The following is a 47,317-nucleotide window of genomic DNA, read 5'->3' on the forward strand; positions in this document are numbered from 1 at the left end:
CGGCACTTATGGAGACTCTCATGCTCGCCATTTCTGATCTCCATGTCGCCTACGGCCATGCCGAAGTGCTGCACGGCCTCAATGTGCAGGTCCAGCCCAACGAGATCGTGGCCATCATGGGCCGCAACGGCATGGGCAAGACCACGCTGATGAAATCGCTGATGGGCATCGTGCCGACCAAGTCGGGCTCGGTGACCATGGAAGGCAAGGAACTCGGCACGCTCAAGAGCTATGAGCGCGTCGCGCGTGGCCTCGCTTACGTGCCGCAGGGGCGCATGATCTTCTCGCACATGACCGTGCAGGAGAATATCGAAACCGGCCTCGTCGCATCCGGCGAGAAGAACGTGCCGGGTGATCTCTACGAACTCTTTCCAGTCCTGCTGGAAATGAAGGGGCGGCGGGGCGGCAATCTGTCCGGCGGCCAGCAGCAGCAGCTCGCCATCGCGCGCGCGCTCGCGACCAAGCCGAAGGTGCTTCTGCTGGACGAGCCGACCGAAGGCATCCAGCCGTCCATCATCAAGGACATGGCGCGCACCCTCAAGCACATCCGCGACACCAAGGGCCTGTCGATCATCGTGTCCGAACAGGTGTTGAGCTTTGCGCTGGATGTCGCCGACCGCGTGCTGGTCATCGAGAACGGCGAGATAGTTCGCGACGAGGCGCGCGAGGGCATCGATGCCGCGCAGATCGCCAAATATCTGTCCGTCTAGTCTTTTTCAGAAACTGCCAAGACTTGTAACCGAAGGGGAGCTTTGAATGCCTGATACACTGATCAAGGTCGATCTCACGCAGTCGGCCTACGACAACGACATGATTCACAATCGCTGGCATTCGGACATTCCCATGGTGGCGTGGGTCAATCCCGGCGATGATTTCATCGTCGAGACCTATGACTGGACCGGTGGCTTCATCAAGAACAATGACTCGGCTGATGACGTGCGCGACATCGATCTGTCGATCGTGCACTTCCTGTCCGGCCCGATCGGCGTCAAGGGCGCCGAGCCCGGCGATCTCCTCGTTGTCGATCTGCTTGATGTCGGCCCGATGAAAGATTCGCAGTGGGGCTTCAACGGCTTCTTCTCCAAGCAGAATGGCGGCGGATTCCTTACGGATCACTTCCCGCTGGCGCAGAAGTCGATCTGGGACTTCAAGGGCATGTACACGTCGTCGCGCCATATTCCCGGCGTGAACTTTGCCGGCCTGATCCATCCCGGCCTGATCGGCTGTCTGCCTGATCCCAAGCTGCTTGCCACGTGGAACGAGCGCGAGCAGGCGCTGATCGATACCAATCCAACCCGCGTCCCCGGTCTCGCCAATCCGCCGTTTGGCCCTACCGCACATATGGGCAGGCTTACGGGTGAGGCGAAGGCGAAGGCTGCGGCGGAAGGCGCACGCACGGTGCCACCGCGCGAGCATGGCGGCAATTGCGACATCAAGGACCTGTCGCGCGGCTCGAAAGTGTATTTCCCGGTCTATGTGCCCGGCGGTGGCCTGTCGATGGGCGACCTACATTTCAGCCAGGGCGACGGCGAGATCACCTTCTGCGGCGCCATCGAGATGGCGGGCTGGCTGCATATCAAGGTCGATATCATCAAGGATGGCGTTGCCAAATACGGCATCAAGAATCCGGTGTTCAAGCCGTCGCCGATGACGCCGAACTACAAGGACTTCCTGATCTTCGAAGGCATCTCGGTGGATGAGGCGGGCAAGCAGCATTATCTCGACGTGCATATCGCCTATCGTCAGGCCTGTCTGAATGCGATCGAATATCTGAAGAAGTTCGGCTATTCCGGCGCCCAGGCCTATTCGATCCTCGGCACGGCGCCTTGCCAGGGCCATATCTCCGGCGTGGTCGACGTGCCGAACGCTTGCGCCACATTGTGGCTGCCGACGGAGATCTTCGACTTCGACATCATGCCGTCAGGGGCCGGGCCGATCAAACATATCGACGGCTCGATCCAGATGCCGCTGTCGCCGGACAAGTAACTCGGTCAACTCGGCCGCGGCGCCATGTCATCGGCGCCGCGGCTGCCTTTTATCTCCGTCCTTTCAACCGTCATTGCGAGCGAAGCGAAGCAATCCTGCTTCTTTTGCGCCGCTTTCCGGATTGCTTCGTCGCTCCGCTCCTCGCAATGACGGGGAGAGGTCAGCGGCCAACGATGGATCACCATCATGCCGGTCTACGAATATCTCTGCGACGATTGCGGTCACTTCACCGACATGCGCCCGATGGCCGAATGCGATGATCCGCAGGATTGTCCACACTGCGCCACCTCGGCCCCGCGTGTCATGCTGACGGCGCCCGCATTCTTCTGCATGTCCTCGGACAAGCGCAAAGCGCATGCCACGAACGAGGAAAGCCGCAATGCGCCGAAGACGGTGGCGCAATACAAAGCCGGCCAGGACCGCGCCAAACACGGCGCCGGTTGCGGCTGTTGCTCCAGCAAGAAGCCCTCGCGGCTGATGAAGAAGACCGCGACAGGCTCGAAGAGCTTCCCGACCGCGCGGCCGTGGATGATCAGCCACTGACTCCTGCGCTGTGATGCGCTATCGTCCACTCCCGCGCCTATCGCGGGGGGCAGGCGGAGGCGCAATCATGCGACAGAATCCATTCGGAGCCACCGGGCACCATGTGTCCGTGATCGGGCAGGGCACCTGGTATATTGACCATGGCGACCGCGCTGCCGCGGTGAAGGCCCTGCAGGCCGGCCTCGATGCCGGCATGAGCCATATCGACACCGCGGAAATGTATGGCGACGCCGAGCCTGTCGTCGCTGAAGCCATCGCGGGGCGCCGCGACGAGGTGTTTCTCGTCTCCAAAGTCCTGCCGAGCAACGCCTCCCGCAAGGGCACTGTTGCCGCCTGCGAACGCTCGCTGAGGCGGCTGAATACGGATCGGCTCGATTGCTATCTGCTGCATTGGCGCGGACAGGTTCCGTTGGCCGAAACGGTTGCCGCCTTCGAGGAACTGAAATCCGCCGGCAAGATCGCGTCCTGGGGTGTGAGCAATTTCGACGCCGACGATCTCAACGAGTTGTTGCGCGTTGCGGGGAAGGGTGCCATCGCCTGCAATCAGGTGCTCTACCATCTGCAGGAACGCGCCATCGAACATCGCGTGATCCCCTGGTGCGAGCAGCATGGCGTCGCCGTGGTTGCCTATTCGCCGTTCGGTCATAATGACTTTCCGTCGCCGCGCTCGCCGGGCGGCCAATTGATGGCGCAGATCGCCGCCGCTCACGGTGCCAGTGCGCGTCAGGTGGCACTCGCCTTCCTGATCCGCCAAGCTGCGGTATTCACGATCCCGAAAGCGTCATCCGCTGCCCACGCAGCCGATAACGCCGCAGCTGGCGATCTCGTGCTGAGCGAGGCCGACATCGGCAAACTGGATAAGGCATTTCCCCGCGGGCGCGAGCCGTCGAGCCTGCCGATGCTCTGAGCGACCCGCCGGTCGTCATGCTGCAGTGCATGATCATGCGAGGCTGATCGCGCAGCGTCGTCTGTTGCATAACGCCGTCCTGTTATCGGAGGTTGTCCCAACGGCGCGAACGGCGTTTTGTGAGGCTCCAGATTCGGCCCGCATATTTTGCCGGGCCCAGCAGCCGGTTTCCTCCCGTGACCACTCATGTTCCGCCGCCGAAGGTCAGCGTACCCGTGCAGGCAGCCCGTCATCTCGACAAGCCGCTCTTCGGCCTTCTCCTGATCGTCTGCTCCACGGCCTTCCTGGCATCGTCGGACACCATGGCGAAATACCTGTCGCGCGGCGGCATGCCGCCGGTGGAGATCGCCTGGATCCGTTTTACGGTCTTCGCCCTGATCATGCTGCCGATGGTGCTGGTCCCGTCGGGCGGGAAGGCGCTGCGTTCGAGCCGACCGCTGCTGCAGGTCTTTCGTGGGCTGGGTCTGCTCGGCTCGTCGATCTTCTTCATTATCGGCCTCAGCTATCTGCCGATCGCAGAGGCGACTGCCACCGGCTTCATCTCGCCGATATTCGTCACCAGCCTGTCGGTGATCTTTCTTGGCGAGAAGGTCGGCCTGCGCCGATGGACGGCCACCATCGTCGGACTGATCGGCGTGCTCATCATCGTGCGGCCGGGCACCGCGGCATTTCAACCGGCGGCAATCTTTCCGATCGTCTCTGCACTCGGCTGGGCAGCGGCACTGGTGCTGACGCGCAAGATGAGCGGGGCGGATCAGCCCATCACCACCATGGCCTATGCCGCGATCGTCGGTTTCCTTGTGCTCAGTGTATTCGTGCCGTTCTACTGGACGTCGCCGACGCCGATCCAACTGGCGATCGGTGTGGCGATCGGTGTGTCATCGACGGTCGGTCACTGGATCGTGGTGGTTGCGTTCCGCTATGCCGATGCGTCGGTGCTGGCGCCATTCTCCTATGTCCAATTGATGTGGGTGACGTTGCTCGGCTTCGTCGTCTTCTCCGAAATTCCGGATATCTGGACCTTCGTCGGTGCCGCGGTCATCATCGCGTCCGGCGTTTACACGGCGCATCGCGAGCGCGTGCGGCGGGCAAAAATTGTAGTCCCCGCCGAGCCGTATCCGACTTCGTGATGAACTCATAAATCACGCGATCATGCCCGCACGGTAGGCCGATCCGCATCTGCGGCATCATCATGCACATGCTGCGCAGGATGATACTCAGATTCATTTCGCTTCATTGCAGCTTAAGAATAAAGCTTGTTCCACGCACGTTTTCCGCGTGTTTTAAGCAATGAGAACGCGAGACGCGTTATGATCCAATAGCCTACTCAAGCGTTGGTATCGTTATGCTGAGAGTTTGGAATTGCATCGAGACGCAGCATGACTGGCGGTTGATCCTGCTGGCAGCTGCAGTGTGTTTTCTCACCAGCCTTGCGGCGGTGAACCTGTTCACGCGTGCGCGCACCGCATCCCCTGACACGCGCCTGGCCTGGCTGGTCACCTCCGGCGTCGTCACCGGCTTCGGTACGTGGGCCACGCATTTCATCGCGATGCTCGCTTACACGCCGGGCTTCGACCTGCATTACGACCTCATCATCACCGCCTGCTCGCTGGTCGCATCCGCCGTGATGACCACTGCCGGTTTTGCGATCGCGATCTTTCGTCGCTCGAAGCAGAATGCAATGCTTGGCGGCGCGGTCATCGGACTCGGCATCGCTTGCATGCACTATATGGGAATGGCGTCGCTGCGCATTCCTGCGACCATCCAATGGCTGCCCGACCTCGTCACGACATCGATCATCGGCGGCATGGTGCTCGGTGCATTCGCCATGCTTGTCGCGCAGACTGCGGATAAGCCAGCGAAGCTGCTCGGTGCGGCGCTGCTGCTGACGCTTGCAATCTGCGTGCATCACTTCGTCGCCATGGGCGCGATCAGCCTCACCTACAAGGCCGGCATCGACGGCAGTGAAAGCCTGCTGTCGCCGATCGAATTGTCGCTGGCGATTGCAGCATTCACCGTCACCGTCGTCATCGCCGGTCTGGTCGTGGCCGTCTCGGATCAGCGCAGCCGGCGCAGCATGCGCCAGCGTAACATGCAGCTCGATGCGGCTTTGAATAATATGGGGCAGGGCCTGTGCATGTATGATGCGCAGGGCGGGCTCGAATTGTGGAACGACAGTTACGTCCGTATGTATCGCATTGCCCCGGAGAAGATGGTGCTGGGCGCCACCATGGCGGAAGTTGTGGCGCTGCGCAGCGCTTCCGGCATGCTGTTCACCGAGCAGGATCGCTATGATGCGCAGCTGGAGGCGGCGATCGCCGAGCGCAAGCCGGCGAGCCAGACGGCTGAACTGCCCGACGGGCGCACCATCCAGGTGCGCTATCGTCCGATGGATAGCGGCGGCTGGGTGGTGATCCATGCCGACATCACAGATCGCAAGCAGACCGAGGCGCGTATCGTGCATCTCGCGCGTCACGACCCGATCACCGATCTGCCAAACCGCGTCGCGTTCAACGAATATCTGGCGCGGGTGTTCAGCGAGGCATCGGCAGGGCATGGCTCGTTCGCGGTGGTGCGCATCGATATCGATCGCTTCCGGGAGATCAACGAGGTGTTCGGCCAGTCGATGGGCGATGCGGTGTTGGCCGAGATCGCCAAGCGGCTCGCGGCGGCAAGCAATGGAGCCTTCCTGGCGCGGCCCAGTGGCGATATCTTTTCAATCGTCAGCCATCTCGGTGCGGAGCCGCAGACGGTGGATGATCTCTGTGCGCGACTGTCGGCAGTGCTCGACAACACGCTGCAGATCGATCGCCAGACGGTTCGCGTTCGCTGCAGTATCGGCATCTCCGTCTATCCGCAGGATGGCAACGATACCGAAAGCCTGATCGCCCATGCCGATCTCGCGCTCGACCGCGCCAAGGCTGAGGAGCGCGGAACGATCCGTTTCTTTGAGGCGGAGATGGATCAGCAGATCCGCGAAAAGCGCCTGCTGCAGCGCGACCTCGTGGTGGCTATCGAGAACGAGCAGTTCGAACTCTATTTCCAGCCGCAGGCGTCCGCTGATGGCACCATCGTGGCCTTCGAGGTGCTTCTGCGCTGGCGTCACCCGGAGCGCGGCATCGTTTCGCCCGCGGTGTTCATCCCGCTGGCGGAAGAGACGGGCCTGATCAGCGCCATCGATGCGTGGGTGTTACGTCAAGCATGCCGGGAGGCCGCGACCTGGCACAATCCGCTCTCCATTGCGATCAATCTCTCGCCGGTGGATTTCCGCACCGGCGATGTACCGGCCATGCTGGCGTCGGTGTTGAAAGAGACCGGTCTTGCACCCGAGCGGGTCGAGATCGAGATTACCGAAGGCGTGTTGATCGACGACTTTGCCGGCGCCATTGCTATTTTGCGCGATATCAAGGCGCTCGGCGTCCGCGTGGCCATGGATGATTTCGGCACCGGCTATTCCAGCCTCAGCTATCTGCAGGCTTTCCCGTTCGACAAGATCAAGATCGACCAGACTTTTGTCATGAAGCTGGAGACAAACCCGCAATCGGCAGCGATCGTGCATGCGATTATCGGCCTCGGCCGTTCGCTGAAGCTCCCGGTCATCGCCGAAGGCGTCGAAACTGCAGCGCAACTTTCTTTCCTCGCCTCGGAAGGCTGCGCGGAAATCCAGGGCTTCCTGATCGGTCGTCCCTATCCGATCGCGCACTACCGAAAGGTCGTCACCTCGGGAAAAGGCCGTGCGATTGAAGTGAAGCGCGCGAGCTGAACTATGACGGGACGTTACGTCGCGTGATTGTTCGCTTTCTCTCACACATCGATAATTCAGCGGTATTTGCGCGCGGATTCGTGATCGCTCGTGAACTCGCTCCTCAGTTGCCGAGTCCGATTTCAACAATACCTAGCTGAGGATTTCCCTCAGGCTCCGACAGTCTTGGATCATCCCGTCATCAGAACAGGCCCATGTCTTGGTCCCGACGGGCGACCACCACCGCAGCCTTGCGGTGGCGGGGGCTGATAACCGGAGTTGTCGTTATGACTGATACGTTGAAAACCGGAGCCATCGATATTGTAGCCGGTGAGGCCGATGCGTTCGGTGACGTGGTGGCGGACGCCATGATCGCCGCCGGGCTCAAGGTCTCTCATCCGCATCCGCTTCTGGCCGATTTCGTCGAGGACATCTGGGATCTCGACATTCCCGATGGTGACATCGCGCGGCGGCTGATCATCAGGGTGCCGCCCAGCGCCTATGCATTCCTGTTTTTGCAGTATCGCACCTCGATCGTGTCCGAATGGACATTCGGCAGCGCGAATGTTCCACGATTCTCCAAGCGCCGTTCCGCCATCAAGGTACAGAGTGGCATCATCACCGCACGACCCATGGGGCCGCTCGGCGCCATCATCGTGCGCATCAAGCCTGAAGCCTGGGAGCGGGTCGTTCGCGCACCGCTATCCAATTTTCTCGATCACAAGATCGATCTCCACGAGGTCCTGGACAAACAGGCTCTCGCAGAGATCGAAGATGAACTGGCGGCAGCCCCGCATGCGGATGCACGGTTTGCGCTGATCGAGGAACTGCTATTTCGCGAAATGCGGCCTTCGCATCTACGGACGCCATTGATGCAGGCGGCGGCGCGCCTGCGCTTCGACCCGGCGCTGCAGATCCGGCAACTGGCGTCCGAGCTAGACATCAGCGTGCGCCATCTGTCGCGCGGCTTCAAGGCCACCTTCGGCACGGGCCCCAAGCAGTTCGCGCGTCTCGCCCGTGTCGAGAAGGCCTTCGCCGCGCGCCGTGACGGCCATTGCTGGACTGATATCGCCCATGCCTGCGGCTTTGCCGATCAGGCCCATCTGATCCACGACTTCCGCGCGATCATCGGGGCGGCACCGGAGGAAATCTTCAAGCCGCCGGTGTTTCGCACATGGGTTGCCGAAGGACGACTGAGGGCACGGCCGTTCTTCAATCTGTTCGTTGCCGGTTGATCCGATGCTGGTGTGGTTCTTGGTCGTCGGCCTGATGCACTGGGTTGGTCCGGTGAGTTGGTTCGGCAGGAACAGCTGGCTCATGGCCTATCTGCGGAAGACACGTCAGTGGAGGAGTGGATTGATGAAACCAAGACTCGTGTCGTTACCGGGCGCGATCGTGACCGGTGCCCGGGATCTTCACTGGATCGAGGCTACGCCGGGCGATCTGATGGCGCTGCGGATTCATAGTCGCGATGTCGCCGGTGCTTTCACTGTCGTGGAAGCGCGTGTGATGCCATTCAGTGGTCCGCCGCTGCATGTTCACAATGAGCGCGACGAGATCTTCGAAGTGCTCGAAGGCCGGTTTCGCTTTCTCTGTGCCGGCGATACCTTCGATATCACGGCGGGAACGACGGTCGTCGTCCCGCGGGGCGTCGCGCATGCGTGGGTCAATCTGGGCTCGCGGCCGGCGCGTCTGTTGTTCTCTTTCGTGCCGGGCGGAATCGATGGTCTGTTCGAGGAGATTGGTCGTACCCCGCCGGATCAATGGGCGGCACTGGCTGCGCTGCACGTCGTCGAGGGCGCGGCGGAGCCATGCCGGGCCTATCGTGGCGAGAATATCGCCTTTCTCATGCCATTGCCGTGATCATACGGGTAATGCGATCGAATACTTCACCTGGCTCAGCGCAAAGCTCGATTCAATCGACGCGATGCCGTCGAGCCGGGTGAGCTTGTTCTTGAGGAAAGCCTCGTAGGAGGCGAGATCGGCAGCGACCACGCGCAGCAGATAGTCGCGATTGCCGGTCATCAGGTAACATTCCAGCACCTCGTCCCATTTCGAAATCGCCTTGGCGAAGCGATTGAGGTCTTCTTCCTTCTGCCTGACCAGCTTGATCGAAATAAAGACGCTGACGGGAAGGCCGACAGCTTTCTGATCCACCAGCGCCATGTAGCCGGAAATCACGCCGCGCTGCTCAAGCAGTTTGACACGGCGATGGCAGGGCGAAATCGACAGGCCCACTTTGTCCGCCAGTTCCTGCATGGTCAGCCGGCTGTCGATCTGCAGCGCGGCCAGGATCTTGCGGTCGATCATGTCCAGCGTTTGCATGCGGAGACCCGGAATTGGAATAAATTGGTGGAACGGGAGCGTTGGCGATCAGTTTATTCCAATATGTTGCCTCTTGTCGCCATAAATTGGGAAAATCCGGAAATCGCCGATCGCTAGAATGGTGCCAATTCACGAACCGGATCAGCCGGCCATACACGGGAGCCCACCATGCCGATCGATGACAGCCGCCTGCAGATGCTGACGGCGCTGGCCAAGAAGGCGCTCTGGCTTTCGTCCTGGACCATCCACAACGCCAACCACATTCGCCCCAACACCGATGGCCTCAAGGTCGGCGGTCATCAGGCGTCATCCGCATCGCTCGCGACCATCATGTCGGCGCTGTATTTCTCGGTACTGAAGCCGGAGGATCGCGTTGCGGTGAAGCCGCATGCGTCGCCGATCTTCCACGCGATCCAGTATCTGTTCGGCAATCAGACGCGCGAGAAGCTGGAGAACTTTCGCGGCTTCAAGGGTGCGCAGAGCTATCCGTCGCGCACCAAGGATGTCGATGATGTCGACTTCTCCACAGGATCGGTCGGCCTCGGTGTTGCGCAGACGCTGTTCTCGTCGCTGGTGCAGGATTACGTGTCTGCTCATGGGCTGATCGGGGATCGCCGCGAAGGCCGCATGATCGCGCTGGTTGGCGATGCGGAGATGGATGAAGGCAACATCTTCGAGGCGCTGGTCGAAGGCTGGAAGCATGGCCTGCGCAATTGCTGGTGGATCATCGACTACAATCGTCAGAGCCTCGATGCCGTCGTGCGTGAGGGACTGTGGGAAAAATTTGAATCCATGTTCCGCAATTTCGGCTGGGACGTGGTCATCGTGAAGTATGGCCGGCTGATGGATGCGGCTTTTGCCGAGCCGGGCGGTCTGGCGCTGAAGACCTGGATCGATAATTGTCCGAACCAGCGCTACGCGGCGCTGTGCTTTCAGGGCGGGGCGGCATTCCGCAAGCGGCTGCATGACGAGATCGGCGATCAGGGCGACGTCACCGCGCTGATCGATCGGCGCAGCGACGACGAACTATTGGCGCTGATGTCCAATCTCGGTGGCCATGACATGGCCAGCATGATCGAGGCGTTCGAGACGATCGATCACGATCGCCCGGTCTGCTTCATCGCCTATACGATCAAGGGCGTCGGGCTGCCGTTCCAGGGGCACAAGGACAATCACGCCGGCCTGATGACGCCGACGCAGATGGAGAAATGGCGCGAGAGCCAGAATATTCGGCCGGGCCAAGAATGGGACAAGTCCGAAGGGCTGGCGCAGGATGCAGCGGCGCTGGAGGCATTTCTCAAGCAGGTGCCTTTCGTGCAGCAAGGCCGTCGCCGCCTTGATGCGCCGACGATCGAGGTTCCGGATACACTGCAATTCAAGCCGGCTTCGGAGATGTCCACGCAGCAGGGCTTTGGCCTGATCCTCAACGAACTCGCACGCAGCGAGACGGAGCTGGCGTCACGGATCGTCACGGCATCGCCGGACGTCACCGTGTCCACCAATCTCGGCGCCTGGGTCAACCGCCGCGGTTTGTTCGCCAAGGCGGAGAATGCCGACCTGTTCCGGCAGGAGAAGATCCCATCGACATTCGCGTGGGATTACTCGCCGAAGGGCCAGCATATGGAGCTCGGGATCGCCGAGATGAATCTCTTCATCATGCTCTCGGCGCTCGGTCTGTCGCACAGCATCAATGGCGCGCGGCTGCTGCCGATCGCCACGCTGTATGATCCCTTCATCGAGCGCGGCCTCGATGCGCTGAATTATGCCTGCTACCAGGATGCGCGCTTCATGGTGGCGGCGACGCCATCGGGCATCACGCTGGCGCCGGAAGGTGGCGCGCATCAGTCGATCGCGACGCCTCTGATCGGCATGGCACAGGACGGGCTGGCATCTTACGAGCCGGCCTTTGTCGATGAACTCGCCGTCATCATGCGCTGGGGCTTTGCGCATATGCAGCGCGCGGCCGGCGAGGGCGGCTCGGTCTATCTGCGGCTCTCGACACGCGCCATCGAGCAGCCAAAGCGCATCATGACGCCGGATTTGCAGCAGCACATCACGGACGGCGCCTACTGGCTGCGCAAGCCCGGCGACAATTGCGATCTGGTGATTGCCTATACGGGCACGCTGGCGCCGGAAGCGATCGAGGCGACCGGGCTGCTCGGCGAAGCGCATCGCGATATCGGGCTACTGGCGATCACGTCTGCGGATCGTCTGCATACGGGCTGGACAGCAGCGCGGCGTATCCGTCGCGAGCAGCGCGTGCCGCAGCAGAGCCATATCGAAAAACTCCTGGCGCCGCTGCCGCGCGATTGCGGCATCGTCGCGGTGCTCGACGGTCATCCGGCCACACTCGGCTGGATCGGCGCGGTGCATGGCCATCGGCTGGAAGCGCTCGGCGTCGAGCATTTCGGCCAGACCGGCACCATCGGTGATCTCTATCGCCATCACGGCATCGACGCGAATGCGATCATCGATGCGGCAGAGGCGTTGAGCCCGGCGGCGCCCGTGCGGCATCGGAAGATGGCGGTGTAGTCGTTCGGACGGCCGCACACCCCATGTCATCCCCGCGAAGGCGGGGATCCATAAACGCTGTCGCCCTGACGCAGTAAGGCCGGTGACGAACGGCGTCGTCGGAGGCTATGGGTCCCCGCCTTCGCGGAGACGACGATAGATTGGTCGCGCTCAAAACGCCTTGAACGTGATGATCGTATGCGTGTCCTGGATGCCGGGCAGCACCTGCACCTTCTCGTTCACGAAGTGACCGATATCGGTGTCCTTATCGACATAGAACTTCACCAGCAGGTCGTAATGGCCGGCGGTGGAATAGATTTCCGAGGCGATCTCGGCCTCTGCCAGCGCATTGGCCACGATGTAGGACTGGCCGAGCTTGCACTTGATCTGGACAAAGAAGGGGATCATCGGGATTCTCCGAACATAGGCGTCTGGAGATCATCAAGCCCAAAACAGCCGGTGTGGCAAGGCCGCCGGGAACCGGCGGCCGCCACCTCTGGTCCGGTCAGGCCGGCTGCAGGCCGAGGGCCTGTGCGGCCTCCAGCCAGACCGGCAGTTCCTTCTGATACAGCGCGTTGGTTTCCTTGAAGCCGAGCGCCGGCTCCAGCGCCACGGTCTTGAGGACTTCCTTGATCTTCGGATCGTTATTGGCCTGCACGAACAGCGCAGCGAGCCTGTCGACGATCGGTTGCGGCGTGGCCTTGGGCACCGCCCAGCCGGAGAAGCCGCTCACCGTGAAGAATTTCGACGTCGCGCCCTGCTCGGGCAGCGTCTTCACCTCGGGGATGGCATCGACCTTTTTCGAATGGACGGCGAACACCACGCCGCGATTGCTCTGCAGCACCGATTGCGCAGCAGTGTAGCTGCCCATGGCGAAATCCAGCGAGCCGTCGGCGAGACCGGTCCACATCGGCGCTTCGCCGCGATAGTGGATCGGTTCGATCTTCAGGCCATATTGCTTGTTGAGCTCATTGACCGTGAAATGCGGCGCCGAGCCGACGCTATAGGTGCCGAAATTGACCTTGTCCTTTTTCTTCGCGAAGGCGACGAAATCGTCGAGCGACTTCACGCCCGATGTGGGACTGGCGACCAGCAGCAGCCCCGCGCCGGGGACGACGCTGACAAGGGACAGATCCTTGTCCATATCATAGCCCGGGGTCTTCAGCATCACCCGGTTCATCACATAGGTGGTGGAGATCGAACACAGGATGGTGTGGCCGTCGGGCTCGGCGCGTGCGACTTCAGCGGTGCCGATGGCGCCGGATGCGCCGGCCTTGTTTTCGACCACCACGGTCTGGCCGATCTGCTTGCCGATGAATTCGCCGAACGAGCGTGCGAGAAGATCGGTCTGTCCGCCGGCGGGATAGCTGCAGACCATGCGGATCTGTTTCGACGGCCAGGCGGCTTGCGCCGAGGCGCCGCGTGACAGGAACGGCAAGGCAAGCGCGGACGTGCCGGCAGCCAAAAAGTGGCGGCGATCGAGTGTGATGGACATGGTTTCCTCCGGTGATTTTTTCCGGACGGTAGCCCAAGGAACTGGCGCCGGCCATGCGTGATTTAGGACAGATTGGCGCATCACCGCCGGCTGTCTGGAGAGCTTCGGGTTGCTGGTCTCGCACCGCCGCGCTAGGACTAGTGATAGCCGCTTTCTGTCTGATTTGATGCGAGTTTTCCGATGCCAACACCGATTGCGCTGACCATTGCCGGCTCCGACTCCTCGGGCGGCGCCGGCATTCAGGCTGATCTCAAGACGTTCGCAGCGCTGGGCGTCTATGGCGCGTCGGCGATCTCGGCGCTGACATCGCAGAACACCCACGGCGTCACCGGCATCCATCAGGTGCCGGCGGACTTCGTCTCGGCTCAGATCGATGCCGTGTTCGTCGATCTCGCGGTGGGGGCGGTGAAGATCGGCATGGTCGCGCAGCGCGACGTCATCGAGGTCATCGCTGCCAACCTTGCCAGGTGGCAGCCGAAACATGTGGTGCTCGATCCGGTGATGGTGGCGACGTCGGGCGACCGGCTGCTGGTGCCGGAGGCGATCGACGCGCTGCGCACGGTGCTGATCCCGCGCGCCGATATAATCACGCCAAACCTGCCGGAGGCGGCGGCGTTGCTCGACGAGCCGATCGCCGAAGGGGATGCCGCCATCGAGGCGCAGGGCAAGCGCCTGCTTGGCCTCGGCTGCAAGGCGGTGCTGATCAAGGGCGGCCATGGCGACGGGCCGCAGAGCACGGATTATTTCGTCACATCCAATGGTGCCATTGCTCTGCCGGCAACGCGGGTGGCGACAAAGAACACCCATGGCACCGGCTGCACGTTGTCGTCGGCCATCGCTGCTGAGCTCGCCAAAGGGGCTGACCTGGAAAGCGCCGTGCGTTCGGCGAAGGCCTATGTGACCGCGGCCATCGCCGCCGCTGACAAGTTCACCGTCGGGCACGGCCATGGGCCGGTGCATCATTTCCACGGCTTTTATTAGCGCCCGACCGTAGGGCGGATGAGCGCAGCGTAATCCGCCGGCCGGCCTCATAGTTGAAACTCCACGGCGGATTATGCCTTCGGCTCATCCGCCCTACGACAACCCACAGAAGCTGCGACACTCTGTCGTCGATCTGTCATCCCGCCTTGATATCAGCCGAACAGCACACGGGTTGTCCGATTCCACCGGACACGCTGGACGGAACCTTCGATGACGACGCTGGATCTCGAAAAGTCCATTGTTGAAACGGCCTATGCCCGCTGGGCGCCGATCTATGATGCGGTGTGCGGCCCGGTGATGTTGAAGGGCCGTCGCGCGGCCGCCGAGGCGGCGCGCAATGTCGGCGGCAAGGTGCTTGAAGTCGGCGTCGGCACCGGCCTGTCTTTCGAGGACTATGACAGCAGCACGGAAGTGACCGGTATCGACCTCTCCGCGCCGATGCTCGCAAAAGCGCGCAACAAGATGGCGTCGGGCCGCTTTCCCTGGGTGAAGGACGTCCAGCAGATGGACGCGCACGCCATGGAGTTCGCGGACGCCACATTCGATTGCGTGGTCGCGCAGTTCGTCATCACGCTGGTCGAGAATCCCGAGCAGGTGCTGTCCGAATGCCACCGCGTGGTGAAGCCGGGCGGCCGCATCATTCTGGTCAATCATCTCTATTCGGAAACCGGCTGGGCCGCGGCGCTGGAGCGCTGGGCAGCGGAGAAAACGCGCTCGCTCGGCCTGCGCCCGGAATTCCCCTTCGCACGGCTGCAGGCATGGTCGCAGGCAAATGCCGATTCCGTTCTTGTCGAGCGTCGCAAGCTGCGGCCGTTCGGCATTTATACGCTCGTGACTTTCGAGAGAACCGCACCGGCGCTGGCGGCATAACGTCATCGTCCGGTCACGCAAATTTGCTAGCCGCTCGCTATGGAAAGAGACGCGATGAGTGAAGGCAACGAACACCGCTTTCGCACCTTGTTCATCTCCGACGTTCATCTCGGAGCACGAGGCTCGCAGGCCGAAAAGCTGCTGGATTTTCTCCGCGTCCACGACGCCGATACCATCTATCTGGTCGGCGACATCGTGGATGGCTGGGCGCTGAAGGGCGGCTGGCACTGGCCGCAGTCCCATAACGACTTCGTGCAGAAGATGCTGCGCAAGGTCCGTAAGGGTGCCAAGATCATCTACATCCCCGGCAATCACGACGAATTCCTGCGCAATTACTACGGCACGCATTTCGGCGGCATCGAGGTCGTCGAGACCGCGACGCATGAAGGCGTGGACGGCAAGAAGTATCTCGTCATCCACGGCGATATCTTCGATCTCGTGGTGCAGAACGCGCGCTGGCTCGCCCATCTCGGCGACAAGGCCTATGACTTCGCGATCCAGATGAATCGTCTGGTCAACGCCTTCCGTCGCCTGTTCGGCTTCCCTTACTGGTCGCTGTCGAAATGGGCCAAGATGAAGGTGAAGAACGCGGTGAATTTCATCGGCGCGTTCGAAGAGACGCTGGCCGGTGAAGCGCGTCGCCACGGTGCTGATGGGGTGATCTGCGGTCACATCCATTATGCGACCATCCGCGACGAGCACGGCATCCGCTACATGAATTGCGGCGACTGGGTCGAGAGCTGTACCGCGCTGGTCGAGCACGAGGACGGTCGCTTCGAAATCCTCACCTGGGCCGATGTGGCCAAGAAGGATGAACCGGTGCGGGCACTCGCCGCCGCAAAGGCCGCTTGATGCGCATCCTGGTCGCCACCGACGCCTGGCACCCGCAAGTCAACGGCGTCGTTCGCACGCTGACCATGATGGCGGAAGCTGCGAAGACCCTCGGCGTCGAGGTCTCGTTCCTCACGCCGGAGACGTTCCATACATTCGGGATGCCGAGCTATCGCGATCTCCGTGTCGCCATTCCGCGCCGTCGCAAGATCGCGCGCATGATCGAGGCGGCCAAGCCCGACAATATCCATATCGCCACCGAAGGCCCCATCGGCTTTGCCGCGCGCGCCTATTGCCGCCGCCGGGGCATTCCGTTCACGACCAGTTTTCACACGCGTTTCCCCGAATATATCTCCGCGCGCTTTCCAATTCCCGAGGCCTGGGTCTGGGCCGGGCTGCGCTGGTTTCATGGCGCAAGCTCTGCGGTGATGGCGGCGACACCCGCGCTCGCCACTGAACTGCGGGAGCGCGGCTTCAAGAATGTGGTCCTGTGGCCGCGTGGCGTCGACGGCCATCTGTTCCGTCCGCGCGATGTCGATCTCGGCTATGCGAAGCCGGTCTATTTGTCAGTCGGCCGCGTTGCCGTGGAAAAGAATCTCGACGCGTTCCTGTCGCTCGATTTGCCTGGCACCAAGGTGATTGTTGGTGACGGGCCCGCGCATGCGGAGCTGCAGGCGAAATATCCGAAGGCGGTGTTCCTCGGCTCGCTGCAGGGCGAGGAACTGGCGCGGGTCTATTCCGGCGCCGATGTGTTCGTGTTTCCGAGCAAGACCGACACCTATGGCCTCGTCCTGCTGGAGGCGCTCGCCAGCGGCGTGCCGGTGGCGGCACTGCCTGTCACTGGGCCGAAGGACGTGATTGGCACGGCATCCGTCGGCGTGCTGTCGGACGACCTTCAGGCGGCCTGCCTGCAGGCGCTCAAGATCGACCGCCAGGCCTGTCTCGATTTCGCGGCCAACCACACCTGGGAAGCCTCGGCGCGGGCGTTTGTCGGGAATATCAGCCAGGTGCGGGCGGATTTGCAGGCCCAGCCTGCCACCCGCGCGCAACAGCCCAGCATCGCCGTCTGATCTCGGCCACTTGTCCGTTGCTTGCTACGCGCGGTAGCATGCATGCATGACAAACACAGCCTTGCCGATCTCCGCCGCCGATATCGATGCCGCCGCCCGGGTCATTGCACCTTATGCCGTGCGCACCCCGCTCTTGCCGTCGCCCGCGCTGGATGCGCTGACCGGTGGGCGCATTTTCGTCAAACCGGAAGTGCTGCAGCGGACCGGCTCGTTCAAATTCCGTGGCGCCTTCAACAAGCTGGCCTCGATCCCGCAGAATGAGCGCAGTCGTGGCGTGGTCGCGTTTTCGTCCGGCAATCATGCCCAGGGTGTCGCCGCCGCCGCGCAGATCCTCGGCATGAAGGCGACCATCGTGATGCCGTCCGATGCGCCGGCCATGAAGGTCGCCCGCACGCGCGGCTATGGCGCCGAGGTCGTGCTCTATGATCGCGACAAGGAAGACCGCGAGGCGATCGCGCGAAAAATCTCCGGCGACAGCGGCGCCACCGTGGTGCCGCCCTATGACGATGTGTTCGTCATGGCTGGGCAGGGCACCGTGGGTCGCGAGATTGCCGAAGATCTGGCCGCCCTCACGGTCGTGCCGGATATCGTCTCGGCGCAGGCATCCGGTGGCGGCCTGATCGGCGGCATCGCTGTCGCCGTGAAGTCGCGCTTTGCCGATGCGTCGATTATCGTTGCGGAGCCTGCGGGCTATCACGACCACGAATTGTCACTCGCAGCCGGCAAGCCGGTTGCCCATGGCAATAGCGGCCGCACCATCTGCGATGCCCTGATGGCGCAGCAGCCCGGCGACATCACGTTCGCCGTCAACAAGCACCTGCTCGCCGGCGCGGTCAGCGCCACCGATGAGGAGGTGATGGAAGCCATGGCCTTTGCGTTTCGCGATCTAAAACTGGTTGTCGAGCCTGGCGGCGCCGTGGCACTGGCGGCACTGCTGAAGGGCAAGATCGACGCCCGCGGAAAGACTGTGGTGATCGTGCTGTCCGGCGGCAATGTGGATGCCGAGCTGTATAGCAAAGCGATCAGTGCATAAGCGTGGATCGTAGGGCGGATAAGCGCAGCGTAATCCGCCGTCCTTCGCCACATGCACTCGGCCGGCGGATGACGCCTTCGGCTCATCCGCCCTACGAAAAGAACGCGATCTTCTCGGCCTGGGTCATGCGGCGGAGCGGCGCCAGCGGATCGGAGGCGGGGGCTGCCGGATTGGCGATCACGCCATTGGCGATCAGCGCAGCGCCGAGTGAGGGGGCAGGCATCTCCGGTGCCGCAGGCATCGCCGGTGCCAGCGCAACCTCTGCAATCTCTTCCAGCGTCATCTCGGCATCCCGGGATGGCTGCGCGACAGGGGCACGATAGACCTGCTCGCTTGCCGCCATCTCTGGGGCCGGCGCGAAGAGTTCGTCGGTATCGTCGAGATCGAGAGCGCCCATTTCCATGGCGACGGCGTCGAGTACGGCGAGATCTTCGGCCTCTTCGGCTTCGAAGCTTGTCTCGACGTCCGCCGTCGCTTCGATGGGCAGCGCTACCGGAATATTGACCATAGCTTCGGCTGCTTCGGCCAGGGCCTCTGCCGCTGCGAGGGCATGCTCGACGGGAGCCGGCTTGAAAGCAGGTTTTGGCGCCCGCATCGTTTCCGCGGAAGGTTCGGAGGTTGCCTCGCTCGCAGGTGCCTTGAACAGCGGCGTCACGGACGCCTCGCGCGGCTCATGGGCCTGTTCCGCGACAGGGGCTTCGGCTTTTGCAGTCGGCGCAAGGCTGCCGTCTGCCAGTGCCTCGATACGCTCCATCAGCGCATCGTAGCTCGCCAGCACGGCGTCGCGGCCTTTCTCGCTGTTGCGCGCCTCAACGGCCGCGTGGGCCGTCTCGATCGCCTTCACCTGCGTGTCCAGGAGATCGCAGATGCGGGTATCGGCACCGCATTCGCGCATCGTCAGGGCGATCTCGCGGATGATGCGGGCGCCGTTGCGAGCTGTGGTCTGCGCCGTGTCGCCTTCACTGCGCGGCAGCACCTCGATGGCGGTGGCCTTGGCCTGGCGCAAAGCGGCGCGGATCGCGCCAAGGGCTGCCGTGAGGCTCAGCCCCTGCGGTTGCTGCTTTTGCGTGGCAAGATTGCCCTCAAGTCGGGACACGGCTTCCAGCAGCAGATTGGTATCGGCATTGCGGTTGCGCTTGGTATATTCGGCAAGGAACCAGCGGCCCCGTGCGGTCTCCATGAAGGCCTCGCGGATCGCCTCGTAGTCAGCCTCGCCCGGCAGATTCGGACGGGCGTTGATCGGCGACAGGGCAAATGCTTCTTCGGCCATCAGGTCCACTCGCGGCGCGCCGACAGGCGCGGTATCTCATCACGTCAACGATCGCACACGAATCGCAACCCGTCCAATGATACCCGAATCTCGTCCCCAGATCGCTGCGTCCCCAGCGCGCAAATTCGCGCAGCGACTGGCCATGTTCTACGGCACCGTGTTCGGCTCCAGCGGATTCTATCTGCCCTTCTTCCCCGTTTGGCTGAAGGCGATCGGGATCGACCCGGCGTGGATTGGTATCATCCTCGCTGTGCCGTCGACGACGCGCTTCACGACGCTGCCGTTCATCACTGCTTTCGCCGAGCGTCATCATGCGCTGCGCCAGACCATGATCGTCTGCGCCTTTCTCACAATGATCGGTTTTGGCGTAGTTGGTACGCTACGCGAACCGCTGGCCATCCTGCTGATGTTCGCATTGACCGCTATCGTGTGGACACCACTGACGGCGCTCACCGATGGCTATGCGCTGAAGGGCGTCGTGCGCTTCGGCTTCAATTATGGACCGCTACGATTATGGGGCTCGGCGGCCTTCGTGGTCGGCGCGCTGGTCTGCGGCCTGGTGGTGAACTGGCTCGATGGCACGCAACTCATCTGGGTGATCGTCGGTGCGATGGTGATGTCGGCCTTTGTCAGCCTCGGCCTGCAGCCGCTCGGTGGGACCACCGGCGATGGCAAGGTGTTGTCGAAAGCAAGCGCGCTGTTGCGGGATCCCGGCTTCCTGGCGATCGCTGTTGCGACGGCGCTGATCCAGGGCAGCCATGCCGGCTACTACACATTCGCATCCATCACATGGCAAACGGCCGGCTATGACGGCCTCACCATTGCCGGTCTGTGGACGCTCGGCGTGCTTGCGGAGATCGTCTTGTTCGCGCTGTCGCCGCGGATCACGTGGGCGCCGGCGACATTGGTCATTCTCGGCGGCCTCGGCGCGTTCCTGCGCTGGACGCTGACGGCGCAGACCTTGCCGCTGCCGGTATTGGTGGTCGTGCAACTGCTGCACGGCGCGACCTATGGGCTGACGCAACTCGGGACCATGGGGCTGCTGCTGCATCATGTTCCGCAGCATGTGATGGCGCGGGCGCAGGGCTATGTCACGGCCTGCACCGGCCTCGTGATGAGCAGCATGGCGGTGCTGTCAGGTGCCATTTACGCGCGCTATGGCGAGGGCGTGTACTACGTGATGGCTGCGTTGGGGCTGGCAGGTGCGGGTGTGATTTGGCTCGGTCGGAAGCCGGTGAGCGAGAAATTGCATGAGGTTTCGTAGGGCGGATGAGCCGAAGGCGTCATCCGCCGGCCGAATTCACAATTGAAGCTCTGCGGCGGATGACGCTTCGCTCATCCGCCCTACGGCTACCCCCAAAGCTCCGCATCCGGCGGGTAAACCGTACTGCCATCATATCGCAGCCCACCGTCGCGATCCCGGGCAAGCAATAGCGGCCCATCGAGATCCACGAACCGTGCGCCCTGCGCGATCAGCATCGCCGGTGCCATCGCCAGCGAGGTCGCCACCATGCAGCCGACCATGATGTCGAGGCCCATGGCGCGCGCAGCGTCGGCCATCTTCAGCGCCTCGGTGAGGCCGCCGGCCTTGTCGAGCTTGATGTTCAACGCGTCGTAGCGGCCGGCCAGCGACGGCAAGGAGGCGAGGTCGTGCACGCTCTCGTCGGCGCAGACCGGGATCGGCCGCTGCACGTGCAGCAGCGCCTCGTCATGGCCGGCGGGGAGGGGCTGCTCGATCAGCGTCACGCCGGCGCGATGGCAGGCGTCGAGATTGGCTTTGAGGTTCTCCGCCGTCCATCCCTCATTGGCATCGACGATCAGGTCTGCCTTCGGCGCAGCACCGCGCACGGCGGCGATCCGCGCCATGTCGTCGTCGCTGCCGAGCTTGATCTTGAGCAGCGGGCGATGCGCGGCATTCGCGGTGGCTGCGGCCATCGCTTCAGGTGTTCCGAGCGAGATCGTGTAAGCGGTCGTGCAAGGGGCCGGGGCGGGTCGCTGCAGCAGGTCCCAGATGCGGAGCCCGCTTTCCTTGGCCTCGAGATCGAGCATGGCACAATCCACTGCGTTGCGGGCAGCCCCATGCGGCATGGCGGCCTGCAAGGCGGCGCGGTCGAGCCCTGCGGCAAATGCGCCGGCCATGGCCTGGATCGTCGCGAGTGTCGCCTCTGGCGTTTCGCCATAGCGTGCATAGGGCACGCATTCACCCCGGCCGGTGTGGCCACCGCGACTGATCTCCGCGACCACCACCACAGCCTCAGTCTTGGCGCCACGGCTGATCGTGAAACTCCCGGCAATGGGCCAGGTTTCGATACGGGCGGTCAATGTCGCGGAAAGCGAGGCTGCAGCGGACAAGCAGGCGTCCTCCGGGTTGAGGCAGGCGGTGAACTTGATGTCGATCTCTATAAGTTTAAGTGACCGGGGTGAACTTGTTTGCGACGTAATGCAGTGCTTCACAGGCGGTTCTGGAACACCAATTTACGCGGCGTTAACCATAGCATCGTGTTGGTCCAATTGAGCTTCTCAAATCCGTATGGCAGCGTGTTAATACTTTGTTCATGTCTCGATTGAACCACCCGACGGGCTTGCTGTGAGCAGCCCCACACTCGAACAGGTTGCGAAGGGCGATGGCCTGGCGCTATGCGCTGCCGGCGCGTGGACCTCTGCGTCGGCGCCGCTGATGGAGAAGCTGGTCGCGGATGCCGAGAAGCTCAGCGGCAGCCGGCCCAATATCTCCATCGATGTCTCGCAGGTCGCCAAACTCGACACGTTCGGCGCCTGGCTGATCGAACGCCTGCGCCGCACGCTCACGGTGGGCGGGCAGGAGGCCGAGATCGCCGGCCTGTCGGAGAACTATGCGAGCCTGGTTGACGAGGTCCGCAAGGTGAAGCCACGGGCCAAACCGGGACGCGGGCCAAATGGCATCACGGTCGTGCTCGACGGTATCGGCCGCAATGTCTATGGCGTCGGTGAGACGCTGCTGTCGCTGGTGGACATGATCGGCGCGGTGATCGCCGCCTGGTTCCGGATCTGGCTGCATCCGTCGCGGTTCCGGCTCACCTCCATGGTGCATCACCTGCAGCAGGTCTGCTGGAATGCGGTGCCGATCGTGGTGCTGATCACCTTCCTGATCGGCTGTATCGTCGCCCAGCAGGGCATCTTCCACTTCCGCAAATTCGGCGCCGATGTGTTTGTCGTCGATATGCTCGGCATTCTGGTGCTGCGCGAACTCGGGGTCTTGCTGGTCGCCATCATGGTGGCCGGCCGTTCCGGCAGTGCCTATACGGCCGAGCTCGGCTCCATGAAAATGCGCGAGGAAATCGACGCGCTGCAGACCATGGGTTTCGATCCCGTCGAGGTGCTGATCCTGCCGCGCATGATGGCGCTGGTGCTGGCGATGCCGATCCTGGCCTTCCTTGGCGCCATGGCGGCGCTCTATGGCGGCGGTCTTGTCGCCTGGATGTATGGCGGCGTCGATCCCGCGACCTTCCTGTCGCGCCTGCGCGAGGTGCTGTCGATCAATCACTTCGTCGTCGGCATGGCGAAGGCGCCTGTGATGGCCATGGTGATCGGTATCGTCGCCTGCGTCGAAGGCCTTGCCGTGAAGGGCAGCGCGGAGTCGCTCGGTCAGCACACCACGGCATCCGTGGTGAAGGGCATCTTCTTTGTCATCGTGATGGATGGTGTGTTCGCCATCTTTTTCGCATCGCTCGGGATCTGATCATGAGCCCGGCAGAAGCAACCACACCGGCAACCAAGGACGCGATCATCCGCGTCCGCGATCTGACCGTCGCCTTCGGCAAACGCAAGGTGCTGGACGGCCTCAATCTCGACGTGGCGCGCGGCGAGATCCTCGGCTTCGTTGGCGCATCCGGCGCCGGCAAGTCGGTGCTGATGCGCACCATCATCGGCCTGGTGCCGAAGGTGGCCGGCAATATCGAGGTGTTCGGCACCGATCTCGACAGCAACGAGCGGGAGCGCCGCAATATCGAGCGCCGCTGGGGCATCCTGTTCCAGCATGGTGCGCTGTTCTCGTCGCTGAATGTGCGGCAGAACATCCAGTTTCCGGTGCGCGAATATCTGAAGGTGTCGCAGCGCCTGCTGGACGAGATCACCATGGCAAAGCTCGCCATGGTCGGCCTCAAGCCGGAAGTGGTCGAGCGCTTTCCGTCGGAACTGTCGGGCGGCATGATCAAGCGCGTGGCACTGGCGCGCGCACTCGCGCTCGATCCGGAGATCGTGTTTCTCGATGAGCCGACCTCGGGCCTCGATCCGATCGGCGCCGGCGATTTCGACGAGCTGGTGCGCACGCTGCAGCGGACGCTCGGGCTCACGGTGTTCATGGTCACCCACGATCTCGACAGCCTCTACACCGCCTGCGACCGCATCGCGGTGCTCGGCAGCGGCAAGATCATCGCCCACGGCACCATCGCCGACATGCAGGCGTCAACGCATCCGTGGCTACGTGAATATTTCCATGGCAAGCGCGCACGCGCTGTCGTGAACGACAAGGCCACTGGCCTGAGTGGAGTTTGAGTGATGGAAACGCGGGCGAATTACGTCCTGATCGGAAGCTTCACGCTGGCGGTGATCGCTGCGGCGATCGGCTTCGTGATGTGGTTTCAAAACCTGCATTCGGGCAAGCAGCGCACGCCGCTGCGGGTCGTGTTCGAAGGCTCGGCCTCGGGCCTGCGCAATGGCGGCAATGTCAATTTCAACGGCATCCGCGTCGGCGAGATCGTCTCGGTGAAGCTCGATAATCCCAAGCGCGTGGTGGCGCTGGCGATGATCGATACCGTGGCGCCGATCCGCAAGGACACGCTGGCGGGCCTCGAATTCCAGGGCCTGACCGGTGTGGCCGCGATCGCGCTGAAGGGCGGCGCGCCGGATGCGCCGGAAGTGCCTGTCGATACCGACGGCGTGCCGGTGCTCACTGCCGATCCCGAGGCGACCAAGGATATCGGCGAGGCCGTGCGTGCCACGTTGCAGAACGTCAACCGCCTGGTCACCGACAATCAGGAGGCGCTCAAGGGCGCGCTCAGCAATGTCGAAACCTTCACCGGCGTGCTCGCCCGCAACGCCGAGTCCATCGACGGCATCATGAAGAAGATCGACAGCATCATGGGCAAGGCCGATGGCGTCGTCGCCAAGACCGACAATATCATGCTCGGATTGGACACGCTGGCGGGTGGCAAGGATGGCGGCGCGCTGACGGCGGCGGTGAAGTCGTTCCATGAGCTGACAGACAATCTCGACAAGCGCACGGGGCAGCTGATCATTGATGGCCGCCGCGCCCTCGGCGATGCCTCGCGCACGCTGAACGATGTCAGCCGGGCGGTGAACAATCTCGATCGTAACCCGACGCGCCTGCTGTTCGGCCCGAGCACCAGCTCACAACAACAGGCGCCGCCTCCGCAGCCGCAACAAGCGCCGCCGCAGCAATTGCGGAGACGCTGACACGGGACTCTTGTAGGATGGGTTGAGCAAAGGCGCGTCAGCGCCGGAGCGATAACCCATCGGCGGAGTTTGCCAGATCGTCCAGCCGATGGGTTTTCGCTCCGCTCAACCCATCCTACGCAGGAGCGCTCATGGCCGCCGACGATCATTTCACCATCAGCAATGGCCGCGTGATGGCCACCATCAAGGCCGATGGCGCCGAGCTGAATTCGCTGAAGAATGCCGACGGGCAGGAGGTGCTGTGGCAGGCCGGCCCGGAATGGCCGCGCCATGCGCCGATCCTGTTTCCCATCGTCGGGCGGCTGAAAGGCGATGTGCTGAGGCATCGCGGCCAGACCTATCCCATGACCCAGCATGGCTTTGCCCGCGACCAGCGCTTTGCCTGGACCGCGCGGGAGAAGACGCTGTGCGTGTTGTCATTGAGCGATAGTGCAGAGAGCAGGGCAAAATACCCGTTCGCATTCCGGCTTGATGTGTCCTACGCGGTCGAGGGCGACGAGCTGGTGATCGGCTATGCCATCACCAATACGGGCGACGAGACGCTGCCGGCCTCGATCGGCGCACATCCGGCGTTTCATTGGCCGCTGGCCGGCGGTGTCGCCAAGGAAGCGCACAGCATCGTCTTCGAGAAGCCTGAGCCCGCGCCGATCCGTCGTCTCGATGGCGGGTTGTTGCTGCCTGAGCCGGAAGCCACGGCAGTGCAGGGCAATACACTCGCGCTATCGGAAGCGCTGTTCGCCAAGGACGCGATGATCTTCGATCAGATCGCCAGCCACTCCCTGCGCTATCAGGCGCCGGGCGCACCGACGATCACCTTCGCATGGGAAGGCTTCCCGCAGCTTGGCATCTGGTCGAAGCCATCGGGCGCAGCGTTTCTCTGCATCGAGCCATGGCACGGCTATGCCAGCCCGGTGGATTTCGATGGCGAGTTTAGCGACAAGCCCGGCGTGATGCAGATTGCGATGGGCGAGACGCGGAGCTTTACGCAGCGGATCGGGTTCGCGCAGTAGCGCCGCCTCGCAGTTCCGCCTGTCATCACCCGCGAAAGCGGGTGATCCAGTACATACGAGCAAAGCGCTTTGTAACAAAGGCCGGTGTTTACTGGATCGCCCGGTCAAGCCGGGCGACGACAGGGCAGTCGCAGGTGAGCAATTGAACCCAAACAAAAAGCGGAGGCGTCGCTGCCTCCGCTTTTTGCGTTCAAACGCAGATCCGTAGGATGGGTTGAGCGAAGCGAAAACCCATCATTACGTGGTTGCGGCAAGCTCCGCTGATGGGTTGTCGCTTCGGCGCTTCGCGCCTGCGCTCAACCCATCCTACAAAGCTTTACCCCAGCCGCCCCGCTGCATGCGCCAGCAGCGTGTAGACCAGACCCGTTTCCGAGGTCAGGTGCGAACGCAGCGCCGCCGGACCGCGCTCGTCGCGGGCCACCTCGTCGAGCAGGCGCTCGAATTCGGTGATGTAGCGATCCACCGTGCCCTTGAAGGCGCGGTCGGCGCGATACTTGCGGGCCACTTCATCGAAGGCCTTCTGGCCGGCCGGCGTATAGAGGCGCTTGCTGAAGGCCTTGCGCTCGCCGCGCTGGTAGCGGTCCCACATCTCGGCCGCGAGATTGCGATCCATCAGGCGGCTGATGTCGAGCGACAGCGATTCCAGTGGATTGCTGGGGGCTGCCGGCTGCGGTGCGCGAGCGCGGGGCGCTTCTTCCTCGTCCTCGGCGCGGCCGAGCAGATCGCTCAGCCAGCCGTCGCCGCGGCTCTCGGTGGCCGGGGCCACTGGCGGCGCTTCGGTGCGGCGCGACGGGCTGCCGAAGTCTGCGGTCGGCAGGCTCGACGCGGTCCCGATCGGCGAGGAGCGACGCGGCGCCTCTGCACGCGGTGCTTCGGCGCGCGGAGCTTCACGCGGCTCGCTCCGGGCTTCCGCACGGCTAGAACCGACGGTGGCCATCACGGGCTCCGGCTCGCGTTCACGCGGCTGCGGTGCGCTGCGGGTGGCGGTCGAAACCACGTCCATGCCGCGGCCGTGGCGGGCGACGATGCGGTTGAGCTCGGCGAGCGCCTCGATCTGATCGACGATCACCTTGCGCATCTGCGCCGTGCTCTCGGCGGCCTCCTGGGGCATCTCGAACACGCCGCGGCGCAGTTCCGTGCGGGTGCTTTCCAGCTCGTTCTGCATCTCGGCAGCCATGGCCTTCATGCTCACGACCATGGAGGCGAACTTGTCCGCCGAGGCCTTGAACATGGACTCCGCTTCGCGGGTGCCCTGCTGATAGATCTGGGACATCGCATCCGTGGTGGCACGGCGCTCTTCTTCCGCCGCACTGCGCACGGCTTCGAATTGCTTGCTGATCGCCGACGATCCGGCACCGGCGGTCTCGGCAACCACCCGGGCGATGTCACGTGCGCGCTCTTCTGCAGCCGCCAGCGACTCGTCGAGCAGGGTGGTGAAGCGGCTGAGGCGCGCATCGAGATCGTTGGTGCGGCTGTCGATGGTGGTGACCAGCGATTCCAGCGCCAGCTTCTTGTCGCCGACCGAGGTGAGGGTCGAGCGGTTGCTCTGTTCCACCAGGGCTGCAGCATCTACCAGCGCATGGCCATGGGCCTCGAACTGGGTCGAGAGTTCGCCGAGATCGCCCAGTGCCTTCTCCGACTTGGCGGTGAAGACGGTGAGCTGCTCTTCGAGCGTCTGCGTCGCCACGCCGTTGCGCGAGGTCACGTCGTTCATGGTGGCGACGAAGTCGGCTACGCGGGTGACTAGCGCACGCTCCAGCGAGTTGAGGTTGTCGTGGGCGCCGGTGAGCACTTCCTGCAGCAGGATGTTGCCCTCACGCAGCCGCTCGAACAGCGCCACCGTATCGGTGCGCAGGATCTTGCTGGTCTCCTGCATTTCGGTGACCGCGGTGATCGACACCTGGCGCGACTGCTCGATGGCCGAGCGCGACGAGGTTTCGAGATCCCTGAGCGACTTGTTGACCGCGCCGGCCGCGAGTTCGCCGGCCGTGGTGATGGCGCGGGCGACATCGGTGCTCGAGACGGCCAGCGTCTGGGTGAAGGTCTGGCTGCGGCTTTCGATCGCCTTCAGCGCATCCACCGTCACGCGGTCGATATCGACGGTGAGCTGGTTGGCCTTACCACCGAGGGCATCGACCAGCGAGCCGCGCTTCGCGTCCACCATCTGCGACAGACGCTCGGTCTGCTGCTGCACATAGCCGACGATCTCGTCGGTCTTCGCGCTCATGGTGGTGCCGAACGAGCCCGAGGCCGTGAACACCGAGCGCTCGATCTCTGACGAGGTGGTCTTGATGCGGGTGACGACTTCGGTCGAGGCGGCGATCAGCGTCTGCTGCGCGCTGGTGGCGGTCGACTTGATGTTATCGGTGGTGTTGGCGGTGACTGCGGAGAGCGAACGCTCCATGTCGGTCGAGATCGCCTTGATCTGCGAGGCGGCGTCAGCCGACGAGGTGGTGAGCGAGGTCTGCACTTCGCGGGCGCTCGACAGGATCGAGGCGGCTGCATCGGCGCCGACGGCGGTGAGCGTGCGCTCCACGTCGATGGCGAGATTGCGGACGGTCGAGGTGGTTTCGTTCGACGCGGCGATCAGCGCCGACTGTGCCTCGCGGGCATGGTTGACGATCGCATCGGCGGTGGCACTCGACGCAGCCGTGATGCTGCGCTCCATGTCGGCGGCGAGCGACTGCACGTGGGTCGTCGCTTCCGAAGAGGCGAGGACCAAGGTGTTCTGCGCTTCGCGGGCACCGGTGACGATCGAGCTGGCCGTGGTGGCGCCGGCGGTGGTGATGCTGCGCTCCACGTCGGCCGCGAGCGTGCGCACCTGGTTGGCGGCTTCGGTCGAGGCTTCGATGAGCGAGGACTGGACGTTGCGGGTCGATGCGAGGATCGATTCCGCGCTGGCATTGCCGGCGGCAACCAGCGTGCGCTCGACGTCGGCGGCGAGCGAGCGGACCTGCTGCGTCGCATCGGTCGAAGCGGTGACCAGCGTGGACTGCGCGGCGCGGGCGCCGGACAGCACGGCATCGGCGGTCGCGGTGCCGGCGGTGGTGAGCGTGCGCTCCATATCCGCCGACAAGGTTTGCATCTGCGTGGTGACTTCGGTCGAGGTCGAGACGAGCGTGGTCTGGGCGTCGCGTGCGCCGGCCACGATCGAGGCGGCAGTTGTCGAACCGGCGCTGGTCAGCGTGCGCTCCACATCGGCGGACAATGTCTTGACGTGCTCGGCCGCATCGCTCGATGCGGTGATAAGCGTCGTCTGCGCTTCACGCGCGCTGCTGACGATGGCACTGGCGGCATTGGTGCCGATGGCGGTCAGCGAGTTCTCGATATCTGCGGCGGTCAGGCGCAGCTGAGCGCCGACATCGGTCGAGACCGAGACGAGGGATTCCTGTGCGGCGCGAGCGCCGGCCTGGATCGTCTCGCTGGTGTTGATCATCAGATGGGTGAGCGCGTTCTCCGCATTGTCGACATTGGTCTTGATGCCGAGCGAGAGTTCTTCGGCGCGTGCCATGAGCTGGTCGCTGGCGGTGCGGCCCGAGGTTTCGATCCGGCCGGCAACGGCCTCGATGCGCGAGCCCAGCAGCTCTTCGAACTGCTCGACGCGGGTTTCGATTTCGGTCGCGATGGCACCGGCGCGGCTCTCGACGCCCTGATGGATGCCCTGGAAGCGCGCAGTGATGGTGTCGGCAAGGTTGGTGCTGCGATCGTCGATCGCCTGGGTCACGCCGGCGATGCGGTGATCGATGGCGCCGATCGCCTGCACAGTGCCCTCAGTGAGCGAGGTCGTGAGGAACGACAGGCGGTCGTCGATGGAGTGGATCGCCTGCACCGCACCGTCGGTGAGGGCGGTGGTCAGATGCGTGAGGCGGGTGTCGATCGTGGCGACGGCGCGCGTGGTGCCCTCGGTCAGCGACGTGGTGAGGTGGGTGAGGCGCGCATCGACAGTCTCGACGGCGCGGGTCGTTCCATCGGTCAGCGAGTTCGTGAGATGGGTCAGGCGTGCATCCACCGTATCGACCGCGCGCTCGGCACCATCGGTGAGGGTCGACTGCAACGACTGCAGGCGTGCTTCGACAATCGCGGTGACCGACTGGGCGCGCTGGTCGAAGGTGTCTTCCAGGCCCTTGAGGCGGTGATCGACCGTCTGGTCGAACGACTGCATGCGGCTGTCGAGCGAGCTATCGAGCGAGTTGACGCGGTTTTCGAACGTGGTTTCGAAATGCGCCAGGCGGCCGTCGAGCGTATCGGTGATGCCACCGATATTCGAGGTCACGCGGGCGTCGAAGCCGTCCACATAGGTCTTGAGGGTGTTGTTGATATCTTCGGTGCGCTGGCCGAGACGCTCGACCACTTCGCCGCCAAAGGTTTTCACCGTGCGATCGAACTCCGAGATGTGCTTGGTGATGATGGCGCCCAGGCTGCCGCTGTCGCGTGAGAAACGCTCGGCGAGCTCATAGCCCTGGTCTTTCACCAGCTGTTCGAAGGCATTCATCTGCAGGCTGAGCGTGTCATGCGCACTCTCGGTCTGGCTCGCGACCTTGGCGGCCAGCGCCGTGACGGTGGCTTCGAGCGACTCGCTCGCCTTGTCGCCGGAGGTGAGAACCTGCGTGGCGAGGCGATTGCCGGCATCGTCGATGCGGCTGGAGAGATCGTTGCTGCGCAGTTCGAGTTCGAGCAGCAGGCTGTCGCTGGAATTCTTCAGCGTGTCGTGGACCTGCTCGGTGCGGTCCGAGACGCGATCGACGATGGTGGCCGAACGGGTTTCGAAATCGCTGGTGATGCGATCGATACGCTCGTTGAGCATTTCGTGGACGCGATCGGCGAGATCGACGAATTCGTCGTGGACGTGACCGGTCTTGAAGTTGAGGCTGGTGGTGAGGCGCTCGGAGGCTTCCAGCACGGCGCGGGTGGTCTCGCCCGAGGCTTCTTCCAGGCGGTCGAGCAGGTCGCCGCCGCGCTCGCCGAGGGCCAGGATCATGTTGTCGCCGGCGCGGCCGAGCGCGCTGGTGATGTGTTCACCGCGCTCTTCGAGGGCGCCGGTGATGCTCTTGGCGACTTCATCGACGCGCGATGCGATAGCGTCGGAGATCAGCGCGATGTCGTGACGGAGATCGATCTGCACGCCGGAAATCGCCGAGCGGACCTGCTCGGCCTGGCCGACCAGATTATCGCGCTGATGCGCGATGTCTTGCAACAGGGCGCGGATGCGCACTTCGTTGTCGGAATAGGCGCGCTCGAGCGCAGAGACTTCGTTGGCAACCAGGGATTCCAACTCGCCGGCACGCGCGATGGCGCGTTCGATGCCGTCGCCCATGGCAGCGACTTCGCGGCGGATGGCCTGGCCGACGGTGACCATGGCATCGCTGGATGAGCCTTCCGGCTCGGAAAAGCGGATCGCGACCTGCGCCATCGACTGGGCGATCATGCGCATTTCCTGGCCGCGCCAGGCGAGGGCAGCAAGGAAGTAGAACAGCAGGATCGGCGCGACCAGCGCCGCGGCGAGGCCGACAAGCGCCAGCGTACCGCCGGAGCCCTGGCCGGCCATGGCCTGCAGCGATGGCAGGAATGCAAATGCCAGGAAGGCGGCGGCGATCACCCACACGCCGGCAAACAAAGTGGCGAGCGTATAGACGTTGCGGGCAGGGCGGTTCTTCTGCAGTGCCTGCAGGATCTGGCCGATGGTCTCGCGATCGTCATTGGCGGCACGGCGGCCGAAGCGGGGCTCCTCGGCGGCCTCGAAATCTGGACGATCGGCAGAAATGCGGGAATCGAAGCGGGGCTCGTCGAGGTCCATCGGGCCGGTCGCCGGAGCGTTGTCGGCGCGTAGATTGGGCTCGCGCCCATCCACGTTGAGCGCCTCCTGGATGGCGGAGAGAGCAGCTTCGGTCGGATCCTTGGCCTTCTTTGTATTGTTTGCCATGCTCGTTCCACGCGTCCCCTGTTACGCAATACTACGGAAGTTCCCGCGCGAGTCGTGTTCCCTGCGCGCACCATGACCCCACGTCACGATGCAAGCATCCCGTCCCACGATCGCGGACTGCCCGTCGCTTGGCTTGTCCGCTACTTCCCGCAAACATCCTATTGGCTTGGTCGCGCGAATGAAATGCTTCCGGTTAAGACATTCTTAATGATAGTTAACGGCTTCCCCCGGTAACTATCTGTTAAGCCACGAATATCGCGAATGGCCCGGTAATCGTGGCGAGTTTTCGTCAAAATGACGGCGGAATGCCGGATCGTGCACAGAACGTTCCGTTAACCAATTCCGTGTTTGGCTCCTGAAAATCGCCGCTGGAACCTCCGTCGGCAGGAATTCTGGGCCAATATCAATGCCGCTTCACTTCGAACGGGTTCAATGGATGCCGTCACCGCCGCTGGTTCCCGATGACGGGGCGTTCGATTTCGACCATCTCAAGCGTATGACCATGGGTGATGCCAGCCTGGAGCGCGAGGTGCTGGCCATGTTCGCGGCCCAGGCGAGCGAACTGATCGAAAAAATCGTGAAAATGCCGCCCAATGTGGACCAGCTGGCCCACAAGCTGCGGGGCTCCGCCGAGGCGGTTGGCGCCTTTCGCATCATTGATGCGGCCGAGTGGCTGGAAAACTGCCTGCGCGACAACAGCGACAATGCTGAAGCCCTGATGACCCTGACCGATGCCGTGCTCGAAGCGCGGGAGGAAATCGACGGTCTTCTCAAGCGGTCCTGAGCCAAAGAAAACGGGCTGGCCCCTTACTTCCGGATGACGGTTTTGCTGCGGAGCGCTGGCGCTGCGCGGAGCGACTCGTTATAGGACAACCGTATCCAATTCCCCGGCAGCGCGAGCATCATGGCCAAAATCAACTTTGTCGATCATTCCGGCGAAACCCGCAGCATTGATGCGGATGCCGGCTCCACCGTGATGGAAGTAGCGATCCGTAATTCGATCCCCGGCATCGAAGCCGAGTGCGGCGGCGCCTGCGCCTGCGCCACATGCCATGTCTATGTGGACGATGCCTGGATGGAGCGCGTCGGCGCACCGACCCCGATGGAAGAGGACATGCTGGATTTCGGCTACGACATCAAGCCGAACTCGCGCCTCTCGTGCCAGATCAAGGTCACCGACGCCCTCGACGGTCTCGTCGTGATCACGCCGGAGCGCCAGGCTTAAAGCCTTTACGCAGCCCTGCTGTTGCGCATCATCCAGGGCTGCATTTTTTCGATCACCTCTTGGGGGATCGCCGTCGGCTGACGGCTGTCGAGGCCGATCATCACCGTCGTTGCATCGGCTGATGCGATGCACTTGCCTTGCGAAAACACCACCTGCGCAAATGTCAGCGACGTCCGTCCGACTCTGGCGATGCCGGTGCCGAGCTCGATCACATTCGGCCAGTGCAGTTCGGCACGGAAATGAATGTCGAGCCGCGCCAGCACCCAGCTCAGACCGTCCGGCGTAATCCCGTAAGACGAGTCTTTGGTGAGCATCACCCGGCTGGTCTCGAAATAGCTGGAATAGATCGCGTTATTGACGTGGTTGTTGGGGTCGAGATCCATGAAGCGCACATTGTCCGTCAGGCGGAACGGATAGTCGTCGAGGATCGGCGCAGGCGCGCGGGTCGCGGCATTCACGTCAGATATCTCCAGCTGGCTTGCCATCGTTACAGCGTAGTTGCGCAGCGCAGGCAAGGGGACGTGCGTGTCATCGAAGTGCGGCGTTAACCAAAGCGAACTAGCTTTGTCTCACCGACGATCAGGCTGCTCGCTGCCGCTGGATTGCCGCAACCGCCGCAAGTTTGCCCCAGGTTCTGGAGCGCTTTCGGCGCCATCCGGCTACCGTTTCTTGTGGCAACATTGCGGCAGCGGCAACGAACGGAAACCGACGCGCGATCGGCAATCTTGCAAAAGCCATCAAGCGGGGTCACTCTTTCGTCGCGCAAGATTGATAGTCTGTTGCAGCTGCGAAGTTGCCGGACGACGAACTGCGAAGGGGATATTGATGGTCCAGTTTCGATCCCGCCAGCTTGCCATGATGGCAACCGCTGCCATGCTGCTCGCCTCGCCGAGTTTTGCAGCCGAACCCATGACAGCGGCCCCGGCGGGGCCTTCGGCGGCCGGTCTCTGGCAGAAGATCGAGGACGGCAAGCCTGTCGTCTGGGTTCTCATGGTCAATCACGGCGGCGTCTATGAAGGCGCCATTGCCAAGACCTTTCCCAGCGCCGACGACAAGCCGGGCGATGAGGTCTGCAGCAAATGCGTCGATGACCGGAAGGGTCAGCCGGTGCTGGGCATTTCCTTCATCCGCAACATGCAGCAGCAGGGTCTGAAATACGAGAATGGCAATATTCTCGATCCGCGCGACGGCAAGGTCTACAAAGCCAAGATGAGCGTCAGTGCAGATGGTCGCGCGTTGACGGTGCGTGGCTATTGGGGCATCGCGCTGCTCGGCAAGGACGAGACCTGGTATCGCCTGCCCGATACGGAACTGGCCGCGCTCGATCCGAGCGTGACGGCAAAGTATTTCCCGAACCAGACGGTCGCGGCGAAGCAGCCTGCGACCACGGGCACGGCAAAGCCGCAGCCGATGCGCAAGGCCAGCGCGACGCCGGCGCAGCAGCCGCCGCAGCGCTGATCTGTCCGAGTCTTGAAAAACGGGCCAGGCGCGACGGCGCTTGGCCCGTTTTTTTGGCTCGTGCGATCGAAAGTAGCTATATCGACACTCAACCTTAAACTGTATCATATGGCGCTGCATCCGCGATGCGCGCTTCCGCGGAAACATCCGCTTGACCTCGGGTGATCGGATCGAAGCGCATCCACGACGCCATGAAGGGGCGCGCTCGATGCCGGGGCCATCTGACGATACAGCACCTTTGCCGGCTTCGCCGCCATCGACCCAGCCGGGGCGCCTCACGCGTTTCGTGTCGAGCGGCATCTTCTTCATGATCGTCGGCACGATCTTTCTCGGATTCGCTTATCAGACGATGGGGCAGACACACTCGGCCATGTCGTTTGTGTTTGTCGTGGTTGGCGTCGGCATCTTGCTCTACGGCACCGGAACGCAAGGAATTGGCGAGTTCAATTCCACCGACAACGCCGAGAAAGTGGCCAAATACAAAGTCGCGCTCGCCGGAGGGGCAGGGGTGCTCGCATTCTGCGTGGCCGGTGGCATCATTGCGTTTTCGCCTGCCATCAAGAATGCGTTTCAGATCGAACAGAAATATGTGCGCTTCTACATCAAGGGAAAGAGCTATCAGTCCGACGATATCGGGCGCTACATCCCGGATGTGAGGATCAACGGAAACCCGGTGCCTGCGGTCAGGCGTGGCGACTACATCGAAGTCTACGCGCCATATATTCCGAAGAACCAACCCGTTCGCTTCGAAATCAGGGCCAAGCTCAGGCTGATCGAAGCTTTGTCGGGACTGCTTCAATCGACCGACGCGGAATACACGGTCGAGATGGACAAGGAAGGCAACGTTTTCGAGTCTGGCATCCGCATCGGAAAATATGAGACCGAGTCCGGTCTGGACTTTCCTTGGTATCGTCTGCAAACGCCGGTTGGATTGAGCGATACCGCCGTACCGCTTTCGAATGGATATGTGCCGCGATGACCACGGGAAAGCATTTCGCGAGCTTCATGCTATCCATCCTTGCGGGGATCGTGTTGTTCGCATCGATCGCCGCCGCACAAAGCCCGGGTTCGTTCGATTGCACGCGGGCACGAAAATTCCTGTTGGCCGATGCCATCCCGCGTGATGACCTGAAGGACTGGCAAAGTGTGCTGCAATGCCTGTTGCGTGTTGTGGCGGAGGCCGCTCCGACGATCAGAAGTGTCCAGGATTTAACTGATCGACAGGATCTGCTGAAGGCGACGAAAGCCATTCGCGTTATCCTCGATGACAACAAGGAAGGTGCGATCAGCTATTTCCGTAGCATCGATGATCTCGATGTCATCTCTGTTCTCAGTTACGCGGCGCGCTCGCGCGACCCCGAGCTTCGCGTCAACGCGACGCTCATCCTTGGCAATGTCGTCGACAACTCATCGCTCTGTGTGCCGATGGATCATCTTTATTTTCCGCAGATCGACGATAATGGTCGAGCGAATTTACTGGCGGTCGTGTCGGTCGTCGCGAATTACGCGGTGGGTGACAATGTCGGAAATCTCGATCGACTTGCAGGTGCTTTTGGGACTTTACCCGACAATTACGTTGAAACACGGCGGTTGCTGACAAATCTGAGAAACAAGATCGATGACCGAAAGGCCAAGCTTTCTGGCTCTCCATCATCTGCGCAGAGCGGCCTGTTGGATGCCTGCGCGCGGTACAGGAAGCAGTGGGCGGGTGATCGCATTCGCTATAGCGTCGGTGGGGCGCCGTAATTGTATCGAGTGACTTCTCAGCGGTCGATCGCATGCCGCGCGAGCCCATATTCGTGCGATGGGTTTCGTTGCGCTCGATCGATTCAGCGATCTGATTGCTCTGCGGCTTAGGTGCCGCAGGACGGGGTGAGCGCAACAAAAAACCTGCACCGAAAACCCATCGGTCCGTCGATGTGGCGCGCGCGGCTGACGGGTTTCACTCCCGCGCTTCGCGCCTTCGTTCAACCCATCCTACGTTCCGGCGCTACTGCTGCACCGGCGCCAGCGGCTCCTGCGAAACCTCCGCTTCCGCACCCAGCCTCAGCACATTCGCGGCTGCCGGCACCACCGCATCGGCCATGGCCGCATGGCCTTCACCGGTCGGATGGATCGCGCCGCCATAGACGGCGGAGAGAACGCCCCACGTGGCGTCGTGGATATCTGCCGGCTGGATTGCTGCCGAATAGCCCTGCGGATAGGTCATCGCGGCAAAATAGCTGTCATTGGCGTCGCGGATCCAGCGGGCGCGCGGCGCGTAAGCGCGGAATTCGCTCGCGCCGCGGCCGCACACCATCGGCTGCTGCGCGGATTCCACCAGGCTGGTGTTGAAGCTGTCGCCCTTCGGCGAGAAGCACGCACGATCGAATTCGGGATCGTTGCTGCCGCGCGCGCAAAAACCGTGATTGGCGAAAGCCTGCTGGTGTGCATCGACGAAGGTCATGCGATCGGCTTCCGGATTGCGACACAATACGCCGCCCTCGCACATGGCCACCGAGCGCAGCCGTGGCAGGAATTCGCGATCGACGAAGCTTGTGACATTGGCGAGGCGGCGCGGATCGGCGGAGAACGACGGATGCACGTCGAAGCCGGCGGGACCGCCGGGGCAGGCGCCACCATTGACCAGTGCCGGATTGGCATAGGCCGCAAACACCACCCGGCCCATGTCGCCGCCGACCAGCGGCTTCAGCTGCTCGCGCAGCTTGCCGAAGGCGGCGGGCAGATCGCGCACCAGGGCGTTGCGGGAATCTTCCACCGAGCCGAGCAGCCCGGCGCGTGTGAACAGCGCGCGCTCGGTGTCGTTGTCAACGATGACGTCGGCGACGAGGCCGGAGAAGTTGATGTCGTTGGCGCCGATGGACAAGAGCACCAGATCGAGCCGGCGGTTCGGCGCGCGCTTCTTCACGGCGGCCATGGCTTCGCGCAGTTCGGCGACCTGGCCGTTGACGCTGCCGGCGCAGGTGGAAGCATTCTTCGTGGTCAGGCATTCGCGGGCGCGCTGGCTGCCGAGCAGGCCATCGGGGATGGTCGCGCCGGAGCAGGCGAGCGGCAGATAGGTGACGGCGATATGCGGATACTGGACGGCGAGCGCGATCGCGGCACGGGTCTGGTAGCTGTAGAGCGAGCGATGGCAGGCGGCGTTGAGCCACTGCGCACCGGCACGCTGCCACGCCTGCAGCGACTCGTAGGAATCGCAGGAGCGGCCACCTTTGAAGCCGGCGCGGCTCGGACGGTAGAACTGGCCGCTGGGGCCGCCGAGATAGGAGCGGAAGCAGAAGCCGTCATCCGACAGCGCCACCGGACGGTCCGGATTGCCCTCGCCGGAGGCGATGGAATCGCCGAGGCCGGCGATCAGGATGTCGCGCACCACGATGTCGGTGGAGGTGCGCATCGGCCCGTCGCCGCTGGAGACATCCACGGTGGCCACGGTGCGGCGGCCGTAAAGAGCGCGAAAATTGATCGGCTCGGCGCAATCGAGGGTGGACTGCCGCGGGCCTTCGCCGTCGTCAAACGTCCAGGCGCAGACGGCGCCGACCGGTACCTCGCCGGTGAGGCGGACGGTGACCGGATGATCCGACGGGGTCAGATAGCTTTCGCGGGTGCCTTCGCGCGCGCAGGGCTCGCTGACCTTGCCGGCGAGATCGATGCACAGGCGGCCGACGGTGTTGCGGGCCCAGCCGCGGCCGTCGCTCTGCAGGCCGAGGGCCTGTTCGGAGGCGAGCACGCTGCGATTGCGCATGGCATCGACGTGAAGCTGGAAGTCGCGTTCTTCCTTGAACAGGCGGAAGCGGTTGCGGACCTCCCAGGAGATCTGGATCGCGCCGCTATTGGCTGGCGCGGGCGCAATGGCCACAGGCGCCTGCGCGGCGGCATGCTGCGCAGTCGCCATGCCGGCGAGCGTGACGGCGACGAGGAATGAACGTCTGAAAAGATTGATGGCCATTGGGGGGATGAACGTCACGTATGGGGCGGAAGTAAGAAACGCGTAGCACGCGGAACTCGTTCCGCGGAGTCGGTTCATAGGGATCGGCAAGATTTCAGCGGGCGGACCGCGCTCGCCTGTCGTCGCCCGGCTTGACCGGGCGATCCAGTAAACACAGACGGTGGTGATCGAGCAGCGCAGCCGCCGTTTACCGGGATCCCCCCGCTTTCGCGGGGGATGGCAGGCAGCGAAGCCCGCCTTACCCGTGCGACTGCCGCTTCATGGGCTGCTGATGCACGATCGCCGGCGCAGGCTCGCCCTCGCGGCACTCGCTGGCGCCGTTCATCTTGCGATGCTGCCAGGGCTTGATGACGCTGAGCCACAGTTCGCGGGTGCCCATGATGCAGATCGAGAGCGCGAAGGGGATCATGAAATACAGGATGCGGAACATCACCACGGTGGCGACGAGCTCTTCCTGCTTGAACTGCGGCAGCGCCACCAGCATGGCGGCGTCGAACACGCCGAGGCTGCCCGGCGCATGGCTGGCAAAGCCGAGCAGGGTGGCGAGGATGAACACGACCGCCACGGAAACGAAATCGATTGCGGGCGTCTCGGGCATCAACAGGTAGAAGGCCAGCGCGCAGAAGCCGAGATCGACCACGCCGATGGCGATCTGCAACAGGGTCAGTGGTGCCGAGGGCAGCATGACCTTCCAGCCGTTCTGGCCGAGCTGGCGGCGTTCCTTGCCGATGGAGATCCAGACCAGGTAGCCGGCGATGCCGGCGAGGCAGCCGAGGCCGATGAGACGATTGATGGCGTCCGGCAGCTGGTCGATGGCGGAGGCCGCCTGCGGGTGCCAGACCATGCCGATACCCAGCACGAAGCAGTTGCCGAGCCAGAAGGTAAGGCCGGAGATGAAGCAGATCTTTGCGACGTCGATGGCGTTCAGCCCGTAATCCGAATAGATGCGGAAACGGATCGCGCCGCCCGTGAAGACGGTGGCGCCGAGATTATGGCCGATGGTGTAGCTGGTGAAGCTCGAGAGCGCGGCGATGCGATAGGGGACGTGATTCTTGCCGATCGTCCGCAGCGCGAAGAAATCGTAGAAGGTGAGGGTACAGAAGGCGCCGATCACGCACAGTGTCGCCATGGTGATTTCCATGGTCGACTTGGCGGCCATGGCTGCGAACACCTTTGCAGTGTCGAGGCCCTTCAGCGTGTTCACCAGATGCGAAATGGCGAGCGCAATGACGATCAGGCTCGCGACAACACCCAGCCGTTTCCAGCCGACATGCTGCTTGAAGCCGCGCCCGAGCGCGGTCAGCAATCGAAACATTCGTCCTCCCGGCGGAGCGCGAACAAAGGGACAGCCGATCCTTGCATGGGGTGGTTAGCCAATTCACTCATACGCGACGTTCACTCACTCTCGGCCAAACCCTTACGGCAAAAACGCTTCATTGTGCAGCCCTTGACAACGGCAGCGTTAATGGCCGGGACGCGATCTCGTCACATTCCCGCCGCGGCTGCAACCTGATTGAACTTGCAGGCTAAATCCGGCGCCGGTGCGATGGCATTGATATAGGCCGGAAAGCCCGGCGTTCCATGGGGAGGACGTCCGGTAGCAGGAACATGTCCCGAAGTGGCGGGTTGGCGGTGGTATCTGCAACCGAATGAGACGCGACCAAACGACACAAGGCGCTGTCAGCGCATGGGTCGGCGCGGCTTCATTCCAAATACCGGAGATCGCCATGGGACTGTTTACGCGCGACATCAAGACGATGGATGACCTGTTCGTGCATCAGCTGCAGGACATCTATTATGCCGAGAAGCAGCTGCTGAAGGCGCTGCCGAAAATGGCCGGGAAGGCCACCGAGCCCAAGTTGAAGCAGGGTTTCGAGGAGCATCTGAAGCAGACCGAGGTGCATGTCCAGCGCCTCGAAGAGGTGTTCAAGATGCATGGCGCCGAGGTGAAGGCCGTCACCTGTCCGGCCATCGACGGTATCATCAAGGAAGCCGACGAGACCGCGGGCGAAGTCGCCGACAAGCATGTTCTCGATGCCGCGCTGATCAATGCAGCGCAGGCGGCGGAGCACTACGAGATCGTGCGCTACGGCAGCCTGATCGCCTGGGCGCGCCAGCTCGGCCGCAACGACTGCGCAGCCGTGCTGCAGAAGACACTGGACGAGGAGAAGCAGACCGACGCGAAGCTGACGTCGCTGGCGGAAGGCAAGGTGAATTTGCGGGCGGCGGGGTAGCGCGGTGCGTAGGATGGGTTGAGCGGAGCGACAACCCATCATCTTTTCCTGCCGCGGGTTTGGCTGATGGGTTGTCGCTCCGGCGCTGGCGCGCCTTTGCTCAACCCATCCTACGGCCGCGGTGCTAGACTTTCTTTAGCGCGAAATGGGCGCCGCAGAAGGCCATGATGCCGCCGAGCACCAAGGCGACCAGGCCGGCGATGACGCCCGAGGCGGTGGGGATCGCATTGGGGGCTGACGCCGCCTGGCCGGCGCCGGCCAGTACCAGCACGCCGATGGCAATCAGGAAGTGGCGCAGGCGGCGGGGGATGTGGCCGGATGCCGCGCTGTCCAGGAGATTGGCGGCGACGTAGCCACTCACAAAACCCATCGCGGCGATCAGCCACCAGGCCACGGCGGAGCCTGCCGGCATGAAACTCGCGGGATCGTTGCGCCAGAGACCGCCGAGATCGAGGCCGAACCGCTGGCCGAGCATGTGCACGGCAAGCGCCAGCATCACCCCGGAGATCGTCGCGCCCGCCAGAATCAGGCGGCGCGGGAAAATGGTCGTCGTGGCCATGCAGAGCTTGTAAGGGACGGGGAGGCGCCCGCGCAAGCCGCGGCCTTGCTAAAGCTCTTTTGGATTGAGACAACCACCGTCCTCATGGTGAGGAGCGCGCCCCTTGGCGCGCGCCTCGAACCATGGCGCGTATCGCCCATCCTTCGAGACGCCGCGCGAATGCGCGGCTCCTCAGATGAGGGAGAGTTCGTCGAGAGGACACGTCATCTCGACATGAAGACGCTCTCAAGAAGGCCCCTTAGGAGACGAGAACGTGTTGGGTTCACTGCTGAACAGGCCGGGCGAGGCGAGCGACGGGAAAACCTATTTCTACCGCGCATCGCTGATGGGGCCGGCGCATCGGTTCGAACTGACCGATGAGGGGCTGGTCTGGAAGATCGGCGGGCGGTCGGGGCTGTGGCCGTATGCGGATGTCGCGTCGGTGCGGCTGTCCTACCGGCCGATGGCGATGCAGCGGAAGCGGTACAGCGCGGATCTGCAGAATCGCGCGGGCAAGCGATTGAAGATGTTCTCGACATCGAAACAGACGGCGGCGCTGATGGAGCCGCAATTCGGCTATCCCGCTTTCATCGCGACACTGCATGAGCGGCTGGCGGCGGCCGGCAGCACGGCGATATTGAGCGCCGGCATCAAGCCGCTGACGTTCAATGTGCTGGTGACGGCACTCGGGCTTGTCGGTGCCGCGATGGCGGCGCTCTTGATCCGCGCGCTGGTCACCGGCGAATTCGCCGGTGTGGTTTTCATCGTGCTGCTCAGTGCGCTGTTCGGCTGGCAGGGCTGGGATTTTCTCCGCCGCAACCGGCCGCGCAGCTATACGTTCAGCGACGTGCCGACGGATTTGCTCTCCTAAGCGGACGGCGCCTGCCGCACCACCAGCACCGAACATTTCGCATAGCGCACCACATGCCCGGCATTGGAGCCGAGAAAGTAGGTGCGCATCGCAGGACGGTGCGAGGTCATCACGATGAGGTCGGCCTTGATGGCCGCGGCCTCTTCGAGGATCTCGTGATAGATGCCGCCCTGGCGCACCACGCTCGAGACATCGGCGCCGCAGTCATGGGCGACGGCCGCCAATGCCTGTTCCGAACTGTCGCGCTGCTGGGTGTCGAAGTCGGCCGGCACATATTCCGCCAGCATCACCGGCGTCATCGGCATCACATTCAGCAGCCGCACCTTGGCGCCGAATGTTTTCGAGAACAGGCAAGCCTGCGCAATGGCCGGCTTGGCGAGGTCGATCTCGGCGAGATCGATCGGGACCAGAATGGATTTGTACATGTGCACCTCCATTGTCTGATGGAGTGTAGCACGATCACGGCCGCGCGGCAGGCGACTTATTGACCATTGTCTTTCAGCAGCTTCGGGCTGACGAACTGCACCAGCACGCCCGAGCGGAAGGAGATATCGTTCCAGCTGTCGACGGCGAAGTCGATGATGGCGATGCTGCCGGTGGGCAGGTTGTCGCCCAGCGCCTTGCGGCCGGCCGCGTCGCCACCCGCGCTGCCGTCCTTGATCAGGCCGAGCGCCATTTCGTGAAGGCCGGGATTGTGGCCGATCAACATCAGCCGGCGCGGATCCTGCACCGCGGCATCGCGGATGACGGCGACCAGCTCCTCGAGGCCGGCGCCATAGAGTTCTTCCACGTGCTCGACGGTCGGCTTGTTGGACCGCATCGCGGCGGAGGCGAGATCCCAGGTCTGGCGGGTGCGCATCGCGGTGGAGACGCAGACCATGTCGGGCAGCGGCGGGTGCTTGTTGAGCCATTCCCCCATCAGAGCCGCGTCAGTGCGGCCGCGGTCGTCGAGGCGGCGATCGAAGTCCTTGCCGCTCGGCGCGTCCGTTTCGGTCTTGGCATGACGGAACAGCATCAAACGGCGCATTCGGATCTCGATTCGTTGGACGGCAGTGAATTGCGGATTAATGGACGCGGACCGTGAGGACAAGGTGACAAGCGCCACGCTTGGCCGTAGGAAACGGCATGACCGCAGCTTCTGCAAGCGTGACATTTGGACCCGACGTGGCCGATGCCGACCGCATCCGGCTCGGACATCCCTTGGATGCCGATGTCTGCGTCATCGGTGCTGGTCTGGCCGGGCTCTCGATCGCGCTGGAAGCCGCCAAGATGGGCGCCAGTGTGGTGGTGCTGGAAGGCCGTCATGTCGGCTGGAATGCATCCGGCAGCCAGATGGGCACGGTGATGCCGGGCTTCGGCCTCCCGCTCTCTGACCTGATCGAACGGGTCGGGCTGGAGGATGCTCGCGAGATGTGGGCGCTGTCGAAGCAGGGCGCCGAGGCGGTGCGTGCACGGGCGGCTGCGGATGTGATCCCCGATCTCGCGCTCAGCGAAGGCGCGCTCGAAGTCTCCAATGTCGATGTCGGCGAGAAACTGATCGCGCGGCTGCAGATGTTGAATGAGGATTTCGATACGGTCGCCGAGGGCTGGCAGATCGAGCGCGTGCGCGAGGCGCTGAAGACGCAGCGCTACTTTCACGGCGTGCATTATCCGAAGGCGCTCCAGATCGACGGCCGCAAATATCTGATGGGCCTGGCCACGCTGGCGAAGCAGGCCGGTGTGCGTATCTTCGAGGATACACCGGCGATGAGCCTGGATGCGGCCGGCGTGATGAAGCGGATCACCACGCCGTCGGCGCAGTTGCGGGCTCAGCATGTGGTGCTGGCGGGCAATGTGCATTTGGGCTCACCCGCGCAGCGGTTGTCGGACACGTTGTTGCCGGTGTGGCGCTATGCGGGCATCACCGAGCCGCTCGGCGAGCGTCTGGCCGAGGTGATCGCGTTTCAGGGCTCGGTGAGCGACAGCGACGGCGTCGATCATTTTCGGATCGTCGAGGGCGATCGCCTGATGTGGTCGTTTCCGGAAACGACATGGGCGGTGAAGCCCGAGCGTTACGCGCGAAAAATCGCGCGGCGGATCAGGACGGTGTTTCCGAAACTCGGCAAGGTTGCCGTCACCGAAACCTTCGGCGGCGCCATGGGGCAGACCGTGCATGGCATGCCGCAGATCGGGCAGATGCGGCCGGGCTTGTGGGTGGCCAGCGGTTTTGGCCATCAGGGGCTGAACACCACGGCCATGGCCGGGCAGATGATCGCCCGCGGCATGATCGCCCGCGATGACCGCACAAAACTGTTTGCGCCGTTCGAGCTGGTCTGGGCCGGTGGCAAGATCGGCCGCTTTGTCGGCCATGGGGTCGGGGTCTGGCAGCGGCAGGTATCGGCGCTGGAAGGCACGCTGGCGCGCTATCGCGAGCGGGCAGGGCTGCGGGAAGAGCTGCGCGAGGCCCGGCTCGCAGAGGCCAATGCCCGCGCAGGGACCGGCGGTCCGATCGCCTAAGCTGGCTGGAATTGAAGTGATCCCAAGAATCCCGCCGTCGTCATTGCGCGGAGCCCTTGCGGCGAAGCAATCCAGTTCCTGCCGAGATTGTGGCCTTCTGGATTGCCGCGTCGCTTCGCGCCTCGTAATGACGAGAATGCGGGGGCGCTCGCGATTTCGTGAGCGGTTTTTGCCCGTGGCGCTGTAACCTCGCGCCGTTCGATCCGTAATTCCATGTGAACGGGACCAATAGCCCGACCGAGGGAGACCATCATGATCGACCGCCGCCTGCTTCTGTCCACTGCTGCCGGTGTTGCCGGCCTCCTGTCGCTGAAATGGCTGACCGGATCGTCTGCGCGCGCTGCCTCCGACGAGAAATTCGAGGTGATGAAGACCGATGAGGAGTGGCGCAAGCAACTGACGCCACAGCAATATGAGATCCTGCGCAAGGAAGGTACCGAGCGGCCTTATTCCAGTCCGCTGCTGAAAGAGAAGCGCAAAGGCACCTTTGCCTGCGCCGGCTGCGACAATGCGCTGTTCTCGTCCGAGACCAAGTACGAGAGCGGGACGGGCTGGCCGAGCTTCTGGAAGCCGCTCGATGGCGGCGTGGGCGAGCGCAAGGACACCAGCTACGGCATGACGCGCACCTCGATCCATTGCCGCCGCTGCGGCGGCCATCTCGGCCATGTCTTCGACGATGGTCCGAAGCCGACCGGCCTGCGCTACTGCATGGATGGCTTTGCCCTGGTGTTCAAGCCGGGCACGCCGCCGGCGACGTAGGGCACTGCTCCGTCGCTCGCGGCCATCCTTCGAGACGCCCGCTTTGCGGGCTCCTCAGGATGAGGGTGGGTGTGGCGCTGTAGAAGACCCTCATGGTGAGGAGCCCGCGAAGCGGGCGTCTCGCACCATGCAGGCCGGGCACTCTCTCCAATCGCTCACGGCAGATCCGATCGCAACGACCGAGACAGCTACGCGGCACCCTGCAAAATCAGGCGCGTATCCGGCAAATATTTCCCCGCTAGGCAATTGTGCCCCGGTCTCTGGACCGGGGCATTTTCGTTAGTGCACTGATTCGTCTCACTTATTCCGCTTGGCACGGGCCTTGCGACATCGCCTCCAGCAGCGGCCATCATTTTTGGCATCACCCCGGTAGGCCGCCCGGAAGTTGGAGACGATGTAATGGGTATCTTCGGCGCTCTCACCACCTCGGTTGCGGGCCTGCGGGCGAACTCCTACGCGCTGGAAAACATCTCCGGCAACATCGCCAACTCGCAAACGACCGCTTTCAAGCGGATCGATACCAGCTTCACCGATCTCATCCCCGATACGGGCAGCAATGCGCAGCTCGCGGGTAGCGTGAATGCGGGATCGCGCAGCACCAATACGGTGGGCGGCTCCGTGCAGTCCGCGTCGGTCGCGACCTACATGGCCATCAATGGCGACGGTTTCTTCGCGGTCCAGAAGCCGGGCAATGTCTCCGACTCCACGCCGATCTTTGACGGCGTCAACAAATACACCCGCCGCGGCGACTTCTCGCTCGACAAGAACGGCTATCTCGTCAACGGCGCCGGCTACTATCTGCAGGGCGTGAAGATCGACCCTTCGACGGGCAATCCGGCCGGCTCGACGCCGGAAGTGCTGCGCTTCCAGAACGACTTCCTGCCGTCGCAGGCGACAACCAAGATCGACTACCGCGCCAACCTTGCCAGCTATCCGTTGACGGCGGATCATCAGACGGCTGTCCCGGGCTCCGAATTGCTGCGGCCGGCAGACTATCTGTCCAATCCGCGAACGCTTGGTACTGCAGCGACGCCGTTCGGCAACACGGCCATTGCCGGCAATGCACGTAACAATGCCGCCACCACGCCCGTGCCGATCTCGACAAGCACCGGCCTGGTCACCACGGCTGGTTCCGATACGCTGACCGCAGGCTTTGCGCATAACGACACGCTGGTGCTCAAGACCACCAATAATGGCGTGACGACCACCAATACGATCCAGTTCTACGATCCGGCAGTGACACCGACGCCGACCCCGGTGACGGGCACGACCTATGTCGATCTGAGCACCGCCACGGTGGGAAGCCTGCTCGGCACGATCGACGGGCTGACCGGGACGAGCACGGGATCCTCGATCTCGTCCACCGGCGTGGTGACGCTGAATTCCGGCACGGCCAATGACTTCACGCTGGCCGCAGGCTCATCGACGACTGCCGTCGCCGCATTCCAGGCCATGGGCTTCTCCGGCACGATCACCGGCCTGCGTTCGGGCGGTGGCACGTCGGGCACCGGCGTCGTGATCGGCAGCGACAGCCAGACCTTCCTCGATCAGTCGATCGCCGGCGGTGCGACCACCGCTTACGACGGCAATGGTGCGCCGGTCAGCCTGCAATTCCGCTGGGCCAAGGTGGAGTCCGCGACGCAGGGCGGCACCGATACCTGGAACTTGTTCTACCAGACCAACCCTTCCGCCACGGGCGGGCAGGCGGCCTGGGTCAATGTCGGCACCGACTTCAAGTTTGGCCCGGATGGTCAGATGCAGCCGGTGGTCGGCCAGATCACGCTCACGGGTCTCACCGTGTCGGGCAAGTCGCTCGGCAATGTCACCATGGCCTTCGGCACC

Annotated in this window: 41 protein-coding genes; 29 read left to right on the forward strand and 12 right to left on the reverse strand. The window is 63.2% G+C overall.

The window, feature by feature from the left end; genetic code table 11:
- Positions 1 to 20: 20 nt before the first annotated feature.
- The 8 genes from urtE (at position 21) to ACIQ2A_RS12930 (ending at position 9,041) form a co-directional block, all read left to right on the forward strand.
- Positions 21 to 710 carry an urea ABC transporter ATP-binding subunit UrtE gene (urtE, locus tag ACIQ2A_RS12895; protein ID WP_398479639.1) on the forward strand — a complete coding sequence of 230 codons (690 nt, stop codon included), beginning with the start codon at positions 21 to 23 and terminating at the stop codon, positions 708 to 710.
- Between the two features lie 46 nt (positions 711 to 756).
- On the forward strand, positions 757 to 1,986 hold the full coding sequence (gene fmdA / locus ACIQ2A_RS12900) for a formamidase (protein WP_398479641.1): 1,230 nt from the start codon (positions 757 to 759) through the stop codon (positions 1,984 to 1,986).
- A 186-nt stretch (positions 1,987 to 2,172) separates the two neighbouring features.
- On the forward strand, positions 2,173 to 2,529 hold the full coding sequence (locus ACIQ2A_RS12905; protein ID WP_398479643.1) for a zinc ribbon domain-containing protein: 357 nt from the start codon (positions 2,173 to 2,175) through the stop codon (positions 2,527 to 2,529).
- Positions 2,530 to 2,596: 67 nt separating this feature from the next.
- Positions 2,597 to 3,436 carry an aldo/keto reductase gene (locus ACIQ2A_RS12910; protein ID WP_398479645.1) on the forward strand — a complete coding sequence of 280 codons (840 nt, stop codon included), beginning with the start codon at positions 2,597 to 2,599 and terminating at the stop codon, positions 3,434 to 3,436.
- 176 nt (positions 3,437 to 3,612) lie between these two features.
- On the forward strand, positions 3,613 to 4,566 hold the full coding sequence (locus ACIQ2A_RS12915) for a DMT family transporter (protein WP_398479647.1): 954 nt from the start codon (positions 3,613 to 3,615) through the stop codon (positions 4,564 to 4,566).
- A 215-nt stretch (positions 4,567 to 4,781) separates the two neighbouring features.
- Complete coding sequence (locus ACIQ2A_RS12920) at positions 4,782 to 7,199, forward strand: EAL domain-containing protein (protein ID WP_398479649.1); 2,418 nt, start codon at positions 4,782 to 4,784, stop codon at positions 7,197 to 7,199.
- Positions 7,200 to 7,465: 266 nt separating this feature from the next.
- On the forward strand, positions 7,466 to 8,413 hold the full coding sequence (locus tag ACIQ2A_RS12925) for a helix-turn-helix domain-containing protein (protein ID WP_398479651.1): 948 nt from the start codon (positions 7,466 to 7,468) through the stop codon (positions 8,411 to 8,413).
- A gap of 4 nt (positions 8,414 to 8,417) precedes the next feature.
- A complete protein-coding gene (locus ACIQ2A_RS12930) occupies positions 8,418 to 9,041 on the forward strand; it encodes a cupin domain-containing protein (protein WP_398479653.1) in 624 nt (207 codons plus the stop codon).
- On the opposite strand, the gene ACIQ2A_RS12935 is transcribed toward ACIQ2A_RS12930, so the two are convergent.
- Positions 9,042 to 9,503 (reverse strand): Lrp/AsnC family transcriptional regulator, encoded by a 462-nt coding sequence (locus ACIQ2A_RS12935; protein WP_398479655.1) that lies wholly within the window; start codon positions 9,501 to 9,503, stop codon positions 9,042 to 9,044.
- A 168-nt stretch (positions 9,504 to 9,671) separates the two neighbouring features.
- Here ACIQ2A_RS12935 and ACIQ2A_RS12940 point away from each other — a divergent pair, with 168 nt between their 5' ends.
- Positions 9,672 to 12,035 carry a transketolase gene (locus ACIQ2A_RS12940; RefSeq protein ID WP_398479657.1) on the forward strand — a complete coding sequence of 788 codons (2,364 nt, stop codon included), beginning with the start codon at positions 9,672 to 9,674 and terminating at the stop codon, positions 12,033 to 12,035.
- A 150-nt stretch (positions 12,036 to 12,185) separates the two neighbouring features.
- Here the strand turns inward: ACIQ2A_RS12940 and ACIQ2A_RS12945 are convergent, their stop codons facing one another.
- Both ACIQ2A_RS12945 and ACIQ2A_RS12950 read right to left on the reverse strand, forming a co-directional pair.
- On the reverse strand, positions 12,186 to 12,422 hold the full coding sequence (locus ACIQ2A_RS12945; protein WP_233022519.1) for an Lrp/AsnC family transcriptional regulator: 237 nt from the start codon (positions 12,420 to 12,422) through the stop codon (positions 12,186 to 12,188).
- A 97-nt stretch (positions 12,423 to 12,519) separates the two neighbouring features.
- Positions 12,520 to 13,509, reverse strand: a complete 990-nt coding sequence (locus ACIQ2A_RS12950; RefSeq protein WP_398479659.1) for a Bug family tripartite tricarboxylate transporter substrate binding protein — start codon at positions 13,507 to 13,509, stop codon at positions 12,520 to 12,522.
- Between the two features lie 180 nt (positions 13,510 to 13,689).
- Here ACIQ2A_RS12950 and thiD point away from each other — a divergent pair, with 180 nt between their 5' ends.
- The 5 genes from thiD (at position 13,690) to ACIQ2A_RS12975 (ending at position 18,294) form a co-directional block, all read left to right on the forward strand.
- Positions 13,690 to 14,490 (forward strand): bifunctional hydroxymethylpyrimidine kinase/phosphomethylpyrimidine kinase, encoded by an 801-nt coding sequence (gene thiD, locus ACIQ2A_RS12955; protein ID WP_398479661.1) that lies wholly within the window; start codon positions 13,690 to 13,692, stop codon positions 14,488 to 14,490.
- Between the two features lie 210 nt (positions 14,491 to 14,700).
- A complete protein-coding gene (locus ACIQ2A_RS12960; protein WP_398479663.1) occupies positions 14,701 to 15,360 on the forward strand; it encodes a class I SAM-dependent methyltransferase in 660 nt (219 codons plus the stop codon).
- A gap of 39 nt (positions 15,361 to 15,399) precedes the next feature.
- On the forward strand, positions 15,400 to 16,212 hold the full coding sequence (locus ACIQ2A_RS12965; RefSeq protein WP_398479665.1) for a UDP-2,3-diacylglucosamine diphosphatase: 813 nt from the start codon (positions 15,400 to 15,402) through the stop codon (positions 16,210 to 16,212).
- The gene (locus tag ACIQ2A_RS12970; protein WP_398479719.1) at positions 16,212 to 17,261 is read left to right on the forward strand and encodes a glycosyltransferase family 4 protein; all 1,050 of its coding nucleotides are present in this window, start codon (positions 16,212 to 16,214) and stop codon (positions 17,259 to 17,261) included. The genes ACIQ2A_RS12965 and ACIQ2A_RS12970 overlap by 1 nt, the downstream gene beginning before the upstream one ends.
- Positions 17,262 to 17,307: 46 nt before the next feature.
- Positions 17,308 to 18,294 carry a threonine/serine dehydratase gene (locus tag ACIQ2A_RS12975; protein WP_398479667.1) on the forward strand — a complete coding sequence of 329 codons (987 nt, stop codon included), beginning with the start codon at positions 17,308 to 17,310 and terminating at the stop codon, positions 18,292 to 18,294.
- A 91-nt stretch (positions 18,295 to 18,385) separates the two neighbouring features.
- Here the strand turns inward: ACIQ2A_RS12975 and ACIQ2A_RS12980 are convergent, their stop codons facing one another.
- Complete coding sequence (locus ACIQ2A_RS12980; protein ID WP_398479669.1) at positions 18,386 to 19,564, reverse strand: hypothetical protein; 1,179 nt, start codon at positions 19,562 to 19,564, stop codon at positions 18,386 to 18,388.
- 76 nt (positions 19,565 to 19,640) lie between these two features.
- Between ACIQ2A_RS12980 and ACIQ2A_RS12985 the strand changes: the two genes are divergently transcribed.
- On the forward strand, positions 19,641 to 20,828 hold the full coding sequence (locus tag ACIQ2A_RS12985) for an MFS transporter (protein ID WP_398479671.1): 1,188 nt from the start codon (positions 19,641 to 19,643) through the stop codon (positions 20,826 to 20,828).
- A gap of 86 nt (positions 20,829 to 20,914) precedes the next feature.
- Here the strand turns inward: ACIQ2A_RS12985 and dgcA are convergent, their stop codons facing one another.
- On the reverse strand, positions 20,915 to 21,916 hold the full coding sequence (dgcA, locus tag ACIQ2A_RS12990; protein ID WP_398479673.1) for an N-acetyl-D-Glu racemase DgcA: 1,002 nt from the start codon (positions 21,914 to 21,916) through the stop codon (positions 20,915 to 20,917).
- Between the two features lie 235 nt (positions 21,917 to 22,151).
- On the opposite strand from dgcA, the gene ACIQ2A_RS12995 reads away from it, so the two are divergent.
- From ACIQ2A_RS12995 to ACIQ2A_RS13010, 4 genes are all read left to right on the forward strand, one after another.
- Positions 22,152 to 23,282: an MlaE family lipid ABC transporter permease subunit gene (locus tag ACIQ2A_RS12995; RefSeq protein ID WP_398479675.1), complete on the forward strand. Its 1,131-nt coding sequence runs from the start codon at positions 22,152 to 22,154 to the stop codon at positions 23,280 to 23,282.
- A gap of 2 nt (positions 23,283 to 23,284) precedes the next feature.
- Positions 23,285 to 24,097, forward strand: coding sequence for an ABC transporter ATP-binding protein (locus tag ACIQ2A_RS13000; protein WP_398479677.1), 813 nt, complete (start codon positions 23,285 to 23,287; stop codon positions 24,095 to 24,097).
- A 3-nt stretch (positions 24,098 to 24,100) separates the two neighbouring features.
- Positions 24,101 to 25,018 carry an MlaD family protein gene (locus tag ACIQ2A_RS13005; RefSeq protein ID WP_398479679.1) on the forward strand — a complete coding sequence of 306 codons (918 nt, stop codon included), beginning with the start codon at positions 24,101 to 24,103 and terminating at the stop codon, positions 25,016 to 25,018.
- Between the two features lie 131 nt (positions 25,019 to 25,149).
- Complete coding sequence (locus ACIQ2A_RS13010; RefSeq protein WP_398479681.1) at positions 25,150 to 26,028, forward strand: aldose 1-epimerase family protein; 879 nt, start codon at positions 25,150 to 25,152, stop codon at positions 26,026 to 26,028.
- 316 nt (positions 26,029 to 26,344) lie between these two features.
- On the opposite strand, the gene ACIQ2A_RS13015 is transcribed toward ACIQ2A_RS13010, so the two are convergent.
- Positions 26,345 to 31,948 (reverse strand): negative regulator of septation ring formation, encoded by a 5,604-nt coding sequence (locus ACIQ2A_RS13015; protein WP_398479683.1) that lies wholly within the window; start codon positions 31,946 to 31,948, stop codon positions 26,345 to 26,347.
- Between the two features lie 406 nt (positions 31,949 to 32,354).
- On the opposite strand from ACIQ2A_RS13015, the gene ACIQ2A_RS13020 reads away from it, so the two are divergent.
- Both ACIQ2A_RS13020 and ACIQ2A_RS13025 read left to right on the forward strand, forming a co-directional pair.
- Positions 32,355 to 32,732 carry an Hpt domain-containing protein gene (locus ACIQ2A_RS13020; protein WP_398479686.1) on the forward strand — a complete coding sequence of 126 codons (378 nt, stop codon included), beginning with the start codon at positions 32,355 to 32,357 and terminating at the stop codon, positions 32,730 to 32,732.
- A gap of 120 nt (positions 32,733 to 32,852) precedes the next feature.
- Positions 32,853 to 33,173 (forward strand): 2Fe-2S iron-sulfur cluster-binding protein, encoded by a 321-nt coding sequence (locus ACIQ2A_RS13025; protein WP_398479688.1) that lies wholly within the window; start codon positions 32,853 to 32,855, stop codon positions 33,171 to 33,173.
- Between the two features lie 5 nt (positions 33,174 to 33,178).
- On the opposite strand, the gene ACIQ2A_RS13030 is transcribed toward ACIQ2A_RS13025, so the two are convergent.
- Entirely contained in the window at positions 33,179 to 33,631 is a 453-nt protein-coding gene (locus ACIQ2A_RS13030; RefSeq protein WP_398479690.1) for an acyl-CoA thioesterase, read from the reverse strand.
- Positions 33,632 to 33,998: 367 nt separating this feature from the next.
- On the opposite strand from ACIQ2A_RS13030, the gene ACIQ2A_RS13035 reads away from it, so the two are divergent.
- The 3 genes from ACIQ2A_RS13035 to ACIQ2A_RS13045 all read left to right on the forward strand — a co-directional run bounded on the left by ACIQ2A_RS13035 (position 33,999) and on the right by ACIQ2A_RS13045 (position 36,377).
- The gene (locus ACIQ2A_RS13035; protein WP_398479692.1) at positions 33,999 to 34,631 is read left to right on the forward strand and encodes a DUF2147 domain-containing protein; all 633 of its coding nucleotides are present in this window, start codon (positions 33,999 to 34,001) and stop codon (positions 34,629 to 34,631) included.
- Positions 34,632 to 34,782: 151 nt separating this feature from the next.
- Positions 34,783 to 35,610, forward strand: coding sequence for a hypothetical protein (locus ACIQ2A_RS13040; RefSeq protein WP_398479694.1), 828 nt, complete (start codon positions 34,783 to 34,785; stop codon positions 35,608 to 35,610).
- Positions 35,607 to 36,377: a hypothetical protein gene (locus ACIQ2A_RS13045; protein WP_398479696.1), complete on the forward strand. Its 771-nt coding sequence runs from the start codon at positions 35,607 to 35,609 to the stop codon at positions 36,375 to 36,377. The genes ACIQ2A_RS13040 and ACIQ2A_RS13045 overlap by 4 nt, the downstream gene beginning before the upstream one ends.
- Before the next feature lie 244 nt (positions 36,378 to 36,621).
- On the opposite strand, the gene ACIQ2A_RS13050 is transcribed toward ACIQ2A_RS13045, so the two are convergent.
- Both ACIQ2A_RS13050 and ACIQ2A_RS13055 read right to left on the reverse strand, forming a co-directional pair.
- Positions 36,622 to 38,577: a hypothetical protein gene (locus tag ACIQ2A_RS13050; protein WP_398479698.1), complete on the reverse strand. Its 1,956-nt coding sequence runs from the start codon at positions 38,575 to 38,577 to the stop codon at positions 36,622 to 36,624.
- Between the two features lie 238 nt (positions 38,578 to 38,815).
- Positions 38,816 to 39,892 (reverse strand): YbhN family protein, encoded by a 1,077-nt coding sequence (locus ACIQ2A_RS13055; protein WP_398479700.1) that lies wholly within the window; start codon positions 39,890 to 39,892, stop codon positions 38,816 to 38,818.
- 412 nt (positions 39,893 to 40,304) lie between these two features.
- On the opposite strand from ACIQ2A_RS13055, the gene ACIQ2A_RS13060 reads away from it, so the two are divergent.
- Positions 40,305 to 40,811 carry a ferritin-like domain-containing protein gene (locus ACIQ2A_RS13060; RefSeq protein ID WP_398479702.1) on the forward strand — a complete coding sequence of 169 codons (507 nt, stop codon included), beginning with the start codon at positions 40,305 to 40,307 and terminating at the stop codon, positions 40,809 to 40,811.
- 124 nt (positions 40,812 to 40,935) lie between these two features.
- On the opposite strand, the gene ACIQ2A_RS13065 is transcribed toward ACIQ2A_RS13060, so the two are convergent.
- Positions 40,936 to 41,370 (reverse strand): hypothetical protein, encoded by a 435-nt coding sequence (locus ACIQ2A_RS13065; RefSeq protein ID WP_398479704.1) that lies wholly within the window; start codon positions 41,368 to 41,370, stop codon positions 40,936 to 40,938.
- Between the two features lie 253 nt (positions 41,371 to 41,623).
- On the opposite strand from ACIQ2A_RS13065, the gene ACIQ2A_RS13070 reads away from it, so the two are divergent.
- Positions 41,624 to 42,220: a hypothetical protein gene (locus tag ACIQ2A_RS13070; RefSeq protein ID WP_398479706.1), complete on the forward strand. Its 597-nt coding sequence runs from the start codon at positions 41,624 to 41,626 to the stop codon at positions 42,218 to 42,220.
- On the opposite strand, the gene ACIQ2A_RS13075 is transcribed toward ACIQ2A_RS13070, so the two are convergent.
- Together ACIQ2A_RS13075 and ACIQ2A_RS13080 are read right to left on the reverse strand one after the other, a co-directional pair.
- Positions 42,217 to 42,645: a universal stress protein gene (locus ACIQ2A_RS13075; RefSeq protein WP_398479708.1), complete on the reverse strand. Its 429-nt coding sequence runs from the start codon at positions 42,643 to 42,645 to the stop codon at positions 42,217 to 42,219. The genes ACIQ2A_RS13070 and ACIQ2A_RS13075 overlap by 4 nt on opposite strands.
- Before the next feature lie 56 nt (positions 42,646 to 42,701).
- Positions 42,702 to 43,247 carry a SixA phosphatase family protein gene (locus ACIQ2A_RS13080; protein WP_398479710.1) on the reverse strand — a complete coding sequence of 182 codons (546 nt, stop codon included), beginning with the start codon at positions 43,245 to 43,247 and terminating at the stop codon, positions 42,702 to 42,704.
- Positions 43,248 to 43,345: 98 nt separating this feature from the next.
- Here ACIQ2A_RS13080 and ACIQ2A_RS13085 point away from each other — a divergent pair, with 98 nt between their 5' ends.
- From ACIQ2A_RS13085 to ACIQ2A_RS13095, 3 genes are all read left to right on the forward strand, one after another.
- A complete protein-coding gene (locus ACIQ2A_RS13085; RefSeq protein ID WP_398479712.1) occupies positions 43,346 to 44,716 on the forward strand; it encodes an NAD(P)/FAD-dependent oxidoreductase in 1,371 nt (456 codons plus the stop codon).
- Positions 44,717 to 44,968: 252 nt separating this feature from the next.
- Complete coding sequence (msrB, locus tag ACIQ2A_RS13090; protein ID WP_398479714.1) at positions 44,969 to 45,475, forward strand: peptide-methionine (R)-S-oxide reductase MsrB; 507 nt, start codon at positions 44,969 to 44,971, stop codon at positions 45,473 to 45,475.
- A 399-nt stretch (positions 45,476 to 45,874) separates the two neighbouring features.
- Positions 45,875 to 47,317, forward strand: a 1,443-nt coding sequence (locus tag ACIQ2A_RS13095; RefSeq protein ID WP_398479716.1) for a flagellar hook-basal body complex protein, incomplete at its 3' end; no start/stop codon positions are given.

Origin of the sequence: Tardiphaga sp., assembly GCF_044336785.1 — a bacterium.
GTDB lineage: Bacteria > Pseudomonadota > Alphaproteobacteria > Rhizobiales > Xanthobacteraceae > Tardiphaga.

Coding starts and splice junctions, on each gene's coding strand:
- ACIQ2A_RS12910 (WP_398479645.1), top strand. CDS start 2,597: ATGCGACAGAATCCATTCGGAGCCACCGGGCACCATGTGTCCGTGATC.
- ACIQ2A_RS12950 (WP_398479659.1), bottom strand. CDS start 13,509: ATGTCCATCACACTCGATCGCCGCCACTTTTTGGCTGCCGGCACGTCC.
- ACIQ2A_RS13045 (WP_398479696.1), top strand. CDS start 35,607: ATGACCACGGGAAAGCATTTCGCGAGCTTCATGCTATCCATCCTTGCG.
- ACIQ2A_RS13065 (WP_398479704.1), bottom strand. CDS start 41,370: ATGGCCACGACGACCATTTTCCCGCGCCGCCTGATTCTGGCGGGCGCG.
- ACIQ2A_RS12920 (WP_398479649.1), top strand. CDS start 4,782: ATGCTGAGAGTTTGGAATTGCATCGAGACGCAGCATGACTGGCGGTTG.
- ACIQ2A_RS12965 (WP_398479665.1), top strand. CDS start 15,400: ATGGAAAGAGACGCGATGAGTGAAGGCAACGAACACCGCTTTCGCACC.
- ACIQ2A_RS12905 (WP_398479643.1), top strand. CDS start 2,173: ATGCCGGTCTACGAATATCTCTGCGACGATTGCGGTCACTTCACCGAC.
- ACIQ2A_RS13015 (WP_398479683.1), bottom strand. CDS start 31,948: ATGGCAAACAATACAAAGAAGGCCAAGGATCCGACCGAAGCTGCTCTC.
- ACIQ2A_RS13010 (WP_398479681.1), top strand. CDS start 25,150: ATGGCCGCCGACGATCATTTCACCATCAGCAATGGCCGCGTGATGGCC.
- ACIQ2A_RS13055 (WP_398479700.1), bottom strand. CDS start 39,892: ATGTTTCGATTGCTGACCGCGCTCGGGCGCGGCTTCAAGCAGCATGTC.
- ACIQ2A_RS12935 (WP_398479655.1), bottom strand. CDS start 9,503: ATGCAAACGCTGGACATGATCGACCGCAAGATCCTGGCCGCGCTGCAG.
- ACIQ2A_RS12970 (WP_398479719.1), top strand. CDS start 16,212: ATGCGCATCCTGGTCGCCACCGACGCCTGGCACCCGCAAGTCAACGGC.
- fmdA (WP_398479641.1), top strand. CDS start 757: ATGCCTGATACACTGATCAAGGTCGATCTCACGCAGTCGGCCTACGAC.
- ACIQ2A_RS12930 (WP_398479653.1), top strand. CDS start 8,418: ATGCTGGTGTGGTTCTTGGTCGTCGGCCTGATGCACTGGGTTGGTCCG.
- ACIQ2A_RS13020 (WP_398479686.1), top strand. CDS start 32,355: ATGCCGCTTCACTTCGAACGGGTTCAATGGATGCCGTCACCGCCGCTG.
- ACIQ2A_RS13005 (WP_398479679.1), top strand. CDS start 24,101: ATGGAAACGCGGGCGAATTACGTCCTGATCGGAAGCTTCACGCTGGCG.
- urtE (WP_398479639.1), top strand. CDS start 21: ATGCTCGCCATTTCTGATCTCCATGTCGCCTACGGCCATGCCGAAGTG.
- ACIQ2A_RS12945 (WP_233022519.1), bottom strand. CDS start 12,422: ATGATCCCCTTCTTTGTCCAGATCAAGTGCAAGCTCGGCCAGTCCTAC.
- ACIQ2A_RS13085 (WP_398479712.1), top strand. CDS start 43,346: ATGACCGCAGCTTCTGCAAGCGTGACATTTGGACCCGACGTGGCCGAT.
- msrB (WP_398479714.1), top strand. CDS start 44,969: ATGATCGACCGCCGCCTGCTTCTGTCCACTGCTGCCGGTGTTGCCGGC.
- ACIQ2A_RS13000 (WP_398479677.1), top strand. CDS start 23,285: ATGAGCCCGGCAGAAGCAACCACACCGGCAACCAAGGACGCGATCATC.
- ACIQ2A_RS12985 (WP_398479671.1), top strand. CDS start 19,641: ATGATACCCGAATCTCGTCCCCAGATCGCTGCGTCCCCAGCGCGCAAA.
- ACIQ2A_RS13025 (WP_398479688.1), top strand. CDS start 32,853: ATGGCCAAAATCAACTTTGTCGATCATTCCGGCGAAACCCGCAGCATT.
- ACIQ2A_RS13075 (WP_398479708.1), bottom strand. CDS start 42,645: ATGTACAAATCCATTCTGGTCCCGATCGATCTCGCCGAGATCGACCTC.
- ACIQ2A_RS13080 (WP_398479710.1), bottom strand. CDS start 43,247: ATGCGCCGTTTGATGCTGTTCCGTCATGCCAAGACCGAAACGGACGCG.
- ACIQ2A_RS12940 (WP_398479657.1), top strand. CDS start 9,672: ATGCCGATCGATGACAGCCGCCTGCAGATGCTGACGGCGCTGGCCAAG.
- thiD (WP_398479661.1), top strand. CDS start 13,690: ATGCCAACACCGATTGCGCTGACCATTGCCGGCTCCGACTCCTCGGGC.
- ACIQ2A_RS13060 (WP_398479702.1), top strand. CDS start 40,305: ATGGGACTGTTTACGCGCGACATCAAGACGATGGATGACCTGTTCGTG.
- ACIQ2A_RS12975 (WP_398479667.1), top strand. CDS start 17,308: ATGACAAACACAGCCTTGCCGATCTCCGCCGCCGATATCGATGCCGCC.
- ACIQ2A_RS12925 (WP_398479651.1), top strand. CDS start 7,466: ATGACTGATACGTTGAAAACCGGAGCCATCGATATTGTAGCCGGTGAG.
- ACIQ2A_RS13050 (WP_398479698.1), bottom strand. CDS start 38,577: ATGGCCATCAATCTTTTCAGACGTTCATTCCTCGTCGCCGTCACGCTC.
- ACIQ2A_RS12960 (WP_398479663.1), top strand. CDS start 14,701: ATGACGACGCTGGATCTCGAAAAGTCCATTGTTGAAACGGCCTATGCC.
- ACIQ2A_RS12980 (WP_398479669.1), bottom strand. CDS start 19,564: ATGGCCGAAGAAGCATTTGCCCTGTCGCCGATCAACGCCCGTCCGAAT.
- ACIQ2A_RS13035 (WP_398479692.1), top strand. CDS start 33,999: ATGGTCCAGTTTCGATCCCGCCAGCTTGCCATGATGGCAACCGCTGCC.